This window comes from Microvirgula curvata, assembly GCF_054781615.1.
Window position 1 is genome coordinate 1 of sequence record NZ_BAAGUB010000015.1, and the last position, 56,269, is coordinate 56,269.

General features: G+C 63.9%; 50 protein-coding genes (1 of these 50 cut by a window edge). 29 read left to right on the top strand and 21 right to left on the bottom strand.

From position 1 onward, the window contains the following. The first annotated feature begins 201 nt into the window (after positions 1-201). The 6 genes from ACYVG8_RS08535 to ACYVG8_RS08560 all read left to right on the top strand — a co-directional run bounded on the left by ACYVG8_RS08535 (position 202) and on the right by ACYVG8_RS08560 (position 3,928). Entirely contained in the window at positions 202-507 is a 306-nt protein-coding gene (locus ACYVG8_RS08535) for a hypothetical protein (RefSeq protein ID WP_460745403.1), read from the top strand. Further along, positions 507-1,154, top strand: coding sequence for a hypothetical protein (locus tag ACYVG8_RS08540; protein WP_460745405.1), 648 nt, complete (start codon positions 507-509; stop codon positions 1,152-1,154). Before ACYVG8_RS08535 ends, ACYVG8_RS08540 begins: the two co-directional genes overlap by 1 nt. Positions 1,155-1,324: 170 nt before the next feature. After that, positions 1,325-1,849, top strand: a complete 525-nt coding sequence (locus tag ACYVG8_RS08545) for a hypothetical protein (RefSeq protein ID WP_460745406.1) — start codon at positions 1,325-1,327, stop codon at positions 1,847-1,849. A 463-nt stretch (positions 1,850-2,312) separates the two neighbouring features. Continuing rightward, a complete protein-coding gene (locus tag ACYVG8_RS08550) occupies positions 2,313-2,423 on the top strand; it encodes an endonuclease toxin domain-containing protein (RefSeq protein ID WP_460745618.1) in 111 nt (36 codons plus the stop codon). A gap of 306 nt (positions 2,424-2,729) precedes the next feature. Next, a complete protein-coding gene (locus ACYVG8_RS08555; protein WP_460745408.1) occupies positions 2,730-3,221 on the top strand; it encodes a hypothetical protein in 492 nt (163 codons plus the stop codon). 404 nt (positions 3,222-3,625) lie between these two features. Next, positions 3,626-3,928, top strand: coding sequence for a hypothetical protein (locus tag ACYVG8_RS08560; protein WP_460745409.1), 303 nt, complete (start codon positions 3,626-3,628; stop codon positions 3,926-3,928). A 253-nt stretch (positions 3,929-4,181) separates the two neighbouring features. Here ACYVG8_RS08560 and ACYVG8_RS08565 read toward each other — a convergent pair whose 3' ends face one another. From ACYVG8_RS08565 to glcD, 5 genes are all read right to left on the bottom strand, one after another. Then, positions 4,182-4,463, bottom strand: a complete 282-nt coding sequence (locus tag ACYVG8_RS08565) for a hypothetical protein (protein ID WP_460745411.1) — start codon at positions 4,461-4,463, stop codon at positions 4,182-4,184. Positions 4,464-4,668: 205 nt separating this feature from the next. Beyond that, the gene (locus ACYVG8_RS08570; protein WP_028499802.1) at positions 4,669-5,076 is read right to left on the bottom strand and encodes a heme-binding protein; all 408 of its coding nucleotides are present in this window, start codon (positions 5,074-5,076) and stop codon (positions 4,669-4,671) included. Positions 5,077-5,123: 47 nt separating this feature from the next. Then, positions 5,124-6,341 carry a glycolate oxidase subunit GlcF gene (gene glcF / locus ACYVG8_RS08575; protein WP_028499801.1) on the bottom strand — a complete coding sequence of 406 codons (1,218 nt, stop codon included), beginning with the start codon at positions 6,339-6,341 and terminating at the stop codon, positions 5,124-5,126. A gap of 14 nt (positions 6,342-6,355) precedes the next feature. Continuing rightward, positions 6,356-7,420, bottom strand: coding sequence for a glycolate oxidase subunit GlcE (glcE, locus tag ACYVG8_RS08580; protein ID WP_112692476.1), 1,065 nt, complete (start codon positions 7,418-7,420; stop codon positions 6,356-6,358). 20 nt (positions 7,421-7,440) lie between these two features. Continuing rightward, on the bottom strand, positions 7,441-8,940 hold the full coding sequence (gene glcD, locus ACYVG8_RS08585) for a glycolate oxidase subunit GlcD (RefSeq protein ID WP_028499799.1): 1,500 nt from the start codon (positions 8,938-8,940) through the stop codon (positions 7,441-7,443). A gap of 323 nt (positions 8,941-9,263) precedes the next feature. Here glcD and glcC point away from each other — a divergent pair, with 323 nt between their 5' ends. After that, positions 9,264-10,055 (top strand): transcriptional regulator GlcC, encoded by a 792-nt coding sequence (gene glcC / locus ACYVG8_RS08590; RefSeq protein ID WP_028499798.1) that lies wholly within the window; start codon positions 9,264-9,266, stop codon positions 10,053-10,055. Between the two features lie 3 nt (positions 10,056-10,058). On the opposite strand, the gene ACYVG8_RS08595 is transcribed toward glcC, so the two are convergent. Beyond that, positions 10,059-10,865 (bottom strand): cysteine hydrolase family protein, encoded by an 807-nt coding sequence (locus ACYVG8_RS08595; RefSeq protein WP_460745412.1) that lies wholly within the window; start codon positions 10,863-10,865, stop codon positions 10,059-10,061. A gap of 229 nt (positions 10,866-11,094) precedes the next feature. Here ACYVG8_RS08595 and ACYVG8_RS08600 point away from each other — a divergent pair, with 229 nt between their 5' ends. Then, positions 11,095-12,735 carry a methyl-accepting chemotaxis protein gene (locus tag ACYVG8_RS08600; protein WP_051528957.1) on the top strand — a complete coding sequence of 547 codons (1,641 nt, stop codon included), beginning with the start codon at positions 11,095-11,097 and terminating at the stop codon, positions 12,733-12,735. A 73-nt stretch (positions 12,736-12,808) separates the two neighbouring features. Next, a complete protein-coding gene (locus tag ACYVG8_RS08605) occupies positions 12,809-13,195 on the top strand; it encodes a rhodanese-like domain-containing protein (RefSeq protein ID WP_199489802.1) in 387 nt (128 codons plus the stop codon). On the opposite strand, the gene ACYVG8_RS08610 is transcribed toward ACYVG8_RS08605, so the two are convergent. Further along, positions 13,192-13,995 (bottom strand): AraC family transcriptional regulator, encoded by an 804-nt coding sequence (locus ACYVG8_RS08610; protein WP_107890212.1) that lies wholly within the window; start codon positions 13,993-13,995, stop codon positions 13,192-13,194. The genes ACYVG8_RS08605 and ACYVG8_RS08610 overlap by 4 nt on opposite strands. 81 nt (positions 13,996-14,076) lie before the next feature. Here ACYVG8_RS08610 and panB point away from each other — a divergent pair, with 81 nt between their 5' ends. Continuing rightward, positions 14,077-14,928: a 3-methyl-2-oxobutanoate hydroxymethyltransferase gene (gene panB / locus ACYVG8_RS08615; protein ID WP_107890397.1), complete on the top strand. Its 852-nt coding sequence runs from the start codon at positions 14,077-14,079 to the stop codon at positions 14,926-14,928. Here the strand turns inward: panB and ACYVG8_RS08620 are convergent. Then, on the bottom strand, positions 14,901-15,584 hold the full coding sequence (locus tag ACYVG8_RS08620; protein ID WP_028499793.1) for a TetR/AcrR family transcriptional regulator: 684 nt from the start codon (positions 15,582-15,584) through the stop codon (positions 14,901-14,903). The two genes, panB and ACYVG8_RS08620, sit on opposite strands and share 28 nt — an antisense overlap. Before the next feature lie 63 nt (positions 15,585-15,647). On the opposite strand from ACYVG8_RS08620, the gene ACYVG8_RS08625 reads away from it, so the two are divergent. From ACYVG8_RS08625 to ACYVG8_RS08665, 9 genes are read left to right on the top strand one after another with little or no spacing between them, the layout of a single operon-like run. After that, positions 15,648-16,697, top strand: a complete 1,050-nt coding sequence (locus ACYVG8_RS08625) for an HlyD family efflux transporter periplasmic adaptor subunit (protein ID WP_460745414.1) — start codon at positions 15,648-15,650, stop codon at positions 16,695-16,697. Next, on the top strand, positions 16,694-18,448 hold the full coding sequence (locus ACYVG8_RS08630) for an ATP-binding cassette domain-containing protein (protein WP_460745415.1): 1,755 nt from the start codon (positions 16,694-16,696) through the stop codon (positions 18,446-18,448). The genes ACYVG8_RS08625 and ACYVG8_RS08630 overlap by 4 nt, the downstream gene beginning before the upstream one ends. Beyond that, entirely contained in the window at positions 18,445-19,584 is a 1,140-nt protein-coding gene (locus ACYVG8_RS08635; RefSeq protein WP_028499790.1) for an ABC transporter permease, read from the top strand. The genes ACYVG8_RS08630 and ACYVG8_RS08635 overlap by 4 nt, the downstream gene beginning before the upstream one ends. 3 nt (positions 19,585-19,587) lie before the next feature. Continuing rightward, positions 19,588-20,706, top strand: a complete 1,119-nt coding sequence (locus ACYVG8_RS08640; protein WP_460745417.1) for an ABC transporter permease — start codon at positions 19,588-19,590, stop codon at positions 20,704-20,706. Between the two features lie 14 nt (positions 20,707-20,720). Next, the gene (locus ACYVG8_RS08645) at positions 20,721-22,181 is read left to right on the top strand and encodes an efflux transporter outer membrane subunit (protein WP_460745419.1); all 1,461 of its coding nucleotides are present in this window, start codon (positions 20,721-20,723) and stop codon (positions 22,179-22,181) included. 57 nt (positions 22,182-22,238) lie between these two features. Then, positions 22,239-22,883: a helix-turn-helix transcriptional regulator gene (locus ACYVG8_RS08650; protein WP_281661845.1), complete on the top strand. Its 645-nt coding sequence runs from the start codon at positions 22,239-22,241 to the stop codon at positions 22,881-22,883. Beyond that, positions 22,880-23,851, top strand: a complete 972-nt coding sequence (locus ACYVG8_RS08655; protein ID WP_281661846.1) for a threo-3-hydroxy-L-aspartate ammonia-lyase — start codon at positions 22,880-22,882, stop codon at positions 23,849-23,851. Before ACYVG8_RS08650 ends, ACYVG8_RS08655 begins: the two co-directional genes overlap by 4 nt. Beyond that, complete coding sequence (locus ACYVG8_RS08660) at positions 23,848-24,231, top strand: RidA family protein (RefSeq protein ID WP_028499785.1); 384 nt, start codon at positions 23,848-23,850, stop codon at positions 24,229-24,231. Before ACYVG8_RS08655 ends, ACYVG8_RS08660 begins: the two co-directional genes overlap by 4 nt. 60 nt (positions 24,232-24,291) lie before the next feature. Beyond that, positions 24,292-24,801, top strand: coding sequence for a ClbS/DfsB family four-helix bundle protein (locus ACYVG8_RS08665; protein WP_028499784.1), 510 nt, complete (start codon positions 24,292-24,294; stop codon positions 24,799-24,801). Positions 24,802-25,149: 348 nt separating this feature from the next. Here ACYVG8_RS08665 and ACYVG8_RS08670 read toward each other — a convergent pair whose 3' ends face one another. The 8 genes from ACYVG8_RS08670 to ACYVG8_RS08705 are packed head-to-tail and all read right to left on the bottom strand — an operon-like array spanning position 25,150 to position 35,511. Continuing rightward, entirely contained in the window at positions 25,150-26,052 is a 903-nt protein-coding gene (locus ACYVG8_RS08670) for an ABC transporter substrate-binding protein (RefSeq protein ID WP_084300181.1), read from the bottom strand. Next, a complete protein-coding gene (gene fhuF, locus ACYVG8_RS08675) occupies positions 26,018-26,791 on the bottom strand; it encodes a siderophore-iron reductase FhuF (protein ID WP_084300179.1) in 774 nt (257 codons plus the stop codon). The genes ACYVG8_RS08670 and fhuF overlap by 35 nt, the downstream gene beginning before the upstream one ends. After that, positions 26,788-28,776, bottom strand: coding sequence for an iron ABC transporter permease (locus tag ACYVG8_RS08680; protein WP_051528955.1), 1,989 nt, complete (start codon positions 28,774-28,776; stop codon positions 26,788-26,790). Before ACYVG8_RS08680 ends, fhuF begins: the two co-directional genes overlap by 4 nt. Then, positions 28,764-29,579, bottom strand: a complete 816-nt coding sequence (locus ACYVG8_RS08685; RefSeq protein ID WP_051528954.1) for an ABC transporter ATP-binding protein — start codon at positions 29,577-29,579, stop codon at positions 28,764-28,766. The genes ACYVG8_RS08680 and ACYVG8_RS08685 overlap by 13 nt, the downstream gene beginning before the upstream one ends. After that, the gene (locus ACYVG8_RS08690) at positions 29,576-30,892 is read right to left on the bottom strand and encodes a lysine N(6)-hydroxylase/L-ornithine N(5)-oxygenase family protein (protein ID WP_107890205.1); all 1,317 of its coding nucleotides are present in this window, start codon (positions 30,890-30,892) and stop codon (positions 29,576-29,578) included. Before ACYVG8_RS08690 ends, ACYVG8_RS08685 begins: the two co-directional genes overlap by 4 nt. 40 nt (positions 30,893-30,932) lie before the next feature. After that, on the bottom strand, positions 30,933-32,717 hold the full coding sequence (locus tag ACYVG8_RS08695) for an IucA/IucC family protein (protein WP_460745422.1): 1,785 nt from the start codon (positions 32,715-32,717) through the stop codon (positions 30,933-30,935). Next, positions 32,714-33,745: a GNAT family N-acetyltransferase gene (locus tag ACYVG8_RS08700; RefSeq protein ID WP_028499780.1), complete on the bottom strand. Its 1,032-nt coding sequence runs from the start codon at positions 33,743-33,745 to the stop codon at positions 32,714-32,716. The genes ACYVG8_RS08695 and ACYVG8_RS08700 overlap by 4 nt, the downstream gene beginning before the upstream one ends. Further along, positions 33,742-35,511, bottom strand: coding sequence for an IucA/IucC family protein (locus ACYVG8_RS08705; RefSeq protein WP_460745425.1), 1,770 nt, complete (start codon positions 35,509-35,511; stop codon positions 33,742-33,744). The genes ACYVG8_RS08700 and ACYVG8_RS08705 overlap by 4 nt, the downstream gene beginning before the upstream one ends. 127 nt (positions 35,512-35,638) lie before the next feature. Between ACYVG8_RS08705 and ACYVG8_RS08710 the strand changes: the two genes are divergently transcribed. Beyond that, positions 35,639-36,844 carry an MFS transporter gene (locus ACYVG8_RS08710; RefSeq protein ID WP_028499779.1) on the top strand — a complete coding sequence of 402 codons (1,206 nt, stop codon included), beginning with the start codon at positions 35,639-35,641 and terminating at the stop codon, positions 36,842-36,844. 97 nt (positions 36,845-36,941) lie between these two features. Further along, the gene (locus ACYVG8_RS08715; protein WP_028499778.1) at positions 36,942-39,176 is read left to right on the top strand and encodes a TonB-dependent receptor; all 2,235 of its coding nucleotides are present in this window, start codon (positions 36,942-36,944) and stop codon (positions 39,174-39,176) included. A gap of 48 nt (positions 39,177-39,224) precedes the next feature. On the opposite strand, the gene ACYVG8_RS08720 is transcribed toward ACYVG8_RS08715, so the two are convergent. From ACYVG8_RS08720 to ACYVG8_RS08735, 4 genes are all read right to left on the bottom strand, one after another. Then, positions 39,225-39,731 (bottom strand): DUF2867 domain-containing protein, encoded by a 507-nt coding sequence (locus ACYVG8_RS08720; RefSeq protein WP_460745427.1) that lies wholly within the window; start codon positions 39,729-39,731, stop codon positions 39,225-39,227. Between the two features lie 77 nt (positions 39,732-39,808). After that, positions 39,809-40,729, bottom strand: a complete 921-nt coding sequence (locus ACYVG8_RS08725; protein WP_112692466.1) for a helix-turn-helix domain-containing protein — start codon at positions 40,727-40,729, stop codon at positions 39,809-39,811. A gap of 36 nt (positions 40,730-40,765) precedes the next feature. Next, entirely contained in the window at positions 40,766-41,335 is a 570-nt protein-coding gene (locus tag ACYVG8_RS08730) for a Tll0287-like domain-containing protein (RefSeq protein ID WP_158537435.1), read from the bottom strand. An 85-nt stretch (positions 41,336-41,420) separates the two neighbouring features. Next, positions 41,421-42,302, bottom strand: coding sequence for an EamA family transporter (locus tag ACYVG8_RS08735; RefSeq protein ID WP_028499775.1), 882 nt, complete (start codon positions 42,300-42,302; stop codon positions 41,421-41,423). 118 nt (positions 42,303-42,420) lie between these two features. Here ACYVG8_RS08735 and ACYVG8_RS08740 point away from each other — a divergent pair, with 118 nt between their 5' ends. The 6 genes from ACYVG8_RS08740 to arsB all read left to right on the top strand — a co-directional run bounded on the left by ACYVG8_RS08740 (position 42,421) and on the right by arsB (position 47,426). Continuing rightward, the gene (locus ACYVG8_RS08740; RefSeq protein WP_460745430.1) at positions 42,421-43,200 is read left to right on the top strand and encodes an AraC family ligand binding domain-containing protein; all 780 of its coding nucleotides are present in this window, start codon (positions 42,421-42,423) and stop codon (positions 43,198-43,200) included. 61 nt (positions 43,201-43,261) lie between these two features. After that, on the top strand, positions 43,262-43,633 hold the full coding sequence (locus ACYVG8_RS08745; RefSeq protein ID WP_107890198.1) for an ArsR/SmtB family transcription factor: 372 nt from the start codon (positions 43,262-43,264) through the stop codon (positions 43,631-43,633). 3 nt (positions 43,634-43,636) lie between these two features. Then, positions 43,637-44,116 carry an arsenate reductase ArsC gene (locus tag ACYVG8_RS08750; RefSeq protein WP_460745432.1) on the top strand — a complete coding sequence of 160 codons (480 nt, stop codon included), beginning with the start codon at positions 43,637-43,639 and terminating at the stop codon, positions 44,114-44,116. Positions 44,117-44,154: 38 nt separating this feature from the next. After that, the gene (gene arsD / locus ACYVG8_RS08755) at positions 44,155-44,502 is read left to right on the top strand and encodes an arsenite efflux transporter metallochaperone ArsD (protein ID WP_112692464.1); all 348 of its coding nucleotides are present in this window, start codon (positions 44,155-44,157) and stop codon (positions 44,500-44,502) included. A 35-nt stretch (positions 44,503-44,537) separates the two neighbouring features. Then, positions 44,538-46,289, top strand: a complete 1,752-nt coding sequence (gene arsA / locus ACYVG8_RS08760; RefSeq protein WP_107890196.1) for an arsenical pump-driving ATPase — start codon at positions 44,538-44,540, stop codon at positions 46,287-46,289. 63 nt (positions 46,290-46,352) lie between these two features. Further along, the gene (gene arsB, locus ACYVG8_RS08765; RefSeq protein WP_028499769.1) at positions 46,353-47,426 is read left to right on the top strand and encodes an ACR3 family arsenite efflux transporter; all 1,074 of its coding nucleotides are present in this window, start codon (positions 46,353-46,355) and stop codon (positions 47,424-47,426) included. 23 nt (positions 47,427-47,449) lie between these two features. Here arsB and ACYVG8_RS08770 read toward each other — a convergent pair whose 3' ends face one another. After that, positions 47,450-48,346 (bottom strand): hypothetical protein, encoded by an 897-nt coding sequence (locus tag ACYVG8_RS08770; protein ID WP_460745435.1) that lies wholly within the window; start codon positions 48,344-48,346, stop codon positions 47,450-47,452. A gap of 462 nt (positions 48,347-48,808) precedes the next feature. Here ACYVG8_RS08770 and ACYVG8_RS08775 point away from each other — a divergent pair, with 462 nt between their 5' ends. Together ACYVG8_RS08775 and ACYVG8_RS08780 are read left to right on the top strand one after the other, a co-directional pair. After that, positions 48,809-49,981 (top strand): hypothetical protein, encoded by a 1,173-nt coding sequence (locus ACYVG8_RS08775; RefSeq protein WP_051528949.1) that lies wholly within the window; start codon positions 48,809-48,811, stop codon positions 49,979-49,981. 148 nt (positions 49,982-50,129) lie between these two features. Next, on the top strand, positions 50,130-56,269 hold the 5' portion of the coding sequence (locus ACYVG8_RS08780; RefSeq protein ID WP_460745437.1) for an FG-GAP-like repeat-containing protein. It continues 586 nt past the right edge of the window; 6,140 of the gene's 6,726 nt are visible here — the first part of the coding sequence; its start codon is at positions 50,130-50,132; its stop codon lies off the right edge, out of view.

Sequence of the window (56,269 nt, forward strand, 5' to 3'; positions counted from 1 at the left end):
GTGGGTGAAAGGCTTATTGATTCCTTGAACCTGTACGGGGAGCTGCTTGTCCCGGAACAAGTGTCACCGAATGCAGATAAATTTATAGATCCTTACATGGGAAAGGCTGCAAGTGAGGGGGCTATGGGCATAGCGCGGGACTATGCGATTCAATGGGGTGTCGCTGTGGCGTGATGCCGCGATAGGGGCGGGGTGGGTGGGGTGAATACGGTAGCGGTGAATGGGATGTATGGGGAGGGGAAGGATGTGGTCGAGGGGGCGCTGATAGGGGGAGGGCTCTCTAGCTTCGGATATGTAACTAATACAGTGGTGCGAGACTCGCTTGGAAGAATACTGCCTATGCGTATTGGTGCGTCACCTTTCAACAAAAAAGTTCCGGCTATTTTGCAAAATCTTGGTAGAAAAAATCCTTATCCAGATATGGCTGGTCATTGGATTGGGCATGGCATCAGTAATTTTGGCCCAATTTTAGAGTTGCCAATTAATGTTGATATAGAAAATCAATAGTGAAAAAGTTTTCTAAAATTAGCATGTGGAAATCGCATAAAAACCCATGCGGGAAATGGTTTTTTGATGCGTGTACTTATGGCGGATTACTCAGGGCATGGTTGTTTTGCATAACGATATCTACATTTTTGTGGTATGTGGATATGTTGTTTTCCTGGTTTTATGGTTTATTTGATCAAATATTTTTGGCTGATGAAAGTGATATAGGTTGGCATCGGTTTCTTGCTACTTCATCTGGATATTATGCCTCTTGTTTGATTTTTATGGCAGCTGTGAATCTCTATATGGAAAGAAGAGGGGGTGATGGTAGCCCTGATTCCATACGAAAAAAATGGGAACTGCACCAGCAATGGAAACAGCGCCAGCGAGCAGAAGCGAAGCGATGGAAGAAAAGAATAAAGATCGAGCTTCACGAGCCGGAAGAAGAACCCGCCCCGCCTGCAGTACCGGTCGGACCGGTGGACGTCCCGATCAGCAGTGAGCATGAAATCCGGTTGCCGGGCATGGATGAGGGGGTAATGCGTGAACCCGAAGCCTTGTCCATGCGCCTGGAGGTGCCCGCCGGGCAGGATGCGACAGCAAGCCAGAAACTGGTCGGTCATTACCATTCCGGGACAAACCGGATCGTGCTGGTACGGAAGAAGTAAAACAGGTATTGAAAAAATATTGCCATGTATTAACGGTGGTTGTCACTGAGTGCGGATGGCTGCGGAGAGGGTTTGCATGTCCATGTAGCAGGGCCGATTTCTCCCGAAGGCCGATACAGGTGCGAAATTGGATACTCACGATGCCGTAAATGCCCTGCAATGAAAGGTCGATGGTTGCCAGCGGCATTGAAGCGGCACAACGACTGGAGCAGCTGTTCTGCTCGATGGCAGTGGATGTCAGGGCCTTTGTACTGCGTGAGAATGAAAAAGACCTCGCAAGGATAGATGCCACAACCCCGGGCTGGATGAGTTTCGTCGCCTTTTTTGGGGACCCGGAAAACCAGTTGGCGCTGGCGTCGCTGGGCAATGCGGGGAAAGAGCTTGTAAAGCTGGCAAGAAATTTTGTAATAAATTTTTCGGATGATGGGATTGGGTTTTCTATAAGAAGCATGCAGACTGGTTTAAGAAATCCTTTAGAAGTTGATAGAGTAAAAATTGATATGTTAAAAGGAGAGTATCAGTTCATGGTCCCAAGGGGGCGCATAGCAGGTTATGTGGATGATAAGGGGCGTTACTATATATCAGAAGGAAACCATCGTATGGTTGCAGCGCAAGAAATTTATAAAAATACAGGTGACGTATCTTATATCAAAAAATTGATTGAAAATGGCGTGTGGACTAAGGTGGGAAAATAAATTTCTGGATCAAAACCTATGCCGGTAAGAAAATAGTTTAAATATTATTTCGTAAGGAAATGGCATAATTGTGCAAATTTGATATATATATAAAAATGTTAGAGCTTATTCTGCCTTATGTGAGGTGTGTTCAAACATGGAGCAAAAAGGAAAGAGCTAATGACAGGTCTTGTTATTATGATGTTGAACTAATACATAATTTGGCTGGCGCCTTAAAAGAGCCTGGTTTTGAAATGCAAGATATATGGTTTTTAAATAATCAGGCAAGGATTTATTTTGAAAATTGTAATGAGAATATATCTCCAAATTACAATCAAAATTTAATATATATTAAGGAGCTTTTTTCGATAGTCCCTCTTGCTCTTAGATGCGAGTTGACATGGGAGGGGCCATAAGTCGTTCTGGTTGGGCTAGGGGCGAGCCCGAGGGGGCACGGACTGACTAAGGGGGCAGGAAGACGAAGATTGCTATTAGTGCTAAAGCGCTGGATACAAAAGCAAAAGCCAAGGTTAATAATACGGATCAGATTTATTATTCGTTAGAGAAGAATGTTGATGTAATGTTGGAATTTTAAAGGCATGTCTATAGTGGTTCACTGTTGACACAGTCTATGATCGTGGGTCGGGAGCTACATGTTGCCATTCCTTATTCAACAACCCCGGTCCACTGGGAGCGACTTCATACTAAGCTTGATTCGTAATGTTTCAAAGCAAATCCGACAGCGGGCAGAAAATTTGCCTCAAGGAATGCTGCAACGAGTAGTTATTGATGTCCGTGGTCAGAAAGTAACTGTTGAGCAGGAGCGAGATATAGTAAACGGTATTGTTCGACGAGCAAATGAAATTATAAAAGCTGATGCTATTAGTTTTAAGAGGAAATAATGAAGCTTGTTGGTTTTCAAGGTGGTAGTTCGATATTTGAACTTGGTGTGACTACAGATATGTATTGTTTTTTTTCTTTGATTAAAGAAAGGATTTGGCTGGATGAAAGAGAGAAATTTCTGGTGGATAGGTTGTTTCGTAAATACTTGCGCTTTGATGATCTGGACAATGCAACTGCATTAATTTTAAAGATCAAGATCAGCCTATCGGAAGTTCCTTGTGACACTGCTGTACTAAAAAAATTTGGCTGGAGTAAAGAAGAAAGTCTGTTGAAAATTGAGTGCGAAAATTTTGCAGAGATGTTTGAGAGGTATTTTGAAAGTTATGAGCATTGTGTTAAATCGGCAAAATATTTATATGACGATTGGGGTTTGTATAGACCTGTGAAAGTAAGTTGTTCTGAAGAACCATTTTTCACGTTGGAGAATCTTCGACCGCTAGAAGATTATGACAATCTTGCTCTTGATTCCTTGCCATTCTGGATGCGGTAGTTTTTTGTGCTTTTAATTAATGCTTTGTTGAAAAACTGATTGCACTACATATTGGGAAAGTATCCTATATAAATATCATGCCCTATGAAGAAATGTATAACAATTTCAATTGGAACAAAATCTGAAATAATTGACTGGCGGGTGGGTGAAAGGCTTATTGATTCCTTGAACCTGTACGGGGAGCTGCTTGTCCCGGAACAAGTGTCACCGAATGCAGATAAATTTATAGATCCTTACATGGGAAAGGCTGCAAGTGAGGGGGCTATGGGCATAGCGCGGGACTATGCGATTCAATGGGGTGTCGCTGTGGCGTGATGCCGCGATAGGGGCGGGGTGGGTGGGGTGAATACGGTAGCGGTGAATGGGGTGTATGGGGAGGGGAAGGATGTGGTCGAGGGGCGCTAATGGGAGGAAGTGCTTCTGGGGGCGGCCAATATATAAGTAAATTTCTTACCTATAATTTAAGTGAAAAATTACCTGTCAGGATCGGCTTTGAATCGTTCAATCCTGAACTACCCGCATTGCTACAGTATATGGGTAAACCAAATCCTGCTCCAGAAGTAATTGGGTCTGGTGTTGGTAATGCTATTTCTTATGCACCATCTTGGTGGTGGTTTAATGCAGAAAAAATGATGATGGTGGCCCATAATGGCAAAATATATTGCAGAAGGGAATTTGGGGCCATATGCACGTGGTGCGCACTGTGACGCATTCACCTATATGGGTATGTCAAAATCAATAGTTATTATTTCAATTTTTTGGCTTATTTTATATAACATTGAGCACATCATAGAGGCGATTTATGGAGTGGCTGGGGTGGAAGTGGTTGTGCATCCAGACTCCTCTGCATTTAGAAAAATATGGAGCTCAGTATTTTGTTTTTCCGGGATTGTGCATAATTTTATCCATATTGTGAGATTAGCTCTCCAGCGGCGAGGATTTAAAATCAGTCCTGACACCCTATGGGACGAATAGGAACTGCACCAGCAATGGAAACAGCGCCAGCAAGCAGAAGCGAAGCGATGGAAGAAAAGAATAAAAATCGAGCTTCACGAGCCGGAAGAAGAACCCGCCCCGCCTGCAGTGCCGGCCGAACCGGTGGACGTCCCGATCAGCAGCGAGCATGAAATCCGGTTGCCGGGCATGGATGAGGGGGTAATGCGTGAAACCGGGGCCTTGCCCATGCGCCTGGAGGTGCCTGCCGGGCAGGATGCGACAGCAAGCCCGAAACTGGTCGGTCATTACCATTCCGGGACTAACCGGATCGTGCTGGTACGAAAACATCAAGGCCGAGCTTCAAGCAAGGGATGGCATCGGGGTGGGCAGTGCCGTGGCGCAGGAAAGAGTCCGGTTGCAGCAGGACGAAAAAAAGGCCCGCGAGGGGTGCGGGCCAAAAGAAATACGACAGACCGGAGTCGGTCGTATTGCCGGAAGAAGGGTAAAGAACTCAGCTGGCCAGGGCGGCGATGCCGGCCATGGCAATCTGGGCATCCTGATTGGACTTGACGCCGGAGACGCCGACAGCGCCGATGGTCTGCCCACCGACAATGACCGGGACGCCGCCTTCGAGTGTGCCCTGCAGCACCGGTGCGGACAGGAACGAGGTCCGGCCGCCGTTGATCATTTCTTCGTACACTCTGGATTCGCGCCGGCCGAGTGCAGCGGTGCGGGCTTTTTCGGTGGCGATATAGGCGCTGACCGGTGCGCAGTCATCGAGGCGCAGCAGGCCCAGCGGGTGACCGCCGTCGTCGACGATGGCGATGGTGACGGCCCAGTTGTTGGCTTCCGCTTCCCTGCGTGCGGCGGCGAGGATGAGGTCGATTTCGGTGCTGGTCAGTACGGCTTTGCTTTGCATGGGGTTTCTCCTGTTGCCACCGCGCGGGGCGACGGTGGGCGGGTGGGTCAGACGAGGGCTTCCTCGACCAGTTCGATCCAGTGGCGGACCGGTGTGCGGCCAGCGCTGTCGAGATGGGTCTGGCAGCCGATGTTTGCGGTCACGATGACTTCGGGGCCACCGCTTTCCAGTGCGTCGAGCTTGTCGTCGCGCAGGCGCCGCGACAGTTCCGGCTGGGTAAACGAGTAGGTGCCGGCCGAGCCGCAGCACAGGTGTCCGTTCGGAACGGCCGTCAGTTCAAAGCCGAGCCGGGTCAGCACGCTTTCGACCGCGCCGCCGAGTTTTTGCGCGTGCTGCAGCGTACAGGGGCAGTGGAATGCCAGCCGCTTGTCGGCACGGATATCCAGTTTTTCCAGCGCTTCGTCGCGCAGCACTTCGACCAGATCACGGGCCAGTTCGCTGACCCGCGCTGCCCTGGCGGCATAGGCCGGGTCGGCGGCCAGCAGATGGCCGTATTCCTTGACGAAGGCGCCACAGCCGCTGGCGGTCTGCACGATGGCTTCCGCACCCTGCTCGATGGCCGGCCACCAGGCGTCGATATTGCGCCGCGCCCGGTCAAGCCCGGCCTGCTGGGCATTCATGTGGTAGTCGACTGCGCCGCAGCAGCCGGCCTGCGGTGCCGGGATGACGCTGATGCCGAGCCGGTCGAGTACCCGTGCGGTGGCGGCATTGCTGTTCGGCGACAGATTGGGCTGCACGCAGCCTTCCAGCATCAATACCTGACGCGCATGGCGCGTTGCTGGCCGGGGCTTGGCCGGGCGAACGCGAGCCGGGACTTTCAGCTTCAGCGAGGGCGGCAGCAACGGGTGTAGTGCCTGCGCGGTTTTCAGCGCGGCACCGAACAGTGCCGGCCGGGTCAGCAGGGCGCGCAGGGCGCCACGCTGGAGCCGCTCGCCCAGTGGCCGGTACAGCCGGCGTTCGACTTCGGCACGGCCGATATCCAGCAGCGAGTGATAGGTCACGCCGGACGGACAGGTGGTTTCGCAATTGCGGCAGCTCAGGCAGCGGTCGAGATGGAGGCGGGTTTTTGCGGTGACTTCGCCGCCCTCCAGCATCTGCTTGATCAGGTAGATACGGCCGCGCGGGCCATCCAGCTCGTCGCCGAGGATCTGGTAGGTCGGACAGGTCGCATTGCAGAAACCGCAATGCACGCAGGTGCGCAGGATGTCTTCCGCCTCGGCGCCACGCGGCAGGGCGAGGGCGGCAGCGTTCAACTGGGTTTGCATCAGCTTCGTCCCGATTACAGCCCGGCGTACAGCCGGCCAGGGTTGAAGATCCCGTGCGGGTCCATTTGTGCCTTCAACTGGCGGTGGTAGCGCATCAGTACCGGCGCCAGCGGCTGGAACGGTTGCTCGCAGCCGGCGTGGTAACAGGTGGCGTGGCCGCCGTGCATGGCGGCGAATGCCTGCAGCGTGCCGGCGTCGGCATCACTGAGCAGCCAGCGCTGGGAGCCGCCCCAGTCGGCCAGTACGTCGCCGGGCAAGGGTAGTGGCGGCGTATTCGGCGGCAGCGACAGGCGCCACAGCGGGCGGGCGTCGACAAAGAACGGCAGCCGGCGCTCGCGCAGCTCGGCCCAGTAGCCGCCATCGAGCGTGTCGCCGCCAATGCGGAGGCGGGAGGCTTCGACCATGGCTTCGCCCCCTTCCAGCCGTACCGACAGCGCATGGCCGTCATGGCTGGCGCCGGTGACCGGCAGTGCCTGGCGCCCCCATTCGGCCAGCTTTTGCAGTGCGTCAGCGAATGTGACTTCCAGTCGCAGGCTGTGGCTGCACTGCGGCTTCGGCAGTACTTTCAGCGAGACTTCGGTCAGCAGGCCCAGGCAGCCGAAGCTGCCGGCCAGCAGGCGGGACAGATCGTAGCCGGCGACATTCTTCATCACCTCGCCGCCGAAGCGCAGGTGGGTGCCGCGGCCGGTAATCAGCCGCGTGCCGAGCACGAAATCGCGCACGGCGCCGGACCACGGGCGGCGCGGGCCGGACAGGCCACTGGCGACCATGCCGCCGACGGTGGCGGCGCCATTGCCGGATGGCGGTTCGCAGCCGAGCATCTGTCCGGCATCGTCGAGCGCCGCCTGCAGCACGCTCAGCGGCGTACCGGCGCGGGCGGTGATGACCAGTTCGGTCGGGTCATAGCTGACGATGCCGCTGTGGCTGCGGGTGTCGAGGACCACGCCGTCGACGGCGCGGCCAAGAAAATCCTTGCTGCCGCCGCCGCGCGGGCGAAGCGGCGTGTGGCTGGCGATCGCTGCCTGCACTTGCGCCAGCAGGTCGGCGCTGTTGTCCGCCGATTGAAAACCTTGTTGCATGATCTCTCCTGAATGCGCGCTCAGAACCGGTCCAGCTCGGGGAACGGCAGTTTCCCGTGATGGACGTGCATCGCACCGAATTCGGCGCAGCGATGCAGGGACGGAATGTTCTTGCCGGGGTTCAGCAGGCGGTCGGGGTCGAAGGCCGCCTTGACCGCGTGGAACATCTCCAGCTCGTCGCTGTTGAACTGGGCGCACATCTGGTTGATCTTTTCGCGGCCGACACCGTGCTCGCCGGTGATGCTGCCGCCAACTGCGACGCACAGTTCCAGGATTTCGCCGCCAAGGGCCTCGGCGCGTTCCATTTCGCCGGGCAGGTTGGCATCGAACAGGATCAGCGGGTGCATGTTGCCGTCGCCGGCATGGAACACATTGGCGACGCGCAGCCCGTGTTTTTCCGACAGCGCGGCAATGCCCTTCAGCACTTTCGGCAGCTCGCGGCGCGGAATGGTGCCGTCCATGCAGTAGTAGTCGGGCGAGATGCGGCCGACCGCCGGGAAGGCGTTCTTGCGTCCGGCCCAGAACCGTTGCCGTTCGGCCTCGTCACGCGCCTGGCGAACATCGGTCGCGCCGGCGGCGCGGACGATATGGCTGACCCGTTCGCAGTCGGCGTGCACGTCGGCCTCGGCGCCATCGAGTTCGCACAGCAGGATGGCTTCGGCATCGACCGGGTAACCGGCGTGAATAAAGTCTTCGGCGGCCCGGATCGACAGGTTGTCCATCATTTCCAGCCCGCCGGGGATGATGCCGGCGGCAATGATGTCGCCGACCGCGCGGCCTGCCTTGTCGACGTCGTCGAAGCTGGCCAGCAGGACCTTGGCCATCTGCGGTTTCGGCAGCAGTTTGACGGTGATCTCCACCGCCACGCCGAGCATGCCTTCCGAGCCGGTATACAGCGCCAGCAGGTCGAAGCCGGGGCTGTCCAGGGCATCGCTGCCGAGCGTCATGCGCTCGCCCTCGATGGTCAGCATGTCGACCTTCATGACATTGTGCACGGTCAGCCCGTATTTCAGGCAGTGCACGCCACCGGCGTTTTCGGCGACATTGCCGCCGATCGAACAGGCGATCTGCGACGACGGGTCCGGCGCGTAGTACAGGCCGTAAGGGGCCGCAGCCTCGGAAATGGCCAGGTTGCGCACGCCGGGTTCCAGCCTGGCGACACGGGCATCCGGATCGACCGACAGCACGCGCTTGAAGCGTGCCATGACCAGCAGCACGCCCTTTTCCAGCGGCATGGCGCCGCCGGACAGACCGGTGCCGGCTCCGCGGGCGACGACCGGCACCTGCCGCGCATGGCACAGGCGCAGCAGGGTTTGCACCTGGTCGATCGTTTCGGGCAGGATGACCAGCAGCGGCGTGGCGCGATAGGCGGACAGGCCGTCGCACTCGTAGGGCTTGAGGTCTTCCGCATCGGACAGCACCTCGACGTCGGGCAGCACCCGGCGCAGTTCTTCCAGCAACGCGGCCTTGTCGACATCCGGCAGGACGCCGTCGACACGTTCGTCGTAGAAAATGCTCATAGTTCCCCTCTGTTTCTCAAGCGACCCCGGCAAAGGCCCGCTGACGTCGCAATGGCGTGACGGTGGGGCTCCGACTGCGGGGTGATGCAGCGCGGGCTGACTGTTTTTTTGTCCCGCGGCCGCTTCCGCATGACGAAAGCAACGACTTTATCTTGGTGTCTTTCCCGGTGAACGTCCATGCTAAAATCAACTGGTCATACCAGTTTGTGCACTGCAAGACATGACGATTCCTTCTGTTTCCTTTTTGTGATCAGCACCATGCGCAATATCCCCGATCCCCGTTTCCCGTGCTCTGCAGCTGGTCATACCAGTTGGAGCTGCGCATGACCGCCGCCGGTCCGGGCCGCTCCCGGCAACTGGCCGACGTCGTTGCCGAACGCATAGAACGCATGATCCTGGACGGGGTGCTGAAGCCCGGCCAGCCACTGCTGTCCGAGCGGCGCATGTGCGAGAAACTCGGCGTGTCGCGTACTGCCCTGCGCGAAGGCCTGAAAGTGCTGCGCGGGCGCGGCATCATCGAGACCGCGCATGGCAAGGGCTCGCAGGTCAGCGCCATGGCGCCGGACGGCAGCGGCAATCCGCTGATGCACTTGTACAGCGCGCATCCGCGCACCCTGTACGATCTGCTGGAGGTCCGGGCGCTGCTGGAAGGCGAGTCGGCGCGGCTGGCCGCCCTGCGCGGCACCGAGGCCGACTTCATCCTGATCAGCCGCCGCTATCAGGCATTGATCGATGCACAGCGGCTCGGGGTGGATGCCGAAGCGCATGCGCGCGTCGACCATGCCTTTCACCTGGCGATCTGCGAGGCATCGCACAATCCGGTACTGGTACAGACGCTGCGTTCGCTGACCGACCTGCTGCTGAGTTCGGTATTCGCCTCGCTGAGCAATCTGTACCACCGCGCCGAGCGCAAGCGACAGCTGGACCGCCAGCATGCGCGGCTGCATCACGCCGTCACCAGCCGCCTGCCGGAGCAGGCGCGCCGCGCCGCCATCGAACACCTGACCAGCATCAGCGACAACCTGCGCGAGATCGAGCAGGAAGAACAGCGGCTGGTGAGGGCGACCATGCGCCTGGAAGGGCTGGATGCGCTCGACCCGCCCGCCGACGATTGAAGCTCAGGCTGCCTGGCGCTGAACCCTGTCGCTGCGTTCCACCCGCATGCCGCGCGCGACCATCTCGTCGACAAACTCCCGGCCCAGCGCTTCGAAACCGGCGACCGGGCTGCTGCAGTCATCAAGCAACAGCAGGCGGGATGCGTCGCCGAGCGCGTCGGCCAGATCGCGTACGGTGCTGGCCACGCAGTGCGACAGCGCCTGCCCGGCGATCAGCACGGTGTCGGCCCCGGCCAGGCGGGCGATCCAGGCCGGATCGGGACGGGTGCCCGGATCGGCCGGGTCGGGCACTTCGGCGCACAGCGCCGAGTAATGTTCGGTGCCCGGATTCATGCCCTTGAACACATAGTCGACCGTGCGCAGTGTCTGCCGGCCCCACGCCTGCAGCGCCGTGGCGCAGCCGGCATGCAGCTGGTGGCCCCAGCCACCGATCAGGCAGTGCTCGGGCCAGATCACCAGTGCATGGCGGGCGCGGGTGGCCAGCGCGCGGACGTAGTCGACGCTGTGCGCCTGCTGCTGCGGGTCGCGCGCGCGCCAGAGGCCGGATTCGACATCCCCGACCGTGATGAGCGTGAATGGCGCCGGTGCTTCGCCGTCCGCATTGCACCACCAGACCGGGTGGGCGATATCCACGGGCTGATGTGAATCCAGCGTGACATGGATCCGGTCGAGGCGCGCCCCGAGCCGGTCGACCAGCGCGGCCACGCGCGTCAGGTCGGCATCGGCACCGGTCACCGGCAGGGCCGCACCGGGCAGGTCGCAGAAATCATTTTGGGGATCGATCAGCAGCAGATGCAGGCCAGTGGACACGACAGCGGACTCCGGAAGGGCGGGGCGGGAATGCCGGTCCGCAGCATCCCACTTTTTCGGCCTTCGACCAAGATCTCCCGGTCCTGCTGTCTGGCCTGTCCTGAATGGCGCCCTGCCGGAATATGTAATTTATATATGGAATATACAATCTGAATTTATAGATATTCTGGCGTATGGGGCACGCCATGTCATTGCCGTACCATTCATGGCTGAATGATCCGGAATACAAATGATGAATATGAATGATGCCATGACCGTCAGGCAGAAACTGCTGACAGGCTTTGGACTGGTATTGCTGCTGCAACTGCTGATGGCAGTATTCGCCATGAACAAAATGTCGGCGGTACAGCAGAATCTTGAAAATATTCTTGATGCGCGATATTCAAAAATAGTGCTGGTGAATGGCGTAATCAAAACCTCGCTTGAGAATACCCGCCTGATTCGCGATATTCTGCTCGCCAGTGAAAGCACCGGGCGTGAAACCGTCATCGGGCAGATGGCGGCCAACCGCAAAAAGAATACCGACACCCTGAATACGCTGGGTGCGTCGCTGAATCTGGTCAAGGGCAAGGCGCTGTTCGCCGACATTGTCACCGCACATGATCAGCTGCTGTCGCACTACGATCGTTTCAATGCCCTGGTGCAGGCCGGGCAGATGGCGGACGCCGCCCGTTTCCTGCGCGAGCAGATCGTGCCCGACAACCGGTTGCTGATGGCACGGCTGGACACCATGGCGGCATTCCAGGAATCGCTGATGGCCGGGGCCAGGGCCGAAGCCGACGCCAGCTACGGGCAGGCGCGAATCGTCATGGCCGTGCTCAGTGCGCTGGGCCTGATGCTGGGCGCGGCGGTGGCGCTGCTGCTGTCGGTGCGCATCGGCCGTTCACTGGGGAGGGCGGTCGTGACCGCCAACCGGATTGCCGACGGCGACCTGGCCGCAACAGGCGGGCACGCAGTCCATGCCGGGCGCGATGAAGTCAGCCAGTTGCTGGCAGCGCTGGAAACCATGCGTGCCCGGCTGTCCGCCGCGCTGCATGACATCCGCCACAACGCCGGCGCGGTAGCGGACTCGGCTGCGCAGCTGTCCGGCATGTCCGGCCAGGTGGCAGCCAGCGCGCAGCGTCAGGCCGATTCGACCTCGTCCACGGCAGCGACGCTGGAGCAACTGACCGTCAGCATCAGTCATGTGGCGGACAGCGCCGGCGAGGCATCGCGGCAGGCGTCGCAGGCCGGCCGCCTGGCCGGACAGGGCGGCAGCGATGCGCTGGCCTCGGCCGAGCGCATGCGGACCGTCAGCAGCAGCGTGCAGGACACCGCCGGCGAGATGGACAGCCTGACCGGTGAAGTGCAGGCCATCGGCAATATCGTGACCGTGATTCGCGATGTGGCCGACCAGACCAATCTGCTGGCACTGAACGCCGCGATCGAAGCCGCCCGTGCCGGCGAGGCCGGGCGCGGTTTTGCCGTGGTGGCGGATGAGGTGCGCAAGCTGGCCGAGCGCACCACGCTGTCGGCACAGGAGATCACCCGCATGATTGCCTCGATCCAGCAGAATGCCGGCCGGGTGGTGGACAGCATGGCGCAGAGCCGGCAGCACGTGGCTGCCGTGACCGAGAGCGCCGACAAGAGCGGCGAGGCCATGGTTCAGGTCCGGGACAGCGCCAGCGAGGTGCTGGCGGCGATCAGCAGCATCAACCATGCGCTGGACGAGCAGCGCGGCGCCAGCCAGGGCCTGGCCCGCAGCATGGAACAGGTGGCACAGATGGCCGGTGAAAACAGCGCGACGGTCGAGGAACTGGCCCGGACCTCCGACGGACTGCGGGGATTGTCACAGGGCCTGCAGGGGGTGGTGGCGCGATTCCGGCTGTAAGGGGCGGATTTTTCTTGCGCAAAACATATTATATTTATTAATGTAATGTATTTGCCCCTCCAGGAGACCCCCCATGCTGAAAACCGCCCACGATCTGGTGCAGGAAGCCCGCAAGTCCGTCGACGAGCAGGCGCCGGAGGCTGTCCGTCAGCGGATGGCAGACGCGGATACGCTGGTCATCGACGTTCGCGAGCCGGATGAATATGGTCAGGGTCATCTGCCCGGCGCCATCAGCATCCCGCGCGGCATGCTCGAATTCCGGATTTCCAGCGAGCCGGCGCTGCAGCGCACCGAACGGCCGCTGGTGGTGTACTGCAAGACTGGCGGACGGGCCGCACTGGCCACCGTCAGTCTGCAGAGCATGGGGTTCGGGCAGGTCGTGTCGCTGGCCGGCGGCTATGAGGCGTGGCTGGCTGCCGGACTGCCGATCGACAAGCCGGCCGACATCGCCTTCGATTAACGGCGAGTGGCGTTGCGATCGAAAAAGGCACCCGGCGTGCTGCCGTGAAAACGGCGGAATGCCGCGATAAAGGCCGACAGCGAAGCATAGCCGAGCTCGGCGGCCACGGTGGTGACCGGCGTGCCGGCCTCCAGCCGCGGCAGGGCGGCCAGCATGCGCAATGACAGCCGCCATTCGCTGAAAGTCAGCCGGGTTTCATCGCGAAAGCGTCGCGCCAGCGTGCGGCGGGTCGCGCCGACCCGCTGACCCCAGGCCTCCAGCGTGCGGTCGTTGCCCGGGTCGGCCTGCAGCGCCAGCGCAATGCGCAGCAGCCGCGGATCGCCGGGCATCGGCAGGCACAGCGGCGCGGCCGGCAGGCGGGCAATCTGGTCGAGAATCACTGCCACCAGCCGGCCGTCGGCACTGTCGGGCCGGTAGTCGGCCGGCAGCGTCCGCGTTTCGTGCAGCAGCGCCCGCAGCAGCGGCGTGACTACCAGCGCCTTGCAGTCCGGGCCCGGGCCTTCAAGCGCGCCCGGATCCAGATACAGGCTGTGAAAGGCGATGCGGCCATGGGTGGTCACCCCGTGCGCCATGCCGGGCGGAATCCAGATCGCGTGTTGCGGCGGCACCATGTGCCGTCCGAGCGGGGTATGCACGCACAGCACGCCGGCACTGGCATGCATGAACTGCGCCCATGGATGGCTGTGCATCGCCACCTCGCTGTCGGCCGGAATCTCGAACGCGCGCACATACAGCGGCCGTGGCAGGCCACCCAGCTCCGGCACCCGGTAGTGATTCGGTGTCTGTCCCGTCAGCAGCATAGGCTGTCCCCGCTCCGCAAGTTCATGCATGGCGGCGATGATAGCGTGATGGCCGTCATTCACAAGCCAAGGGATTTCGCCATGAGTACACCCGCCCGTGTTACCCGCATCGGGGTGCCGCAGATCCGCCAGCGCAAGGGCGCCGGCAGCCTGGTGTCGCTGACTGCCTATTCGGCGCCGATGGCGCGGCAGGTCGATCCGCATGCCGACCTGATCCTGGTCGGCGACTCGCTGGGCATGGTGCTGTACGGCATGCCCAGCACCCTGGCGGTCACGCTGGAGATGATGATTGCCCACGGGCAGGCGGTCATGCGCGGCGCGCAGCGTGCCTGCGTGGTGATCGACCTGCCGTTCGCGTCCTACCAGGCCTCGCCGGCCGATGCGTTTCGCGCCGCGTCCCGGCTGCTGATCGAGACCGGCGCCCAGGCGGTCAAGCTCGAGGGCGGGGTGGAAATGGCCGGGACGGTTGCCTTCCTGACCGCACGCGGCATTCCGGTGATGGGCCATGTCGGCCTGATGCCGCAGCAGGTCAACACCATGGGCGGCTTCAGGGCGCAGGGCATGACACCGGAGGCGGCAGCGCAGGTCGAGCGCGATGCGCTGGCGATCGAGGCGGCCGGTGCGTTCGCGCTGGTGATCGAGGGGACGGCCGAGCCGCTGGCGCGCCGGCTGACCGGCCTGCTGGCGATTCCGGCCATCGGCATCGGTGCGTCACCGGCCTGCGATGGTCAGGTGCTGGTTACCGAGGACATGCTTGGCCTGTTCGACGACTACACGCCGAAGTTTGTTCGCCGCTATGCGGAACTGAATCCGCTGATCGACGCCGCCGTGGCCCGCTTCGCCGATGAGGTGCGTCGTGGTCTCTTTCCGGCCAGCGAGCACTGCTTTCATGGCCGCAAGCCGGCTCACGACGCCGACGCCCGTCCGGCATAAGCGGCCGCCACGGCGGAAAGGCCGGACAGCGCATAGGTCTTCAGGTGCTGGCGCAGCGCGTCCGGGTCGCGCCAGATATCGGTCAGCATCCGGCCGAGCACCTGGCGGTCGGCGAGCAGCAGCATGGCCAGCGGCGCAAAGAAGTTCAACTGGCAGCAGGCCAGTGCCGGTTCCTGCTCCGGGATGCCGGTAAAGTCGCTCAGCATCCGTCGCAGCAGGGTGGCTTTCGGCAGCGCTTCCTGCTGCAGGGCGGCCAGCAGGGTCGCCGACGGGCCGAGCATCTCGCGGACATAGATGCGCAGATGCCAGCCGCCGTCGACCGCGCCGAGAATGAAAGCGTCGATCACGCCGCCGAGCTTGTCGGCCGGCGAGGCATCGCTGGCGGCGATCGCCGACAGCGTGTCGCGGCTGATCAGACGCCGGTGCACTTCCACCAGAACGGCCTGGTACAGGCCTTCCTTGCCGCCGAAATGGTAGTTCACCGCCGCCATATTGGTTTCGGCGCGTGCGCAGATGGCCTTGCTGGTGGCGTGCTCGTAGCCCAGCTCGGCGAAAATGTCGCCGGCGACGTCGAGAATGCGCTGGCGCGTGGCGTCGCCGTCGGCACGCGCCTTGCGGCCTGGCGCGCCGGGGACGTTCGGATCGCTTGTTTTCATCCCATAATCTTACCGTAGCGCGACGGCTTGTCATAAATTAGAATTCAAATTAGAATTTAAATTATGAATACGCCATGGACCGCCATGGCGGCGTATCGGGAGCGGGTCGGGATGAACGGGAAACTGAAGATCGCTGTGGCCGGGCTGGTGCTGGCCGGCCTTGCCGGCAGCATCTGGTGGCTGGTGCGGCCGTCGCCGGACAACGGCGTACTGACGCTGTACGGCAATGTGGATGTCCGCCAGGTGTCGCTGGCTTTCAATGCCAGCGAACGGGTGGCGACACTGACCGTGCGCGAAGGCGACCGGGTTCGCCGCGGGCAGTTGCTGGGCACACTCGATACCCGTGGGGCGACACTGGAACTGGCGCAGGCCGAGGCGCGGCAGGCAGCGTCAAAACAGGTGCTGCGCCGGCTGAAGACCGGCAGCCGCCCGGAGGAACTCGCCCAGGCGCGTGCCGCGCTGGCCTCGGCGCAGGCCGAGGATGACGATGCCGGCCAGCAGCTGGCACGGCTGAACAGCGTGCATGCCGCGACCGCCGGCAAGGCCGTCAGCCAGCAGGATCTGGATGCAGCCATTGCCCGCCGGCAGCGGGCCCGGGCGGCGCGGATCACGGCCGACAAGGCGCTGGCGCTGGCCGTCAGCGGACCGCGCGACGAGGACATTGCCGAAGCCGATGCCCAGCTGCGGGCGGCGCAGGCGCAGACGGCGCTGCTGCGCTACCGGCTGGAGCAGGCGCAACTGACCGCGCCGGTCGATGGCGTAGTGCGCAGCCGGCTGCTGGAACCGGGTGACATGGCGTCGCCGCAGCGGCCGGCCTATGCGCTGGCGCTGACCGACCCGAAGTGGGTGCGCGCCTATGTCGGCGAAGTCGATCTCGGTCGCCTGCGTCCCGGCATGCGCGCCACGGTCAGTACCGACAGCCATCCGGACCAGCGCCTGCCGGGCAAGGTCGGCTATATCTCGTCGGTGGCGGAATTCACGCCGAAGACCGTGCAGACCGACGAGCTGCGCACCAGCCTGGTCTACGAAGTCCGCATTCTGGTCGACGACAGCCGCGACCGGCTGCGGCTCGGCATGCCGGCCACGGTTCGTCTGACGCCGGATGCACCATGAGTACGCTGGCGCTGGATGCCCGCGGGCTGGGCAAGCGCTTCGCCGTCAAGCCGTCCGGCCGGATGCTGGATGCGCTTGCCGACGTGACGCTGTCGATCGAGCCGGGCACGCTGACCGCACTGGTCGGCCCGGATGGCGCCGGCAAGACCACCCTGCTGCGGCTGGCGGCCGGTCTGCTGCGCGCGGACAGCGGCAGCCTCCGCGTACTCGGCATCGACGCCGCGCAGGACCCGCAGGCGATCCAGAACCGGATCAGCTATATGCCACAGCGCTTCGGTCTGTATGACGACCTCAGCGTGCAGGAAAACCTCGATCTGTATGCCGATCTGCACGGCGTGCCCCTGGCGGCGCGGCGCGAGCGCTATGCGCGGCTGATGACCATGACCGACCTCGGCCGCTTTACCGCCCGCCCGGCCGGCAAGCTGTCCGGCGGGATGAAACAGAAACTCGGGCTGGCCTGCACCCTGGTCCGCTCGCCGGAACTGCTGCTGCTCGACGAGCCGACGGTCGGGGTCGATCCGCTGTCGCGGCGCGAGCTGTGGGACATCGTCCGCCAGCTGGTGGATGACGAGCAGCTCAGCGTACTGGTCAGCACCGCCTATCTGGACGAGGCCGAACACTGCGCGCGGGTATTCGTGCTGCATGACGGCCGGCTGCTGGCGCAGGGCGATCCGGCCAGCCTGCGCGACCGCGCCAGCGGGCGGGTTTTTGCGGTTACGCCACCGACTGGTCAGCCGGCCCGGCTGCTGCAGGCGCAACTGCTCGATCACGCCGGGGCCGTGGCCGATGCCGTGCCGCAGGGCGGGCGGGTCCGTTTTGTCCGTGATGGCGACGGAGCGGACCCGGCGCTGTCGGCGCTGCTGGACGGGCTGGCGGTCGACGCGCTGCCCCCCAGGCTGGAGGACGGTTTCATGCTGCTGCTGCGCGAGCGCCGCGTCATGCCGGCCCCGACGCCACCGCTCGCCGTGTCTGTCCCCGCGCCAGTCAGTGACGACGCGACGGTCATCGAAGTGCGGGATCTGGTGCGTCGCTTCGGCGATTTCACCGCCGTGGCCAGCACCAGCTTCTCGGTTCGCCGCGGCGAAATTTTCGGTCTGCTTGGCCCGAATGGCGCCGGCAAGACCACGACCTTCCGCATGCTGTGCGGACTGCTGCCGGCCAGCAGTGGCAGCCTGCGGGTGGCCGGGGTCGACCTGCGCCGCGCACGGGCGGCTGCCCGGCGGCGCATTGGCTATGTGGCGCAGAAGTTCGCGCTGTACGCCAATCTGTCGGTGCGGGAAAACCTGGAATTCTTTGGTCATGCCTACGGGCTGCATGGCACGACCCTGCACGAACGCATCGCCACGGTGGCGGCGCAGTTCGACCTGGCCGAGGTGATGGACAGTGCCAGTGGCCAGTTGCCGGGCGGGTTCCGCCAGCGGCTGGCGATGGCGACCGGGCTGCTGCACGAACCGGACATCCTGTTTCTGGATGAACCGACCAGTGGCGCCGACCCGGGCGCGCGGCGCGCCTTCTGGCGGCGGATCACCGCACTGGCCGCTGCCGGCACCACCATTATCGTCACCACCCACTTCATGGAAGAGGCCGAGTACTGCGATCGCATCGTGATCCAGGACGCAGGCAAGCTGCTGGCGATCGGCACGCCGGGCGAGGTGCGCGGCCAGGCCGGCATCGCCGGCGACCCCGGCGCCGGCATGGAGGCGGCCTTTATCGGCATCGTCGAAACAGCACGGGAACGGGGGGCGCGATGATCGGCGACGGACGCTTTGCCGCCCGGCTGCGGGCACTGATCCGCAAGGAATTCCGCCAGTTGCTGCGCGACAGGAGCAATCTGGCCATCGGCATCCTGCTGCCGATGCTGCTGATTCTGATCTTCGGCTACGGACTGTCGCTGGACGTGCGCAACGCGCCGCTGGCCGTGGTGCTGGAAGATCCGTCGCCGGCCGCCACCGAGGCGGTGGCCGGGCTGCGGCTGTCGCCATTCCTGTCGGCGGTGATGCTGACCTCGATGCAGGATGCCGAACGGCTGATGCGGGCGCGCAAGGTCGATGCCATTGTCCGCGTGCCGGTGGATTTTTCCCGCCGGCTGGCCGATGGCAATGCGCGCATCCAGATTCTGCTGCATGGCGCCGACGCCAATCGTGCCAGCAGCATCCAGCGCTATATCACCAGTGCGCTCGGCCAGTGGGCGCTGACGCGGGCCGACCGCGCCGGCCCGGCCGGCAGTGGCAACCGGGTGGGCGGGGTGACCATGGAGACGCGACTGTGGTTCAACGCCGCCAATACCAGCACCTGGTATCTGGTACCGGGCCTGATCGTGCTGATCATGACCCTGGTCGGCGCCTTCCTGACCGCGCTGGTCATGGCGCGTGAATGGGAGCGCGGCACGCTGGAGGCGCTGTTCGTGTCGCCGGTGCGGCCGATCGAAATCCTGCTGGCCAAGGTGGTGCCGTATTTCACCATCGGCCTGGTCGGGCTGGTGCTGTGCCTGCTGGCCGCACGCTTCCTGTTTGCGGTGCCGATGTACGGTTCGCTGCTGGTGCTGCTGTTCGCATCAATGCTTTACCTGCTGGTCGCCGTTGCCGTCGGCCTGCTGATTTCGGCAGTGACGCGCAACCAGTTTCTGGCCAGCCAGGTGGCGCTGGTCGCCAGCTTCCTGCCGTCGATGATGCTGTCCGGCTTTCTGTTCGACCTGCGCAATGTACCGCCGGTCATCCGCATCATCGGCCAGGCGCTGCCGGCCACCTATTTCATGGAACTGATCCGTGCACTGTTCCTGGCCGGGGATGTCTGGCCGCTGATCTTCAGGAACTGCGCCATCCTCGCCGTCTACGCCGTGGTCCTGCTGGCCCTGGCGCGTGCGGTCACCCACAAGCGACTGGACTGAATCATGCTGGAACGCCTGCGTTGCATCCTGGCGCTGTGTCGCAAGGAACTGCTGACCATTCTCAAGGACCCCGCCAACCGGGTGATCCTGTTCGTCCCGGCACTGTTGCAGAGCGTGCTGTTCGGCTATGCCGCCACCTACGATCTGACCCATGTGCCGTATGCGCTGCTCGATCAGAGCCGCAGCGCGGCATCGGCCGAACTGGTTGCCCATCTCGATGGCACCGGCGTGTTTCACCGCATCGAAACCCTGCGTACCCGGGCCGACATCAGCCGCGTGATCGACAGTGGGCAGGCGTTGCTGGTGATCAGCATCGGCCCGCGCTTTGCCACGCAGCTGGAAGCCGGCGAAGCGGCGCCGCTGCAACTGGTGCTTGATGCGCGCAACTCGAACACCGCCGGTTCGGCGTCCGGCTTCGTCAGTGCCGTGGTCGAACGCTTCAACGCCGACTGGCGGGAACGGCACGGTGCTGCGCCGCTGCCGCTGCAGATCGAGACCCGAGCCTGGTACAACCCGAATCTGGAAACGCGCTGGAACCTGATTCCCGGGCTGATCGCCGCGCTGAGCATGCTGCAGACGCTGATGCTGACCGCACTGTCGGTGGCGCGCGAGCGTGAGCAGGGCACCTTCGACCAGTTGCTGGTCACGCCGCTGACGCCGCTGGACATCATGATCGGCAAGTCACTGCCGCCGATCCTGGTCGGGCTGACCCAGTCGACGATCGTACTGTTCGTGGCGCTGTTCTGGTTCCGCATCCCGATGGCCGGCTCGCTGCTGACGCTGTATGCCGGGTTGCTGTGCTTTACCGTTGCCAGTGTCGGGATCGGCCTGTCGATTTCGGCTGTGTCGCTGAACATGCAGCAGGCGATGCTGTACACCTTTGTGCTGGTCATGCCGCTGATGCTGCTGTCCGGCCTGACCACGCCAATCAGCAATATGCCGGACGCGCTGCAACTGGCCACGCTGGCCAATCCGCTGCGCTTTGCCATCAACCTGGTGCAGCGCGTCTATCTGGAGGGCGTCGGTCTGCGCGAGGTGGCGCTCGACCTGCTGCCCCTGCTGGTGATTGCGGCGCTGACGCTGCCGCTGGCGGCATGGCTGTTCCGCCACCGGCTGTCATGACGAGAAAGACCCTGATGATGCGTACCCCGAACCCGATCGAACTGGCGCTGATCCTTGCCCTGGCCGGCTGCGCCGCTGGCCCCGATTATCACCGGCCGCAGACCCCGGCACCGGACGACTGGCGTGCATGGCGCAGTGGCGCCGATGCGCTGGCGGTGCCGGTGGTCGAAAGCGGGCTGGAGACGGACTGGTGGAAGCCGTTCGGCGACCCGCTGCTTGACCGGCTGGTCGAGCGCGCCCGTGCCGCCAGCCCGGACGTGCGCACCGCGGCGTTGCGCTTCGCCCAGAGCCGCGTTCAGCGCAGCACCGTGGCGGCACAGCGCGGGGTCCAGGTCGATGCCGTCGGCAGTCTCGATCGTCAGCGGCAGAGTGAACATGCCGTCAGCACCCGGCTGATCGACGTGCTGTCGCCGGCGCGCCACGACGAACTGGTCGGCGTGCTCAGCGAACCGGTAACGGTGTACCAGGCCGGTTTCGATGCGTCGTGGGAGGCCGATCTGTGGGGACGGGTCGCCCGCCAGCTGGAGGCGGCCGATGCCCGCATCGCCGGATCGCGTGCCGAACTGCAGCAGGTCACGCTCAGCGTGACGGCCGAAGTGGTGCGCAACTATGTCGAACTGCGTGCGGCCCAGCAGCAGCTGCGGCTGGGCCGGGCGCGGGTGGCCGCCGCCGGCGAGGCGCTGCAACTGGCTCAGGCACGGGTGGCCGGCGGGCTGGACGACAGCGGGGTGGCCGAGCGCCGCCGGGCACAACTGGCAGACGCCGAAGCCGCATTGCCGCCATGGCTGGCGCGCGAGGCGCAGGCGATCAATCAGCTGACCCTGCTGCTCGGAGAGCGCCCCGGCGCCCTGCAGACCGAACTGGCCGACAACGGCCGCGGCCCCGGCGACTGGCCGCGCCCGGACCTCGCGCTCGGCGTGCCCTCGGCGCTGCTGCAGCGCCGCCCGGACATCGGTGCGGCCGAGGCACGGTTGCAGGCGGCCGTGGCCGAGGTCGGCGTGGCGGTGGCCGACCTGTATCCACGGTTGACCATTGGTGCGCGCTTTGGTCTGGACTCCTATCAGGCCGGGCAGTTTGGCGACTGGGGCAGCCGCGAGTGGTCGATCGGGCCCAGCCTGACCCTGCCGCTGTTCGACCAGGGCCGCCGGCGCAGCACGATTACCCTGCGCAAGCTCGAACAGCAGGAAGCCGCTGTTGCCTACCAGCAGAGCGTGCTCGGTGCCTGGCACGATGTCGACCGTGCCCTGGCGCGCTATGCGGCGGAACAGCAGCGCCGCGTACAACTGGCCCGGACCGAGGCCGCCCGCCGCGACGAACTGACGCTGGCGCAGGCGCGGCAGACTGGCGGCATGACCGACTTCCTGACCGTGCTCGACGCACGCAGCGCGCAACTGCAGGCGCAGGGCGCCCGGGCGGACAGCGAGGCGCAACTGCTGCTGGATCTGGTGGCGGTTTACAAGAGTGTCGGGGTGTAGCAGGGCAATTTTCTTGTAGTGGTTGACGTTTTGTCATTAATGGACATAATGTCACTCATGCCCAATCTCCAAGAAAACCAGCTCCTGTTGCGCGAGGCGCGGAAAATCGTCGACGCGCTCGGGCAGACCTTTGCGCCGCTGGTCGAGGTCGTGCTGCACGACCTGACCCGGCCCGAACACGCGGTGGTGGCGATTGCCAACAACCTGTCCGGCCGCGAAGTCGGCGACGCGGCGACCGAACTCGGTCTGGCGCGGATCACCAATCCCGACTTCCCGGAAGTCATCCAGAACTACGCCAACCGCTTTCCCGATGGCCGTCCGGCCAAGAGCACATCGATCGGACTGAAGAACAGCGACGGCGAGTTCGTCGCCGCAATCTGCCTGAACATGGATGTGTCGATGCTGGGCGCCATGACCGCCGGGCTCGGCCAGCTGATCCGCACCGACACGCCGGCACCGGCGGTAAACGAATCGCTGGCGCCGCGCCGGGTCGAAGAAGTCCGCACCGTGCTCGAACGTTATGCCGCCGCCCGCAATACCACGCCGATGGGCCTGAATCTCGACCAGCGCCGCGATGCGATGCGCGAACTCGCTGCCAGCGGACTGCTGGACCTGCGCCGCGCGCTGTCCGAAGTGGCGCAGGCTCTCGGCGTCGCCCGCTCAACCGTCTATACCTATCTCCCCCAGGAAGACCGACCATGACCGCACTGCCCATTTCCTTTGCCGATGTTGTCGCTGCCCATGAACGCATCCGTGGCGTCGCCCACCAGACCCCGGTGCTGACTTCGGCGACGGCCGATGCGCTGACCGGCGCCAAGCTGTTCTTCAAATGCGAGAACTTCCAGCGCATGGGGGCGTTCAAGTTCCGTGGCGCCTACAACGCCATCTCGCAGTTCACCCCGGAACAGAAGGCCAGCGGCGTGATCACGTTCTCGTCCGGCAACCATGCGCAGGCGATTGCCCTGTCGGCGCGGCTGCTTGGCGTCAGGGCGGTGATCGTGATGCCGGAGGATGCGCCGGCAATCAAGGTCGAAGCCACGCGCGGCTATGGCGGCGAGGTGATCTTCTACAACCGCTATACCGAGGACCGCGAGGCCATCGGCAAGCAGCTGGCAGCCGAACGCGGCCTGACGCTGATTCCGCCGTACGACCATCCGCACGTGATGGCCGGGCAGGGCACGGCCGCCAGGGAACTGATCGAGCAGGCCGGCGAACTGGATCTGCTGCTGGTCTGCCTCGGCGGCGGCGGGTTGCTGTCCGGCTGCGCGGTGGCGGCAAAGGCGATGAACCCGGCCTGCAAGGTGATCGGGGTCGAGCCCGAGGCCGGCAATGACGGCCAGCGCAGCTTCCGCAGCGGCGAAATCGTCCATATCGACACGCCAAAGACCATCGCCGACGGTGCCCAGACCCAGCATCTTGGCAACTACACCTTCCCGGTCATTCGCGAGCTGGTCGATGACATTGTCACCGTCAGCGATGCGGAACTGGTCGATACCATGGCCTTCCTGGCCGGCCGGATGAAAGTGGTCGCCGAGCCGACCGGCTGCCTGGCCGCCGCCGCCGCGCTGCATGGCAAGGTCGATGTCGCCGGCAAGCGGGTCGGCATTATCGTGTCCGGCGGCAATGTTGACCTGCAGCGCTTTGCCGCGCTGATCCAGGGCCAGGCATGAGTGCGCCGCGCTTCGTCGATCCGGCGTCCATGGCGGCGCCCGGCGGGCATTACTCGCATGCGGTCTGCGCCGGCGGGCTGGTCTATGTGTCCGGCCAGTTGCCGATCACCGCCGATGGCCACAAGCTGACCGGCGCGCCCTTCGAGGCGCAGGCGCGCCAGGTGCTGGCCAATGTCGGGCAGGCGCTGCTCGCCTGCGGCAGCAGCCCGTCACGGCTGCTGCAGGTGCGCGTCTACCTGACCGACATCGACAACTGGCCACTGTTCAACCGCCTGTACGCGGCCTGGCTTGGTGAGCTGCGCCCGGCCCGCGCCGTTGTGCCGGTGCCGGTACTGCACCACGGACTGGCGGTCGAGATGGAGGCGGTCGCCCGGGCCTGAGCTTGCCGGCCCGCCGGCGGCAGGCGGATGATGGCCGCCCCGATTTGTGCGAAAGATGTCATGCCGATCCCCGCAAACCAGCGCGAACTGCTGGACGCGATACGAACCCGCTATGCGCAGCTCGATGCCGAGCTGCGCACGGTGCCGCCGGCGCAGGCCTTTGAGGCGACACTGGAAGGCCATGTGCAGGGCACGCTGATCAGCGTGGCCGACCTGGTGGCCTATCTGCTGGGCTGGAACCTGCTGGTGCTGAAGTGGTGTGCCGGCCGGGACGCCGGGCGGGCGGTGGATTTCCCCGATACCGGATTCAAGTGGAATGAACTCGGCCGGCTGGCACAGCGGTTCTATCGTGACCACGCCGCGCTGGATTTTCCGGCGCGGCGGGACGCGCTGGCCCACGCCCATGCCGATATCGTCGAGCGGGTCATGCGCGAAACCGACGCCTCGCTGTATGGCGAAGCGTGGTACGGCAAGTATCCGCTCGGACGGATGATCCAGCTCAATACCTCGTCGCCGTATGCCAATGCCCGGGCACGGCTGCGCAAGTGGAAGAAGGCCCGAGGTGTCTAGCCGGACCCGGAAGCGACGCACCGGGCTGGATGGATCGTCGCATTTGCCAACCTGCTTGCCATTTGGGGGCGAGCCGACAGCGACCGCTGTCACCCGGCAATCCCGCTCAGCCGACGCACGGTGGCCCCGTCCGCATCGAACGCATTCGTCCGCATCGCCGTCTTCGTCTCCGGTCCGGTTGTAGCGGATGGTGCGAACGGTGAGACAACGGTTGTCATGGACGATGACGGTCGGCGTGCCGGTGCAGCGCTGGGCAGTCGCGGGGTCGGCCTGCGTGATCATGGGGTCTCCTCCTGTTCCAGCCTGCTTTTTGACGCTATAAACCAGCCGGTTTCTTGCGGAATGTCACTATGGCCGGTCCGCATGCCCCCGACGCAGCAAGGCGGTGCTCAGTGCCCGCACCAGCCGGACCGTCGATACCGGTCCGCCAAATGGCCACAGACCGTCAGGCAGAACCAGCAGCCGTTCGTGCCGAACGGCGGGTGCCTGCTTCCATACCGGCGTCTGCGGGGGGGCGCCGCCGAGCAGGGCAAGGGTGACGTCCAGAACCAGCAGTTCCTCAACTGTTTTGACCGTGATTCCCTGCCGCGCGCGCTCGTGCAGCCACGGGCCGCCAAGGCCCAGTGCCTTCTGCACGCCACCCGGCACACTGTTGCCGGCGAAGGCCCACATCTGCGGCACACCGGCGATGTGCTGCAGGATGGCCAGTGGCTTGCCGGCCCAGCCCGCCGCAGCCAGTCGGTTCCGCTCTCTGGCGAGACAGTCGTCCAGTACTGTCAGCGCAAGCCCTGCGCGCGTTTCCAGACCCAGTGTCAGGGCAAGTTGACGATGGTCCTCGAATACGGCGGCGAGTCCTTCACGTTCACTGCTGGACAACATCAGGGTCGGAGCAATGCGCTCCAGCAGGGCTTTCAGCGATGCATGCCGGAAGTCGACTGCCACGATCAGGTCCGGGCGTAGCATGGCGATGGCTTCCAGCGATGGCTGTTGCCGATTGCCAACATTGATGGCAGTGGCGAGCCGTGCCTTTTCCACACCGACCCAGCGGCTGTAGCCGCCGGTATCGGCAACCCCTACCGGCGTGACGCCCAGCGCCAGGACCATTTCCGTAGCGTGATACTCGAGAGTGATCACCCGGGGCTGTCGATGCTGCAGGGGAGTGCGAGCCTGTGAAGGCAGCGCGGCCAGGGCCGTGGCGAACAGCAACCGGCGGCGGCTAATCCTGTCGCTGCCAGTGTTCAAGGAGGGCATGCAGTTCAGTCCGATCGAGATGCTCAAGGTGCGGGCAGCTGGCGCAATACACCATGCCGGGAATTTCGTGCCGCAGGCAGCACAGGCGGCGCAAGCGGGTCGGAGTTGTCCGGACCTCGGGCAGCAGTGGGGCGATATGGCGGACGGGATATCGCATCGGGTTGCGAAGCGTGTTTCCTGATCCGTCCGGCAGGAGCCAGTGCCCGGCTTCCAGCAGAAAGAGCCGGTCTGCTTCACTGGATGACGGCAGTCTGGAGAAAATTGCATCGAGCAGATTGCCGAGGTTGTTCCACAGCACGCGGGGTGCGAGCCGGCCGTGGCTGGCCAGTGCCGCGATCAGCGGGGCAAGGTGGTCAAACAGGAGTTCGCTCCAGCGGTCCGTGTCATCCTGCAGCGGTGCGCCGACATATGCATAACGGAAGGCGCAGGCCTCTCCATCCGGACCCATCCGCAGCGACAGTGCGCTGATCTCCTGCGGCAAGCGCCAGCCATGCTGCAGCAATGCCAGTTGCGGGATCAGCAGGCAGGCGAGGTACCGCTTCAGCCACTGGGAGACCAGCGCACGGCGCGGGGCGGTGGCATGCCTGGAGGCATAGCGCGCCATTGCTGCTGCAATGTTTTCCGGGTCTCGCAGCATACCAACCGCCATTTCACTGGCACCATCCGGTTCCAGTACTACGCAACGAGCGTAAGGGGCCAGCGGGCCGGTCAGCCAGCGACGAGGATCGGGCGGGCTCATGTTGCCTTCCGTGCATACATCAACTGGCAAAGAAAGACCGGTGCGCCGATCAAGGTGGTGATCAGACCGAACGGCAGATCCTGCGGTGCCAGCAGGGTGCGTCCGAGCAGGTCGGCCAGTCCGCACAGAATGGCCCCCAGCGACATGGCCAGCACCAGCCGCGGCCGATGCCGGCCAGCCCCCAGCCGGCGCGCCATGTGCGGCGCGACCAGTCCGACAAAACCCGCCGGGCCGGCGCAGGCGACGACCAGTCCGGCCAGCACGCAGGCGATGCCGAGCAGTCGCAGGCGGACCGATGAGACCGCCAGGCCAAGGCTGGTTGCGGTTTCGTCTCCGAGCTCCAGCAGGTCGAGTGCTCTCGCCTGGCGGTAGGCCAGCGGCAGCAGCGTCACGCAACCAGCGAGCAGCAGGCCGGCTTCGGCCCAGCCTCGACCATAGCTGCTGCCCACCAGCCAGGTCACGGCCTGGGCCGGTTGCAACTTCGACTGGGCAACAATCAGGGTGCCGAATGCGCTGCACAGGGTGGCCAGTGCCATGCCGCCGAGCGCCAGCTGCATCGGCGCCCATTGTTGTTTGCGGGTGACCCACAACAGGATGCTGAGCAGGCTGCCGACCCCGATCAGGGAAAAGGGCAGGCGGACATGCCATGCCGGATCCGGAAACCAGACCAGCGACAGCAATATCGCCAGTGCCGCACCCTGGCTCAGCCCGAGCAGTTCGGGACCGGCCAGCGGGTTGCGTACCACGCCCTGCAGCAGCACGCCGCTGGCTGCCAGCAGTGTCCCGGCCAGCATGGCTACGCCAACGCGCGGTCCGCGCAGATCGAACAACAGCCCGGCAAGGCTGGATGGGTTTCGCCAGCCGTCGAGCAACTGGTCCGGCGTCAGTTGCAGACCCAGCAGGGCAACCGGCGGCAGGATGGCCAGCGTAAGGAAGGATGCATGCGGAAACGGAGGGCGACTGTCCGGGAATCGTGTCGGCACGGGCAGTCCGGCGGACGCCTGCTTGCCGATCAGCCACAGCAGTAATGGCGTCCCGGCCACTGCCGTGGCGACGCCCAGCGGCAGCAGGCTGCGGCTGGTATCGCCGAGCCAGTCAGCGAGCGGATCTGCAAATGCAAGCAGTAGTGCCCCGGTCAGTCCGGCACCCGGCAGCAGCCGGGCCGGCTGGCTGATCCCGGCCAGGCGCAGCAGATTGGGCGCGAGCAGCCCGACCAGCCCCAGTGGTCCCGCCAGGGTCATGGCCACGGCTGAAAGTAGCGAGGCAATCAGCAACAGCCGGCGGCGGAGGCGATCGACGTTCAGCCCCACGCTGGCGGCACTGTCATCCCCGAGCGCCAGTAGTTGCAACTGGTTGCGGTTGCGCCAGGCCATGGCGGTGGCCAGCATGAACCAGGGCAGACCACCGGTCACACCCGTCCAGCCGGACTGAAACAGCGAGCCCGCACTCCACAGTGCAACCCCCGCCACGTGCTGATCGAACAGTACCAGTATCAGGCTGACCATGGCCGACAGCAGCAGTGACACCACGCTGCCGGCCAGTACGAGCGTCAGCGGATGGGCACGCCAGCCGCCAGCGATGACGAAGCAGAACAGCACGGCGAGCAGCGCACCGGCAAAAACCGTCGGTACGGTTGCCAGCGCCAGACTTGCGGGCAGCAGCACGGTGGCGATCAACCCCAGCTGGGCGCCTGCTGTGACGCCCAGCACGCCGGGGGATGCCAGGAAATTGCGAGAGAGTGCCTGAAGCAGACAACCCGCCATGCCCAGCGCTGCGCCCGCCATCAGCGTTGCCGCGACACGGGGGAGACGCAACTGACTGAAGGCGATCCACAGGGTGTCTCCGTCGACATGGCCGTTCAGCCAGGTCTGCAGCGTGATGCGGCCAGATGGCAGCGGTCCGGTCAGACTCAAGCCGATTGCGACCAGAAGGCCGCCCAGCAGCCATGTGAACGGATGGCTGCAACGAGTGCTCAGGGGACGCATGGTGGCTGTTCCGCCGGTGTGCTCATGCGCGGCAGGCAGACGGGCTGGCCGTCGATCAGGCCGGCGCACATGTCCACACCAAATACGGATGACAGCACTGCCGGTACGGCGAGGGTGGCCGGTGGACCCTCGGCATGCACGCGGCCATCGCGCATGAGCACCATGTGCTCGGAGAAGGCCGCAGCCTGATTCAGATCATGCAGCACCCAGAGTACGGTCAGACCGTGCTCGCGACTGAGCGCACGCATCCGCTGCAGGATTTCCATCTGGTGATGAACATCGAGAAAGGTCGTGGGCTCGTCGAGCAACAGCGTATGGCTTCCCTGTGCGAGCGCCATGGCGATCCGGGCGAGCTGGCGCTGCCCTCCCGACAGCCGTGACAGCGGCTGGTCACGCAGTGCAGTCAGGCCGCTGGCACTGATGGCCCACGAGATCCAGCGCTGGTTGCCGTCGCTGATCCTTTCCGTCAGCCCGGTATGGACGAACCGGCCGCAGGCAACCAGTTCGGCAACGGTCATGCTGGTGGGCAGCAGAGGAGATTGCCCCAGTATTGCCAGATGCCGTGCTCGTTCCTGTGCCGTCATCGCAGAAAGGAGCCGGTCGCCGAGCCAGACGCTGCCGGCCTGCGGCCTGATCAGGCCGGCCAGCGCCCTGAGCAACGTGCTCTTGCCACAACCGTTTGGGCCGCACAGCGCGCTGACCCGAGCATCGGGGAAAGCCAAGTCAATCTCCGACAGCACCTGCTTGCCAGCCAATGCCACGCTGAGTCGGGAGGCCCGGAGGGAACCGGGGATGGTGTTCATGTGTGGTCCTGCCCACGCTGGCTCCACGAGCCGGGAGCGGCCTCGCTGGCCCACTCGATGGGAAAGGGGGGGGCTGCCGTTGCATACCGCTCTTCACCGAGAATGGCATTGGCGATGATTGCACCGCGCCAGGCTGCCAGGCTCAGTTGTGGATCCGCGATGCCGTGGCTGTGAAGCCCGCCGTTCTGCACGAAAATATGGTGGTCAGCCGGCCCGTCCCAGGGCACCGAGAAATCATGACGCAGCGGCAAATGCCCTTGCTGATCGATATTCAGCCGGCCCCGCAATGGTTCGATGCAGGCGGGCAGCCGGGTCAGATAACCTGTGGCCAGAACCACTACATCAGCGTCGACGTGATGGATCCGGTCATCAAAGCCATTATGGGCAGCCAGTATCCAGCCGCCAGCGGGGAGGCATTCCATTGCCCTTACGTCCCGGTGTGGAAGGATGCGCAGCCTTTGTTCCCGGCCCTCCTGCAAGCTGCTCAGATAGAGTGTCTGGTAAATCTGCCTGAGCGTTTCGTGTGAAATGCCATTACCAGTCAATGTTTGCTGCCTGATCAGCGCGGGCTTGCATGCCATTGGCAACGAATGGAACGCGTTGACATAGCTGGGGGTGAAGAATTCGTTACTGAACGGTGCCTCGTCGAGTGCCTCCAGCGTGTGCCGCCGTGACAGCCAGCAGATCGATTGTGTCCGGCCACGTCGACCAGACATCAGGTCAAGCACGACCTCGGCACCACTTTGTCCTCCGCCGACAACCGCAATGCGCAGGCCTGTCGCGTCGGGAACCCGCGCCAGATAGTGATGGGAATGCAGGCAGCGCGGGTGTTCATGCCGACGGGCCCAGTCGGGAATGTTGGGCGTAAGTCCGGTGGCGACAACCAAATGTCGGGCATGTTCGCACTTCCCGTCGAATTGCAAGCGGAAACCGTTTTCGCTCCACCTGATTTCTTGCACTTCGTGCTTGAAATGCAGGTTAGGCAGTTTTTCTGCCACCCACTGCAGGTAATCGGCAAACTCATATCGTCGGACATGGGTAAAGCCGGCATGAATGAAGCGATGAAAGCGGTGTTTGGCTACCAGATAGGCAATAAAAGAATATGCGCTAGTAGGGTCTGCAGACAAAACCAGATCTTTGAGAAAAGAGGTCTGCATCGCGGCATCGTCGACCATCATGCCCGGATGCCAGTCAAATTGTTCGCGCCGGTCAAAGAAGGCGCTGCGGATTCTTCCGTGTGGGGCCAGCAAGGCGGCAACACTGAGGTTGAAAGGGCCCGCACCGATACCCGCGACATCAAAGTGAATGGACATGACGATTCCTGAATTCGAGAATGAAATAGAGGGCGAGTGGCTATTTCCCGGATGGCGCTCCGAATATCAGGGGGTTATCCAGCAAGGGGCCCGGTGAATGAACGGGGCGCTGGGCCATATCGCCATAGCCATGGGAAAAGCGGGCCCGATTCAGCGACAGGAGAGGCATTTTGTGACTGAATAATCCCAACCTGGTAAAACGTGGTGCAAGTGTCGGATGGCTGTCCTGATAGATCTGCAAACGTTTGGCAAGTAGTCGATAGAAGGCGTCTTCACTGAATACGCCTTCAATTTCCAGTTGTGGCGCCATGAAACGGAACACACTGGCGAACAGTCCGGTCCACAGGTGATGTATCAGGAAGTGGGGAGGCAAGGCTGGCAACGCATCCCATGCCTGCACTGGCAAGCCGGGATGGCTGGTCCAGTCCTCATCAGTGCGAAACAGATCTCCTTGATAATCCTTGAGCAGGATGCCGACCGGAAGTTCATCCCGGAAACGCAGCATGAGGTTCTGACCGTGAGCGATGAAGCCCAGACCGTAGCGTGCCTGCAAGTGATACAGCGGAACGACTGCCCGGTCGAACAGGAACGTCAGCCAGCGTGTTGCACCGGTACCCGACATATGGATCAGTTCAGCGGCAAGTGAGTGGCCGCTGTCATCCTTCTGCTGAAGGACCGAGGCCATCACGATGCGTTCGCCAGTACCCAGGTGCGAATGCGCGCTTTCGCGCCAGACTGCGCCGAGCATCTCGTCGAACTGATAGGGAGTGCCCGGAAGTGTGTGGTAGACAGGGTGGGGGATGAAGGCAGTAGCTGCTTCTTTCAGTGCTGTTGCGTTGCAATCTGCCAACAGGGGATCGCTGGTCAGCAGCTGTTGCAGCCAGATTGACTGCATGGGGGAGTGGGACAGATGTCGAGCTGACAGGCCTCGATATGCCGAGGTCGTGAGCAGGCTAAGCGACAGCTTCAGGTCTGGTCGGGCCGGGCGATCGATATTGCTGAGCGTGCGCAATGACGGCTGGGGAACATAGCAGTCTCCTGCCTCGCCTAGTGGAAACATGGCACCTGCGGCAATTGGCCCTGCAAACTGCCGGGTAATCATGGCCTCCCATTGCCAGGGATGGACGGGCATCGTCCAGTATTCAGAAGAGGGGAGCAGCCCAGACAACCGGTTATGCTCGGCCTCATTGCAACTGGCCTCCAGCAGACGACTGGCAGTCCAGCCTGGTGCATATACGGGTTCAGCCAGTGAGTGATGAACGGCGAGCCAGTGCAGGCGAAAAGCAGGGGCATGTTCGGGCGCATAGCGCTGATTGTCGATAAAGCTCCAGCCAATACGGCCTTTTGACGGGATTGCTTTCGGGTGCCCATCAAGCAGGCTGTGCAAGTGGTGAGATGGCAAAGCCAGCCAGTCGCGAGCGCACAGTCCGCGCCGGGCCGCCAGCATCTGGGTATCTGCGGCCAGTGTGTTGAGTGTTTCGCTCAGGTAATTGGCCAGTGTCGCCGGGTTTTTCACCCGTCCTTCCAGCACGCGGTGCAGTACAGTCATTGCATCTGTTGCCGGGCTGCCATCTGCAATATGGATGACACTGCCGGGATGGATCACGGGGTGCTGCCAGCGATTCAAGCGACCTTGCCAGCAGTAACCCCCTGTCGGAACAGACACTGAAAAACGACTGCCGTTTTCCGATTGGCTAGCGGTGATTAGCCCCTCATAACACAGTTCGGCCAAGGCCTTTTCAATCAGATTGACATTGGCCTGCCGCCAGAGATCCGGATCGTGCAGGCCGAGCAGGCCCAGCTCATTGCCCCGGCTGGCCCTCATTCCTCACCCCACGGACCATGCTGTTCGAAGAATACTTCCCGCTCAAGCATCAGCAGCGCCGCGCGCTTATGAGGAAAGTCAAACTCCTTTAGCTTGGCAAATCCCTGATTCTGCAGATGAGAGATAAACCGGACATTATCGATATGTGGCTCTCCCACCAGCCTTTGCGTGCGAGAGTCGTCCAGAAACACGTAATGACTGACCGCTCGCATCCAGGCGATGGTTTTTCCTTTGCTGGCATGACGGCTATTGCCAACTAATAGATGGCAACCACGGTCAAAATCCTGCGCTGCATAGAAGGGGGCCAGTCGGTCCTCTTTTGCCCAGTAGACCTCAAAATAGGCAAAAGGCTCTCCATCGAACTCGCCCATCAGTGGAAGAACACCCGCGTCGTCGATCTGTGCCTGCAGATAAGCTGCATGTGCTTCACGCTTTCCTGCCAGTGTCCAGAAGCGATGTACCCGATCCATATTCATCCAGGCATGGAATAGCGGTAGATCCCGGCGGATATTGGCAACCCGGAGCGTGAACGTGCATCCCTGTCGGGGCAGATAGCGTTGGTAGACCACACCTTGTGGCTGTGGTGCGCGACGTGGATGGCGCCTGCCATGGCTCATGACGTATTCAGTGGCAACTCCGGACACCCCTGGGGTGGGGAGCCACAACTGTGGCTGTTGCCAGAATACCGCCCGGCTGCAGCCAAGCCGCCAGCCATTTGCCGTGGCAATGCGCCTCCCCATTATTCCCATCCTCACCAGCGTCACGGCGAACTCGTCCGTGCAGCCGGTATCGAGCATGACATCGCGCAACGATGGCTGATGGCAAAACAGTTCGGCCAATAGCGGCATCAAGGCCAGCGGGGGCGTTTCGGGATGCAGCGGGCCAGTCAGCAGAATACTGTTGGCTGCGGGTCGGCTTAACTGCAGGGTGGCCATTGTCACACTGCCGACCTGCAGCGTAACAAGGCTGTCCTGAATCGTGCTTGCTGCCAGTCTCTGGTCTGGCAGACACAGCGAGAAGGCGCTCAATGATGACTCTCCGGGTTCGCTGCGGCAGCAATTGGATTGCGCAGCGGCACGTACGAACGGAACGAGTCCTCCGGATTTGCCGTTTCGTCCAGACCACGGAGGCTGAGCATGAAGTTGCCTTTGCTCATCAGCATGGGAGAGTCGAGCAGGTAGTCGATGAAGTGCGGAAATCTGGGAGAGGTGCGTCGCAGCGCCAGCAGAGAGTGTCGCAGACGTTCAGCAAGCCGCATTTCGTCTACCAGGCCATCGGCCCCCAGCGTGGCAATCAAACTCAGTACATTGTTGACGATCAGGTAATAGCCCAGCAGATGATTGGCCATGGTTTCATTGAAAGCCAGTGTGCTGGCGCTCCTGATCCCGGGAATCTGTCCGGTGAGTTCAGCGATGGTTTCCGGATGAAATGCGGCGCCCTGCCCATCACGGAGCCAGATGCCGGCAGGCCAGCCTGACTTCAGTGTCAGCACGGTGTTCTGCTGGTGAGCGCTGAATAGAAAACCGTAGTCAGCCTGGGCAATCAACAGCGGTTTGAGTGCAACGGAAAGGAAGCAGTCAAACCATTCCATGGCAAGTAGGGTGAGGGGGCGCTGCTCTTGCGCGGCAAGGTCAACGATCAGGCGGCTGACCATTGATGCCGTACCGTTTGCCCCTTCCTGGTACAAGGTGGCCATGACGTAGGACGTGCAGTCGGGCGGAAATGGGTTGTCACGGAAAATGACAAAACTTTCTGCCAGGGGATGACCGTCCAGCGTTGTCAGCGCCAGTGCACCATGCTCATGCAGGATGCCGAGCGTCGGGCAGCGATGGCGCAATGCCTTCCCCTGCTTGCTCGAGAAGATATCGCGGACCAGCTGGCCGCGCATGACCTCATCCATCCGCAGCACGCGTCTGGAATTGGCAATGCGTACTGACAGTGAAAATTTCAGCATGGCCGGTGCATGTGGCGAATACAGGGTTCGCAAGGAAGATGTCGGAAACCAGTCTGTACCGGCTTCTCCCAGATCAATCAGGGCGTCGCGGCTGCGCCAGTGATGATAGGCAGGGGCCCGGCGCAGCACGCCAGCCTGCCAGGGATGGACCGGCAGCCATTGCCAGCCCTCGCTGTGCGGGTAGCGGGTCATCATGGTGGATAGTCCCGGATCGCTGGTGATCAGTGCATCGGGAAGGAAGGATGAGCCGGGCCTTGCTTGCCACAGCGCCCCGGCCTGCACGGCAAACCAGACCAGAGGAGTGTGCCCACCGAAATCCGGGCTGTAGCGAATGTGGTCTTCACGGGTGAATTCGTCCCGGCTCTTGGGGGTTGGGTGAACTGCATGGCCATAAACCAGCCCTTGCTCTGCGGCGAGGAAACCTGCATCAGGCCAGCTTGGGGCCTGGTGGTCCGCGTCTGCATCAAGCAGTGTGGCTGCGCTGTCCAGCACACGGAGAAGGAAGCGCCGGCGTGTGCTGTCATCAATGTCCGGTGCCAGCGCTGGTTCACCTGCGAGCAGGGAGACCGTCTGGGCAAAATCAATAGCGAAAGCGGGACCGCCAGCCGGAACAAAGTGAACAGTGCCGTCAAAACGATGCCGGCCCGACAGGGAGAAATATTGCAATGGCACCTGCAGCACTCCCTCTGGACGGGTCAGCGGCAGGCAGAGCGTTCCGTCCTGACCGGACAGGTTGCTGTTCTCGGCCGGCAGGCGTTTTGCAGGAGACCATTCACGCCACAGTGCGTTCATGAATGCAGACAGTGAGGCGCGCTCGCTGAGGACTGGGCGGGTGTTCATGGTGGGGTTCCAGGAATAGGTACGGTGCGTACCATCAAGCTAAATGACAATGATTCCTGTTTGCAAATCCGGGTGATGTTGCAAAGAATGTCCGGCGGTGGCTGTGCCGATCTGACTGGGGGAGAGCATGGAACAGGGGAAGTGCGCACCTGGGCAGAAGGCTGGCGGGGGGCGTGAATGGACGCAACTGATATTGGCTGCTGCTGGCATGGTGATGGGGATTGGGCAGACAGCATTGCTGACCACTTTGCCGTTACTGATGCAGCGAACCGGTCTGGCACTTGAGTTCATCACCATGATTCTGGCTTCTGGCTCGCTGGCATTTCTGGCAGGGGCGCCGTGCTGGGGCCTCCTCTCTCGCCGTTTGGGACCGCGCTGCATCGTTGCAGTGGCCCTGGCAGGGTTCGGGCTCAGTCACATGCTGCTGTTCTGGCAACTCGGGCAGGGTAGTGACTGGGAAGGGCAGGGCAAAACACTGCTGGCTGGTCGGTTCCTTTACGGACTGACGGTGTCAGGGCTGGTGCCGACCTGCCAGGCTTGGCTGCTCGCAGGCGCATGCCAGCGGCAGCAGCGAGCTGTGCTGTCCCGGTTTTCTGCTGCACTGGCGCTGGGCCGGTCGTTGGGACCGGCACTGGTGGCAGGGAGCCTGTGGTTAAGCCCGTCGGGCCCCTTTTTGCTGGTAGCGCTGTCAGCCTGGCCGGTTCTGCTGATGCTGCCGCTGGCGGTACCCTGCCATGCAGAATCGGGATGCGCCGGCTGGCCTGACTGGCACCTGCAGGCGCTGCTTGGCTGGCCGGTACTGACTCTGGTTATCGTGACCGCATTTGGCCTGATGCAGTACGCGCTGGGCCCCTGGCTGATGCTCTGCATGAAACTCGATGCGGCGACGGCATCCTCACAGCTGGGCTGGATGCTGAGCGCTGGCACGCTGGTGGTGGCTGCACTGCAGATCGGGGTGGTTCCTTACTGCAAACCGGGGCGCAGCCTGCTGCGGGCCGGAAGTGTGGGGCTGGTTCTGGCAGGCATGCTGCTGGCGCAGGCAACGACAACACTGACTGCAATGGGAGGGGTTGTGGCTCTGGGCGTGGCTGCTGCGCTGCTTGGACCTGACTGCACGGCACGTGCCCTGCAGGCTGCAGGCAAATCGGGTCAGGCTTGGATGGCTGGCATGGTGGCTACGGTGCACACCACCGGACTTGCCCTGGGGGCTGTGCTGGCAGGCTGGACGCTTGGTCTGTCCCCTTCGGCACCGTTCTGGCTGGCTGCCTTCCTTGGGCTTGGTGTGGTTCTGGCGTCATTAATGGCACGGGTACCGGGGGAGGCGCTTCGCTGATGCCAGGACGCCGTCTGCTTGCCGCATGCCGTGCCCATGCCGTTTGCCGCCGGGCAGGGGAAAGCTGTGAAATTCCAATCCGTACAGGGATACAGCCATGCCCATTTATTCCCACTATGTTCGTTTATGCCCTGTCTCTGCCGCATTGCTGCTGGCACTGGGCAGTCCTTGCGTCCAGGCTGGCGGTTCGGCCCTGGACACGGTTGTGGTGACCGGCGCCCGGGTGCCGACCCGGATCAGCGAGCTGCCCCGCAGCACCTGGGTGGTGGATGCTGACGAGATTGCCCTGCAGGCGCGTGCCGGCGTGCCGCTCAAGGTGCTGCTGGGCCAGTTGGTTCCGAGCCTCGATGTTGGCCCGCAAGGGCGCAGCAACTATGGCCAGAACCTGCGGGGACGCTCGATGCAGGTGATGATCGACGGGGTGTCGCTGAACAGTTCTCGCGCGGTCAGCAGGCAGTTCGATTCGATCGATCCGTACCAGATCGACCGCATCGAAGTGCTGTCGGGCGCGACCGCCCTCTACGGTGGCGGGGCGTCCGGTGGTGTCGTCAATATCGTGACCCGGCGGGGCTCCGAGGGGCTGCACTTCAATACCGAACTCGGGTTGCGCTCCGGTTTTGAAACCGGCAGCGATCATGACTGGCGCGCCGGGCAGTCGGTCTCCGCCGGCAATGACCGGGTGACCGGTCGACTTGGGGTGGCCTATCGTCACAATGGCGCGGCTTATGACGCGGCAGGCCGTCAGGTCACGCCCGATATCACCCAGACTGATCTGCAGTACAACCGCCAGCTCGACATCCTCGGCAACCTGGACTTCAGGCTGCCCGCCGGGCAGCGGCTGAAGCTGACGACGCAGTACTACGATTCAGGTTTTCACGGCGACAAGGCGCTCTATCTCGGACCGAATCTCGCGGGCGCATTGCGCGGGCGGACGGAATGGCTGGCGGTCCGGGATGGCTTCCAGTCGGACGTGGTGCCGCGCTCGACGCGCGCGATGGCGATGTTCGACTATGTGCTGCCACAGGTGCCAGGGGGACAGGATTTGTATCTGCAGGGGTCGTGGCGCAGTGAAAAACTGGATTTCTATCCGTTTCCTGGTGTTATCACCGGCATGACGGTGAGGCCGCCACGCGTGCCGTACTACAGTACATCGCGTCAGCGCACCGGCACCCGGGCGCTGAAGGTGGCACTGGTCAAGTCGCTTGGCGCGGCCAGGTTCACTTACGGGATCGATCTTGACCGCGAGAAGTTCCGGGCGCGGCAGGTGCTGTTCGATGCACGGCGGGGAATGGCGTCGGGGGGGCTCGTGTTCCGGCGCATGGCTGAAGTCGGGCGCTACCCCGGGTTCCGGGTGGAAGGCCGCTCGCTGTTTATCCAGTCCGACTGGCAACCGGCTGAAAGCTGGGGTCTGAGCGCAGGGCTGCGGCATCAACGCATGGCGATCAGCGTGGATGACTTTGTCGATACCCGCCAGCAGGTACTGATGGCCAATCGCATCGGCACGTCGTCTGATGCGATTCCCGGGGGGAGGAACCACTATGCGGTCACCTTGCCGAATGCCGGCGTGGTGTACCGCTTCAATGCCGCCAATCAGTACTACGTGAATTATGCGGAGGGTTTCGAGCTGCCCGACCCGGCCAAATACTATGGGCAGGGCGACTATGCGCTATCCGGCGGACATCGCGGGCACTGGGCACTGAAGAGGGGCGTCAGTGTGACGGGTTCGCCGCTTGCGGGCATCAAGACCCGGCAGCTGGAAGCGGGCTGGCGAGGGCGCGTCGGCAAGCTGTCGGGCCAGATCGCCGCCTTCCATGCCTGGTCCGACCGGAGCATCGAATTCCAGAAATCGACGCTGGCCATCCGTGTGCTGGATCAGGGCACCCGGAATCATGGCCTGGAAGGGCGTCTCGATTATCTGCTGAATGCCCACTGGACCGTGGGCGGGACGGCCCTCGGTATTCAGTCCCGGGAACAGCAGGGTGGCCGCTGGCAAAAACAGTCCGTGACCACTGCCAGCCCGTCCAAGACCACGCTGCACGTGCACTGGCAGGACGGGCCACTGCAACTGCGCCTGCAGGGCGTGCGGAGTTTCCCGTTGCGCGATGCCGGGAGGCAGACGCTGGAGGGGTTCACGCTGGCCGATCTGCTTGGCAGCTACAAGCTGCCACGAGGCACGCTGAACTTCGGCGTGCAGAACCTGTTCGATCGCCAGTATCCGACGCTGTGGAGTCAGCGTGCCCGGCTCTTTTATGACCGGATGGTGGCCCCGGAGGTCGTCGACTTTCAGGGGCGTGGACGGACGTTCAGCCTGGCGTATGGCATTGACTACTGAGTGAGAAGAGGCCGCAGGCCCGCTCCGGTGGCGGGCCGTCCGTGCTCGTCACCCGGCAATCCCGCACAGCCGACGCACGGTGGCCCGGGCCATGATCGGGACAATCAGGCGGTGGAAGGGCCTGACCAGTGCGAAGTAGCAGACGCCGACGGCATTGTGGGTTTTCACCCAGCTGGACATGGCCAGCTGCGGGCCGGCCGGCCCGTGCAGCAGTTGCAGCGAGGTGCGGAAATCCAGATGACTGTCGTTTTCCCCCAGCACCACTTCCTGCTCGTCGAGTGCCAGGATGCGGAAAATGCCGATGCGCTGGCCGACCCGGAACGGCGTCGGGACAGGGCCGGGCGCCGCGCGGGCGGTTTTCAGTCCGAGCGGGGTGACCAGCCGGTTGCGCAGCGCCATCAGGGCGAGCAGCCAGGCGGGAGAACTGCCGAAAAAGGCAAGCAGCGCCTGCTCGATATTGACCGTGGCCGGCAGGGCTTCAATGCAGCAGTCCTGATAGGCGCCGGCCGGCAGGTCGTGGTGCAGCAGGGAGGTGAGCGGAATGTGGTCCAGCATGGCAGGTTCCGGGCAGTGAAGACCCGCCCATTCTGCTGCCGGCCGGCAGGCCGGTCTTGTAGCGAAACGACAGCGGCTCAATAGCCCGATGGACCAAACAGCTGGCCCATCCGGGTGGAGGCGATCCGGTACGGCCAGAACGCCGGATCGTCGCGGGCAAGGCCGGCCGCCAGCTGGCCGGGGGTATGGCCGGTAAAGCGCTGCAGGTCGTGGTGCAGGTGGGACTGGTCGAAATAGCCGGCTTCGGCCGCCAGTCCGGCCCAGGAGTCGATGCGGCGTTGTCCGCAGATGCAGGCGGCAATCAGCCGGCTGCAGCGCAGTTGCTGGCGGAAGCTGCGCAGCGACTGGCCATAGCTGGCAAGAAAACGGCGTTCGAACTGGCGCTGGCTGATGCCGAAGCGGTCGGCCAGTTCGCCGGGGGCCGTGGCGAGCAGATCAATCGGCAGGTGCAGGTCCGCATCGAGTCCGGCCCGGCGCCGGCGCAGGCTGAACAGCAGGCGAAAGAACGCGGCGACCTGCTGTGACGGGTCGCAGGTCGCGGCCAGCGCGGTTTCGCAGCGTGCCAGCTCGCCGAGATCCTCACCCCGCAGCAGGGTGTCCAGCGGGCTCCGGCAGTCGACGATGGTCGCCGCCGGCATGTCGATCAGTCGCCGCAACTGCCCCGGCTTCACCGACAGGGTCAGGATGCGGGTGCCGGGCGCGGCCCATGCCTGGCGGGGGCCCTGGGTGCCGCCGCACAGATTGAGCCGGGCCATCTGCTGCTGCCTGTTCGCATGCAGAAAGCGGATGCCACCGTCCAGCACCAGCAGGAAGATCGGCTGCAGGCCGGCCGGCAGCAGGTACGGTCCGCCGGGAAGGTTCTTGATCAGCCCGTGGCAGACGCAGTCCGCCAGCGCGGGGGGCGGCTGGAACAGCCACTCGGACTGCGGGTGAAGGGCGTCTCCGGGGGAGATCATGGTGTCCATGGTGCAGGTCGGGGCGTTGGTTTCCACTGTCATAGTGTAAACAAGCCTGCCGCCTTGCGTGGCGTTCGCTCAGTCGAGCGGACGGGTCACTGACACCGCACCGCGGATCATGCCTTCCAGATAACCGGTGGCCTTGTCATGCGGGTAGTCGCGTGCCAGCGCCTGGCTGACATCGGCCGGGATCTGCTCGCGGCTGCCGTGACAGCTCAGGCACAGTGTCTGGACCGGAATCGCCTTCAGGTAGCGCTGTACCTTGCCGGTCGGCATGCCGACGATGGCGGTTTGCTGCAGCGTGGCCGGCGCCACGCCAGCCCTGGCCCGGGTGTCAAAGTCGAGCAGTTGCCGTTGTTCCCATTCGTCCGCCATGCCCAGCATCGGGTTGCGCGGCTTGAGGCTGACCCGGGTGACTTTCCAGCCGGTTTCGCGCGAGATCTCGCCGGCCAGCTTCGGTGCCAGATCGCGGCACACACTGATGGCCGACACCGGACCGCGCGTGCTCATTTCCTGTTTCAGCGCCGTGCCAAGACGGGTCAGCAGCAGGTTGGCGGCATCTTGCGGGGTGGCGACGGCCGGGGCATCGGTTGCCCAGGCCGGCAGGCAGATCAGCGCACAGCAGGCCAGCAGGGAGAAACGGTTCATGGCAGTTCTTTCATTATACAAATTAATATAATGACAAGCGTATCGAATATGACGAATGCTGGCAAGCGCCATGACTGGCAGGCAGTCAGCCGACGGCGCGGCGTCCCACCAGCATTCGCCCTTTCATCTGGCTGATCGCCAGTGCGGACAGGACCAGCGCCATGGAGATCCAGCCCGTGGTGCCGGGGTGCTGGCCGGCGATCAGCATGGAACCGGCAATGCCGAAGACCGGGATCAGCAGTGACAGTGGTGCGACGCGTGATACCGGATATTCGCGCAGCAGCAGATTCCAGCCCCAGTAGCAGAAATGCGTGGCCGCGTAGACCTGGAACAGCAGCGAAAACACCGCGGCCCGGTCCAGCTGCGCGGCCAGCCGGACATAGGGTGCCGCACCGTGCGTCAGCCAGCCCAGCAGAAACAGCGGAAGCGGGGCGAACAGGCTGGCCCAGACCACAAAGGCGAACACCTCGCGAACCCGGGACAGCTTGATGATCACATTGCCGATGCTCCAGGCCAGGGCGCTGACCAGCACCAGTGCCAGGCCGAGCCGGGTGTCACCGGCCGGGCTGGAAACGAGAATGCCGAGCAGTCCGGCCACTGCCAGCAGCAGGCCGGCGACCTGCGGCAGACTCAGGCTTTCGCGAAACAGCAAGACCCCCCAGCCCAGCGTGAAGAACGCGCTGAACTGGATCAGCAGCGCGGCGCTGCCCGGCGGAACGCCAAGTTCGATACCCAGATTGATCAGTGCCCACATGGCCACGCCGAAGATCAGCCCGTAGCCAGCCAGCCAGTGCAGGCCAACCTGCGGCCGCCGGATGAAAAATACCCACGGCAGGGCCGAGAGGGTGAAGCGGATGGCGGTCAGCAGCAGCGGGTCGATGGCAGCCAGGCCAAGTTTGGTAATCGGGAAATTGAATCCCCAGACTGCGGTGACCAGAACGGCCAGGAACAGGTGTCTTGTCTGCATGGCAGGGTTTTCCGTAAGCATGGTGCCGGGCGGGAGTCGCATCGGCATGGCTGGCACTATGCCGTTCCCGGATCTGGCCCGCTTGCAATGAAGGGTCAATGATGAGTAGATTCGGGCCATGGAAAATCCTGCCGCCGATCCGTACCCGCTGTCGCCGCGCCATGTCGTGGTGACGGCGCGCGACTATCCGGATGGCGAGCTGTTCCCGGCGCATGCCCATCGGCGCGGTCAGTTTGCCTATGCCGATCGCGGGGTCATTTCCGTGCATACCGGGGCGGGCAACTGGGTGGTGCCACCGCAGCGGGCGATCTGGGTCCCTTCCGGCCTGACGCACTCGATGCGGATGCAGGGGCCGGTCACCCTGCTCAATACCTATGTCCGTGCCAGTGCGGCCCGCCGGCTGGGGTTGCCGGCCCACTGCCAGGTATTCGATGTGTCGCCGCTGTTGCGGCAACTGCTGCACAAGGCCGTCAGTGTGCCCGCACGCTATGCGGACGACAGCCGCGATGGCCACCTGATGGGCTTGCTGCTGTACGAGATCGCGGACATGCCGGCCCTGTCACTGAATGCGCCGCTGCCGGCCGAACCCCGGCTGGCGCGGGTGTGCCGTGACCTGCTGGCGCAGCCCTCGCTGGATGTCGGCATCGACGACATGGCGGCACGGGCAGGGATGAGCCGGCGCACCTTCACCCGGCTGTTTCGCCACTACACCGGCATCAGCTATCTGGAGTGGCGCCAGCAGGCCTGCCTGCTGGCGGCCGTCGTCCGCCTCGGTCACGGCGAGCCGGTAACCCGGGTCGCCATGGAGCTGGGCTACAGCAGCCCGAGCGCTTTCAGTACGGTATTCCGTCGCGTGCTGGGCGCGTCGCCCAGTCGCTATTTTTCCGGCGGATTGTGACGTGTCCGGCCGAGGCCGGATTCTGTTGCCATCATTTCGACTGTTGTCGTAATATCAACGGATGGAAAAACAAACTGCTGTCACCCTCTTCGAATCCCTGTCCTCCGGGGTGCGTCTGGACGTGTACCGCCTGCTGGTCCGCATGGGGACGGAAGGCATGGTCGCCGGGCAGATCGCCTGCGAACTTGATATCCCGCCCAGCAGCCTGTCGTTCCACCTGAAGGGCATGGTGTGGGCCGGTCTGCTGAGTGTCGAGCAGGAAGGCCGCTTCCAGCGCTACCGGGCCAATATTCCGCTCATGCTGGACCTGATCGCTTACCTGACCGCCGAGTGCTGTGCCGGTCAGCCCGGTGCCTGCGCCGGCATGCGCGCTGCCGTGCCGCAAATCGAACCGCTGCTGCCACCGCTTCCTCCTGCCTGCAAAGCGAAGTGAATCATGAATATCCTGTTTCTGTGCACCGGCAATTCATGCCGGTCGATTCTGGCCGAGGCCACGTTCAATGCCCTGGCGCCGGCCGGCCTTCGGGCGATGAGTGCCGGCAGCCGGCCCGCCGGCCATGTTCATCCGCGTTCACTGGCGCTGCTGCAGCGCAAGGGACTCATGCAGGAAGGGCTGTACAGCAAGTCGCAGGATGCCCTGCCGCTGGCGCCCGATGTCGTCATCACCGTCTGTGCCGGCGCCGCTGGCGAAGCCTGTCCCGTCTATCCGGGCCCGGTCGTGCGGGCGCACTGGGGGGTCGAGGACCCGGCCGGGGCGACCGGCAGTGATGACGAGATCGATGCGGCGTTCGAGTCGGCCTATCGCCTGCTGCGGGTCCGGATTGAAGCGCTGCTGGCTCTGCCGCTGGACGAAATGGTGCATGACCGTGCGGCGTTCGGCGCCGCGCTGGCACGCATCGGCGAACAGGGTCGCTGAGTTTTTCCTGATATTTCCATATTTGTTGGAGCATCAACATGAAAATTGCCATCTATGACCCGGCCATGTGCTGCAGCACCGGCGTATGCGGGATCGAAACCGATCAAACCCTGGTGCAGGTTTCAGCCGACCTGGACTGGCTCGGCAAGCAGCCTGGCGTTGAGGTTCAGCGCTTCAATCTGGCCCTGCAGCCAATGGCGTTTGCTGACAACGCCACGGTGAAGGGATTCCTTGAGCGGTCGGGCCAGGAAGCGCTGCCGCTGGTCCTGCTGGATGGCGAAGTGGTGCTGGCCGGCCGTTATCCGCGTCGGGCCGAACTGGCGCGCTGGGCCGGGGTCAGCCTGCTGCCGGTCAGTGACAGCGGCTGTTGCGGGTCCTGCTGCTGAACAGGATGCCAACCTTGATCCGGGAGCCATATTTCATGCATTTTCTCGACAACCCGCCACTGTTCCTGTTCTTTACCGGCAAAGGGGGCGTCGGCAAGACCTCGCTGGCGTGCGCCGCAGCGATCCGGCTGGCCGATGCCGGGCGCCGCGTGCTGCTGGTCAGCACCGATCCGGCCTCCAATGTCGGGCAGGTGTTCGGTCAGGCGATCGGCAGTCATGTCACGGCCATTCGCAGCGTGGGCGGCCTGTCGGCACTCGATGTCGACCCGCAAGCGGCGGCGGCTGCCTATCGCGCCCGCATCGTCGACCCGGTACGGGGTGTCCTGCCCGAGGCGGTTGTCGCCGGCATTGAAGAGCAGCTTTCCGGTGCCTGCACCACGGAAATCGCCGCATTCGACGAGTTCACCTCGCTGCTGACGGACACGCGCCTGCAATCCGGCTATGACCATATCGTGTTTGATACCGCGCCGACCGGGCACACCCTCCGCCTGCTGCAACTGCCTGGCGCCTGGAGCGGCTTCCTGGAACACAACCCGGACGGGGCATCCTGTCTCGGGCCGCTGGCCGGGCTGGAAAAACAGCGGGCCCGGTACCGGGACGCCGTAGCGGCGCTGGCCGACCGGCAGCGGACCCGGCTGGTGCTGGTGACGCGCGCCCAGGCCGCGGCGCTGAAGGAAGTGGCACGCACCCACGACGAACTGGATGCACTGGGCCTGAGCCGCCAGTTCCTGGTCATCAATGGCATCCTCGACCCTGACGAAGCGGTAGCGGACCCGCTGGCCATGGCCATTGTCCGTCGCGAGCAGGCCGCGCTGCAGGCGATGCCTGCGGCGCTGCAGTCCCTGCCGGTGGACCGGCTGGCGCTGAAGGCGTTCAATCTGGTCGGGCTGGATGCATTGCGCCAGCTGCTGGCGCCTTCGTTGCTGCCGGCCGGGAGCGAGCCGCCAGCGCTGGACGCGCTGCGGGCGCCGCCGCTGTCATCACTGATCGATGCGCTGGCCGGCGCCGGTCATGGCCTGATCATGCTGATGGGCAAGGGTGGGGTCGGCAAGACCACGATGGCTGCCGCCATTGCCGTGGCACTGGCAAGGCGGGGACGGGATGTGCACCTGTCCACTTCGGACCCTGCCGCCCATCTGACCGACACGCTGGCGGGCGAGCTGGCGCACCTGACGGTCAGCCGGATCGATCCGCAGGCGGAGACCGCACGCTATCGCCGGCATGTGCTGGAGACCCGGGGCCGGCTGCTGGATGACGCGGGCCGGGCCCTGCTGGAAGAGGACCTGCGTTCGCCATGCACGGAAGAGATCGCCGTGTTCCAGGCGTTCTCCCGCATTATCCGCGAGGCCGGCAAGCGCTTTGTGGTCATGGATACGGCCCCCACCGGACATACGCTGTTGCTGCTCGATGCCACTGGAGCCTATCACCGTGACATGGTGCGGCAGATGGGGGACAGCAAGCTGCACTTCACGACACCGATGATGCAGCTGCAGGATCCCGCGCAAACCCGGGTCATCATCACCACGCTGGCGGAAACCACGCCGGTGCTCGAAGCCGCCAGCCTGCAGGCGGACCTGCGCCGCGCGGGCATCGAGCCGTGGGCCTGGATCATCAACAACAGCCTGGCTTGCGCCTCGCCCCGTTCGCCGCTGCTGCGGCAGCGTGCGCACAATGAACGGGTCTGTATCGACGCGGTGGCCTCCCGGCATGCATCACGCTATGCCGTCGTGCCGCTGCAGGCCGACGAGCCGGTCGGCCTGCAGCGGCTGGCCGCGCTGGGTGACTGACCGGGACGCGGCGGCAGGCTTCGCGCCGCCGCCGTGCCTGCTTCACGAAAGGAAATCGCAGTCATGTCCGTTCAATGCGAAACGATCGCCCGGCACGAGGCGGGAACGCCGATGAGCGTGTTCGAGCGCTATCTGACGCTGTGGGTCGGGTTGTGCATCGTGGCCGGAGTGGCGGTCGGGCAGTGGCTGCCCGATGTGTTCCAGGCCATCGGCCGGATGGAGGTCGCCAGGGTCAACCTGCCGGTTGGCCTGCTGATCTGGGTGATGATCATCCCGATGCTGGTCAAGGTCGACTTCTCCGCACTGCACGAGGTGCGGCAGCATGTCCGCGGCATTGGTGTCACCCTGTTCGTGAACTGGCTGGTCAAGCCGTTCACGATGGCATTTCTGGGCTGGCTGTTCATCCGCCAGCTGTTCGCGCCGATGCTGCCCGCCGACCAGATCGACAGCTATGTCGCCGGTCTGATCCTGCTTGCCGCCGCACCATGCACGGCCATGGTCTTTGTCTGGAGCCGGCTGACCGGTGGCGACCCGCTGTTCACGCTGTCGCAGGTCGCGCTCAACGACGGCATCATGATCGTGGCGTTTGCGCCGCTGGTGGCTTTCCTGCTCGGTATCTCGGCGATCACGGTGCCGTGGGCCACGCTGCTCACGTCCGTCGTACTGTATATCGTGGTGCCGGTCATCCTGGCCCAGCTGTGGCGCCGGTCGCTGCTGGCCCGCGGACAGGCGGCTTTCGACCGGGCAATGGCAATGATCGGCCCGTGGTCGATGGCCGCACTGCTGCTGACGCTGGTGTTGCTGTTCGCGTTTCAGGGCGAGGCCATTCTCCGCCAGCCGCTGGTCATCGCCTTGCTGGCAGTACCGATCCTGATCCAGGTGTTCTTCAATTCGGCGCTGGCCTACTGGCTGAACCGGATGGTGGGTGAGCGGCACACGATCGCCTGCCCGTCGGCACTGATCGGTGCGTCGAACTTCTTCGAGCTGGCCGTGGCGGCCGCCATCAGCCTGTTCGGTTTTCACTCCGGTGCTGCGCTGGCGACTGTGGTCGGCGTGCTGATCGAAGTACCGGTGATGCTGGTGGTGGTTCGCATCGTCAATGCATCCCGGCCCTGGTACGAGCGCGGGCGCCGCTAGGGCAGGGGCTCTCGCGCCGGGGCTCAGGCCGCATTCGCCTGGTCCGGCTTCTGCAGGGCCAGAAAAGGCCTGCCCTGCAGTTCTTCGCCGCGGGCATCCAGTCCGAGGCGGCGGAGGGCTGCAAGCAGCGTTTCCTGCTGCGCGTGGTGATCGGCCGGGAGGGGAAACAGCATGTGGCCGCCCGCCTTCAGCGCGTCGTGGCAGGCCGCCAGCAGCGGGAGCAGCGCCTCTTCGCCAGTGCCCTCGCCATGATCGGCAGACGGCTGGGCGAGGCCGAGAAAAGCCCGCACCGTCTGCCATGCCCGGCCTGGCGCTTCCGCCCTGAAACCGGGGGGATCGAACAGGCACAGGTCCACCTGGTTGCGGATGGCAAGGGCACCGACCGCCACGGCCTGATAGCCGAGATTCTTGCTGATGACCAGCTGGTAAGGTTCGAGCTGGAAGAAAAATTCCTCCGCATCGGCCCTGATCGCCGCGTACCGGTCTGTCAGGTCGCCGGTGTCGGCCGGGAAGGCGCAATGGTCAATATGACTGATGCAGTGCAGCAGGGCGAGAACCGACTCCGGGTGGTGATCGAACTGGCCGGACTGCTGGATCTGCACGATCGCCTGACGGGCCTCGTGGTCCGGGATTGCGGCCGGATACACGGCCAGCGCTTTGAAATAGCGGTAATTGGCCCTGATGGCTTCAATGAAAATGCGCGCCAGCGGATCGGAATCCACGGCGATGATTTCATGGCCGTGGATGGCGGCGCAAAGGGGCAGACCGGTCGAGCCGCAGAACGGGTCCAGTATCCGGCCATTGCCGGCGCCATATTGCCTGAATACCGCTTTCAGCCAGTCGTTGTCGTGTCCGGCAGCGGGGCACCATGCGATCTGCCGATAGCATTGCATCAGTCCGGCTTTTGCGTCTTGGGTCATGTGGCGCACCTGGAAAGGAACTGCGTTACGCACACCGGACGACTGTTGATGCCACTGTGAGCCCGGTCCTTGAAGCCTGGCGCAGCCATCCCACGGTCATGGAATCATAGTGAGTGATATCCGGCCATGCCAACTGCGCCGGATTGCCGCTTCGTCCGCCCCGCCCCGGCTGTGCCGGTGGCCTGGGCAGCCAGGATACGCTTTTCATTATACTTGTTTGTATAATCAAAACACATTTCTGACATGACAAGTTATTTCGCCATTCAGGGCGTTATCGGGTGCAAAAATCGTCAATCTACTGAAAAAATGCGTAAAAACTAGAAGTTGATTAGTCCGTTTTTTAATGACTAATAGTTAATCTTTTAAGATTAACCATGAAATACGGCTGTGTTGCCTGATGTATAACCACTAGGTCATTTCAATGCGCCCGTCATCGTGACAGGCCACATCAGGAGCGAAGCAATGCCGAACAGTCCGGATCGATACACGCAGCGGTCTCTGCAACTGGGCCTGGACCCGCATGCCCATACGGGCCATGCCCCCATCCTGGTTCCGGTTCGCGGCATCGAGCGCATGCGCGAGCTGGCCGCCATTCCCCGGCAGCCCGAGCTGGCGGAAAGCCCGCTGACGGCGGAAAAGATGCTCGCCGTCGAACCGGGCATGGCCCGCCAGGCGGTGGTGAACCATATCTTCGGCCGCAAGGCGCTGAGTGCCGACGCGCTTGCTGCCGCCGAGCAGCGCTTCCCCTTCATGCCCCTCCATGTGTACCAGTCCACGGACCGGGAGGTGACGGCAACCAACCCGCTGAGAATCACTAAGAATTCCTCCCTGACCAACTTCCGCACCGTCACCATCAAGGAGGGCGGTTTCATCGATATCTCGGTGGACTGCCATTTTGTCTGCGACACCCTGATCAAGATTCCCGGTGGTGACTCGCCGGCGACGCATGACCTGACCGTGCACGGTGTCGACGGCGACAACGGGGCGACACCGCCGACCCAGCCGCAGGCCAGCAACGGTCAGGACAGCAGCGGGGCTGCCTGCGACTGCTGCGGAGGATCGGTGGCGCACAATGCGGCGGTTGGCGGCGACGGGAAACCCGGCCTGAACGGTGCCAGCGGTTTCGACGGTACGGCGGGCAGAAACGGCCCGACGGTCTATGTCAGCATCGGCAAGCTGGTCGGTACGCTGACGGTCAGCGCACGCGGCGGCAATGGCGGCAGCGGGGGGCATGGTGCGGCCGGGCAGCAGGGGGGCAACGGGGGCAAGGGCGGTGATGGCACGACGTGCGGCGCATTCCAGCCGGATGGTGCCAATGGCGGTCCCGGCGGCAAGGGCGGTGACGGTGGTGCCTCGGGCAGCGGCAAGAATGCCGGGAACGGCGGCTTCCTCAGCATCAAGTATGTGCCGGATTCCAGCAGCAGCATGCTGATTGTCACCAATGGCGTCGGTGTGGGCGGGAACAAGGGCACACCGGGAGCCGGCGGTGCGGGCGGCAACGGCGGCGCAGGCGGCAGCCACGGCGGGGCGCAAGGCGCGCCGGGCGGCATCGGTTCGGTGGGATCCGATATCGGCATCAATGGCACCGATGGTCTGAAAGGACAGGTGCTTGTCAACGATGAGCCGGTGAACTGACACCGTGATTCGCCTGCCGGAAGCCGCTGATACCTGCTCCCGGCAGACTGCTGTTGAAGACGGGGATCGACACTCGCGGGCGGGGTTCATGCACCCGCTGTCCCGTTGTCACCCCCGTTCCCCGCAAGATTTGCCGAAAGCCCGCTCCATGCGCCTGATTCCGTCGTCACTGCTGTCGAGATTTGCCCGTGCCGGGCGCCGGACTGTCGGGACGCTGCTCCTGCTGCTGGTCGGGCTGCCGGCACAGGCTGGCCCCGACGCCGGCCAGACCGGGGCGCTGCGAGCCAATACCGAGGTCAGTGCGCTCGGTGCCAGTACCTATGAGCTGCCGATCCAGGTGCCGCCGGGTATCGTCGGCGTGGAACCGCTGCTGTCGCTGCAGTACAACAGCCAGCAGGGGGAGGGCATAGCCGGGCTGGGCATGAGCCTGACCGGGCTGTCCATCATTACCCGCTGTCCGGCCACGACGCCGCTGGACGGCTATGTCGGGAGCGTGAATTTCAACGACCGGGACCGGTTCTGTCTGGACGGCGCCCGGCTGATTGCCGTCAAGGGCCGCTATGGTCAGGACGGCTCCGAATACCGGACGGAAAGCGAGTCGTGGACGCGCGTGGTCGCCAGGGGCGTTTGCGGCAGCGGTCCCTGCTCGTTCCAGGCCTGGAACAAGGCCGGCTGGGCGCTGGCGTTCGGGACCACCGCCGACTCCCGCCCCGGTGTGCCCGGTGCCAGCGAGATCGTCAGCTGGCAGATCGCCCGCTCTGCCGATCTGAACGGCAATGCCGTCACCGTCCACTACAGTACGGCCAGCGATGGCCTGCAGAACCTGCCGGCGCAGATCCGCTACACCGAAAACCCGGCGCAGGGCATGACCGGCGGCAGCCGGGCAGTCAGCTTCGACTACGAGCCCCGCCCCGATCGCATGCCGCGCTATATCGGCGGGCAACGCTTCCTGATGGACAAGCGCCTGACGCGCATTCGTACCTCGGCCGACGGCGCCGCCGTGCTGGATTACCGGCTCGGCTATGCGGTCAGTGCGACGACCCGTCGCAGCCTGCTCGACAGCGTGACCGTGTGTCCGGGCGGCGGGAGCGGCGACTGCCTCGCGCCGACGCGCTTCACCTGGCAAGCCGCCACGCCGGACGTGCGTTCGCCGAACGGCAGCGCCGGCGGGCTGCTGGCCAGCGACTGGTGCAGCGGGGAATCGGCCGTGGTGGACGACGCCGACTTCAATGGCGACGGCCGGCCCGATCTGCTGTGTACCCGCGAAGGCGAGGCCTGGGTGCTGGTGTCGACCGGTACCCAGGCCCGCCCGGCCAACAACCGCGCCAGGGGACAACTGAACCTGACGAAGGACTGGTGTGCCGGCAAAGACCGGACACTGGGCTGGACCGACTTCAATGGCGATCGCAAGACCGATGTGGTGTGCGCCAGCGGCGACTCGACATTCAAGGTCATGGCATCGACCGGCAGCGACGTGATCAGCGTCAATGGCCGTTCCGGCGGCCTGCTGAGCACGCCGCCGCAATGGTGCGAGGCGAGCCGCCAGTGCCGCCCGCGCTTTGTCAATTTCGACGGCGACGGGCGGGGCGATCTGGCCTGCGACTGCGAGGATGGCGACCATCGGGTACTGGTTTCGACCGGCAGCGATGTTCGCTCGCCGAACAACTCGCCGCTCGGCCAGGTAGCCAGCCAGTTCTGTTCGGCCAAGGGCGCGACGACGTCGTGGGGCGACTTCAATGGCGATGGTCAGAGCGATCTGTTCTGCCACGACCATGGCCGGCAGTCGGTGCTGGTGTCCACCGGCACGCAACTGGTGTCGCCGAATCAGGATGCGCGCGGCGTGCTGCGCAACAACTGGTGCGCCGGGCCCGACGACCAGATCGGCAGCGCGGATTTCAACGGTGATGGCCTGGCCGATCTGAGCTGCCGTCAGGCCAATGGCTCGATACAGGTGCTGCTGTCGACCGGAAAGGGACTGGCCGGCCCGAACGACGATGCCAATGGCCTGGTCCGGGCCGGCTGGTGCACCGGCAGTGACAGCCGGCTCAGCTGGGGCGATTTCAACGGTGACGGTCTGGCCGATGCGTTCTGCCACGAAAAGAACGGCCGCCAGTCGCTGATGGTGTCCACCGGCACGCAACTGGTGCCCGGCAACAACAGCGCCGATGGCCTGATTCGCGCCAACTGGTGCCAGGGCGGCACGGTCCGCGCCGGCAACAGCGATTTCAACGGTGATGCGCTGGCCGATCTGATCTGTGCCGACAGCAAGGGTGGGCAGTCGGTGCTGGTCCACAGCGCCGGCGCACCGGACCTGCTGTCCACGGTCACCAACGGACTGGGGGGCGGGGCCCGTTTCAGCTATCGGCCGATGACCGATGATGCGGTCTACCGCGATGGCGACAAGGTGGCCTATCCGACGCTGGATATCCGCACGCCGCTGTACCTGGTGGACCGTTACACCCCGTTCGACGGCCGCGGGAACGACTATCCGAACGCCTTGCAATACAAGGGCGCACGGACCCAGGTCGAGCTGCGTCGCTGGCTGGGCTTCCAGGAAGTACGCCGTACCCGGCTGTTTGACGGCCGCTATTCGCTGACCCGCTATCTCCAGCAATACCCGCTGACGGGGTTCATGGAAGAGGTCGGGGAATATGCGGCGGACGGTGCCCTGCTGTCGCGCGGCAATTTCGTGCCGCAGGTGCTCAACCCGTATCCCGGGGTCTATGCAACGCTTCGCGCCAGCGAGCGTTCGTCCACCTTTACCGCGGGCAAGGCCGACTACGTATCCGAAAAGCGCTACCGCTATGACGAATACGGCAATCCGCTTCTGACCCAGGATCTCGGGGATGCCGCCTCGCCGGCCGACGATCTGTTCGACTGCTGGCACTATCGCAACGACCCGGTGCAATGGCGGCTGGGCTATATCGACAGCCATCGTTCCACCCGGAGCGAAGCCGCGTGCAACGCCTTCCTGCAGGACCCGCAGCGCCGCTGGGATGAGTCGGTCGATCTGCGCTGGGAGCGGACCGGCTACGACGCGGCGATGAATCCGCTGACGCTTGGTGCCTGGGATGACCAGAACAAGACCTGGCTGACCCAGACCAAGGGTTTCGACGGCTTCGGCAATATGGTGTCCATGACCGACTGGGCCGGCCAGACCACCAGGCTTGAGGTCGATCCGGGCAAGACCTATGTGGTCAGCGTCACCTCTCCGGCGCTGGACAACGGCGTGCGGCTCAAGACCCGCAGTGCCTACCAGAACGGGTTTGGCAACCGCACCCTTGAGGTGGATGCCAACGGCAATGAGCAGCGCAGCGAATTTGACGGCCTGGGGCGCAGGGTGCGCGAGTTCGGCCCGCGCCCCGGCGCGGACAGCGGCGCCGCCACGACGCTGCTGAAAACCTATCACTACGGGCAGGATGCCGCCGGGTACTTTGTCGAAACGCGCGAGCGCAGCGACTGGGCGCAGGAGGACACCGCCCGCTGGCCATACTCCCGACTGTATGTGGACGGGTTGTCCCGACCGCTGCGCACGGTGCGCAGCGGCCCGGCAGGCGGCGCGGACGTTCTGACCGAGCAGGTTTACGACGCGGCCGGCCGCCTCGGCCGCAGCAGCTTCCCGCGCTTCGTGCAGGAGCCGGCAGCGTGGGTGAGCTACCTGTACGACAACCGCGACCGGCCGACCCGGATGACCCAGCCGGACGGCACGGTGCAGACCGTCGACTACCTGCAGGGAGAACTGAAGGTCCGTACCACGCTGGCGGCCGGTACGGCCGACGAGCGCAGCACGCTGCGCGAGAGTTCGGTGCGCGATGCGCTTCTGCGCACCACGGCCAGCAATGGTGCCGTGGTCAGCTACCAGTACGATCCGCTGGTGCAGACCCGTGAAACACTGGGCCCGCGCGGGGACCTGATCCGTTTCCGCTACGACTCGCTGGGCCGCATTGTCTGGTCGCAGAGCGCGGATACCGGCGAAAAGTACTTCCGCTACGATGCAAAGGGCCTGCTGGCGCGTGTCGAGGCGCCGGACCAGACCGTCATTCGCTATGAATACGATGCGCTGGGCCGCGTGCGCCGGCAGTCGACCAGCCGGGACGGCGAGCCCGGGCAGCGTTACGACTATGGCTATGACGATGCAGCCGCCAACGGCCTGGGGGTACTGACCCGGGTCACCGGTGCCGACGCGACCCAGTCGATGGGATATGACCGCTATGGCCGGGTGCGCACGGAAACGCTGGCCATCGATGGCCGGGTCTATACCCAGACCTCGGAGTACGCGCCCGACGGTGCCCGTACCCGGCTGATCTATCCGGACAACGCAATCCTGGACACCGCCTACGATGCGGTGGGCAACCCGACGACGCTGACCTTCCGCGACCGCGCCGACGCCACACCGCGCACTGTCGCCGACTACCGGTCCTATACCGCGCAGAACCAGGTCAGCGATGTGGTCTACGGCAACGGGGTCCGCACCCGTTTCGACTACTACTCGTACCAGGAGGACATGGGCCGCCCGCGCGGCCTGACAGCGTCTGCCGGCAGCGGCGCCCGTTACGACGCCAGTTATGACTGGAGCCGCATGGGCCAGCTGGTCGGCACCACCGTCCAGCGCGGTGCCCGCAAGCCGGAACAGTACCGCTTCCGCTACGACGGCATGGGCTGGCTCGCCCAGGCCAACGGCCCCTACGGGCTGCAGGATTTCGACTACGACCCGGCCGGCAACATCCTGCACAAGGACGGGGTGACCTACGACTATGTCGAGGGCAGCAACCGGCTGCAGGGGGCCAACAACGGCCTGCAGGTCGCCCATGATGGCGCCGGCAACGTCACCCGGCTGCACTGGCCCGGCGAGGACTGGCGCTATCACTACAGCGGCGATGGCAATCTGCGTGCGGCCGACCTGAACGGTCAGGTGCAGACCGCGTACCTGTACGACTTTGCCGGCAACCGGCTCAAGCGCAGCGACGCGTCCGGCGCGGTATCGCTGTACGTGTCCGGCGACTTCGATGTCGCCATCCATAATGGCCAGACCCGCTACACCCGCTATATCGCCGGCCCGCAGGGACGCATCGCCGCCTTTACCCGCAGCGACGACGGTGACAGCCGGCCGGTCCGGCCGGCAGCCGGCCAGCCCCTGTCCGGCGACGGCCTGCCGCAGCCCGGTGAGCGGTATTTCCACACCGACACCCTCGGCAGTTCGGCCGTCGTGACCGACGAGCAGGCGCAGGAGAGCGCCACGCTGGCCTACCAGCCGTTCGGCGCCATCGACACGGCGCGCAGTGAAGGGAAGGATGATTTCCGGCCCAAGTTCAGCGGCATGGAACTGGACCAGCCGGTCGGGCTGAACTATTTCGGCGCCCGTTACCAGCACCCGACCCTGGGCCGCTTCCTGCAGCCGGACCCGCTGAGCCAGTTCTCCAATCCGTACAGCTATGTGGGCAACGATCCGCTGTCGCTGGTCGATCCGGATGGCGAGGAAATCGTCTCCGCCCTGGTCTTTGCCTCGGTGGTCGCCATCAGCGCCACCGCCGGCGCCTACTCGGGTGCGGCGGCGGTCAATCACGAGATGAATCCGGCGTACTGGGACTGGCGCAAGGGCAAGACCTATGCCGGCCTGTTCGCCGGTGGCGCCATCGGTGCTGCCGGCGGGGCCATCGGCGGCGTGGCGGCCGAGGCCGGCGTGGCGGTCGGCATCGTCGGTGAAATCGCGGTGGGGGCGGTGGAAGGCGCGGCCTTCTCCGCCATGGGCGGCGGCAGCCCGCTGGAGATCGCCGAGTCCACGCTGACCGGTGGCCTGTTCAGTGGCATCAGCGCCGGTGCCGGTGCGGCGATCGGCAGCCTGGCGCGCAGCGGCAGCCGCATGATTGCGCGCGGTGAAGCCGGCGTGCTGGACAGCGTGGCCGGCGAGGCCGGCAGCAGTCTGGGCCGGGTCACGCGCCAGGGTGACGATGTCGCTGGCCGGGTGGGCTCGCTGGAAAGCCGCAGCCTGCGCAGCGCGACCAGCAGCAGCGAGAACCCCCGCCTGCTCAGTGCCTCGGATGGGCAGGACATGCTGGGTGCGCTGGAGTCGGGCTGCTTCAGCTTCCCGGCCGGCACCCGGATCTCGACGCCGGACGGTCTGCGCAATATCGAGACCCTGCGCGTGGGCGAACGGGTGCTGGCGCTGGAAGCCGGCGACAAGGTCGTCAGCCGGCCGGTACTGGCCACGCACCAGCGCGATGCCAGCGACATGCTGGATCTGCTGATTCGCGGCGGCGCGACGCTGGCCACCACCCGCGAACACCCGTA

Excerpts from the sequence above, each read along its gene's own strand:
- ACYVG8_RS08665 (WP_028499784.1), top strand. The coding sequence starts at position 24,292 with ATGCCGATCCCCGCAAACCAGCGCGAACTGCTGGACGCGATACGAACC.
- arsA (WP_107890196.1), top strand. The coding sequence starts at position 44,538 with ATGCATTTTCTCGACAACCCGCCACTGTTCCTGTTCTTTACCGGCAAA.
- ACYVG8_RS08690 (WP_107890205.1), bottom strand. The coding sequence starts at position 30,892 with ATGTCCATTCACTTTGATGTCGCGGGTATCGGTGCGGGCCCTTTCAAC.
- ACYVG8_RS08655 (WP_281661846.1), top strand. The coding sequence starts at position 22,880 with ATGACCGCACTGCCCATTTCCTTTGCCGATGTTGTCGCTGCCCATGAA.
- panB (WP_107890397.1), top strand. The coding sequence starts at position 14,077 with ATGAGTACACCCGCCCGTGTTACCCGCATCGGGGTGCCGCAGATCCGC.
- ACYVG8_RS08635 (WP_028499790.1), top strand. The coding sequence starts at position 18,445 with ATGATCGGCGACGGACGCTTTGCCGCCCGGCTGCGGGCACTGATCCGC.
- fhuF (WP_084300179.1), bottom strand. The coding sequence starts at position 26,791 with ATGAGCCCGCCCGATCCTCGTCGCTGGCTGACCGGCCCGCTGGCCCCT.
- ACYVG8_RS08725 (WP_112692466.1), bottom strand. The coding sequence starts at position 40,729 with ATGACAGTGGAAACCAACGCCCCGACCTGCACCATGGACACCATGATC.
- ACYVG8_RS08670 (WP_084300181.1), bottom strand. The coding sequence starts at position 26,052 with ATGCCCTCCTTGAACACTGGCAGCGACAGGATTAGCCGCCGCCGGTTG.
- ACYVG8_RS08545 (WP_460745406.1), top strand. The coding sequence starts at position 1,325 with ATGGTTGCCAGCGGCATTGAAGCGGCACAACGACTGGAGCAGCTGTTC.
- ACYVG8_RS08625 (WP_460745414.1), top strand. The coding sequence starts at position 15,648 with ATGAATACGCCATGGACCGCCATGGCGGCGTATCGGGAGCGGGTCGGG.
- ACYVG8_RS08745 (WP_107890198.1), top strand. The coding sequence starts at position 43,262 with ATGGAAAAACAAACTGCTGTCACCCTCTTCGAATCCCTGTCCTCCGGG.
- ACYVG8_RS08610 (WP_107890212.1), bottom strand. The coding sequence starts at position 13,995 with ATGCTGCTGACGGGACAGACACCGAATCACTACCGGGTGCCGGAGCTG.
- ACYVG8_RS08720 (WP_460745427.1), bottom strand. The coding sequence starts at position 39,731 with ATGCTGGACCACATTCCGCTCACCTCCCTGCTGCACCACGACCTGCCG.
- ACYVG8_RS08735 (WP_028499775.1), bottom strand. The coding sequence starts at position 42,302 with ATGCAGACAAGACACCTGTTCCTGGCCGTTCTGGTCACCGCAGTCTGG.
- ACYVG8_RS08770 (WP_460745435.1), bottom strand. The coding sequence starts at position 48,346 with ATGACCCAAGACGCAAAAGCCGGACTGATGCAATGCTATCGGCAGATC.
- arsB (WP_028499769.1), top strand. The coding sequence starts at position 46,353 with ATGTCCGTTCAATGCGAAACGATCGCCCGGCACGAGGCGGGAACGCCG.
- ACYVG8_RS08710 (WP_028499779.1), top strand. The coding sequence starts at position 35,639 with ATGGAACAGGGGAAGTGCGCACCTGGGCAGAAGGCTGGCGGGGGGCGT.
- ACYVG8_RS08740 (WP_460745430.1), top strand. The coding sequence starts at position 42,421 with ATGGAAAATCCTGCCGCCGATCCGTACCCGCTGTCGCCGCGCCATGTC.
- ACYVG8_RS08730 (WP_158537435.1), bottom strand. The coding sequence starts at position 41,335 with ATGAACCGTTTCTCCCTGCTGGCCTGCTGTGCGCTGATCTGCCTGCCG.
- ACYVG8_RS08705 (WP_460745425.1), bottom strand. The coding sequence starts at position 35,511 with ATGAACACCCGCCCAGTCCTCAGCGAGCGCGCCTCACTGTCTGCATTC.
- ACYVG8_RS08695 (WP_460745422.1), bottom strand. The coding sequence starts at position 32,717 with ATGAGGGCCAGCCGGGGCAATGAGCTGGGCCTGCTCGGCCTGCACGAT.
- ACYVG8_RS08680 (WP_051528955.1), bottom strand. The coding sequence starts at position 28,776 with ATGCGTCCCCTGAGCACTCGTTGCAGCCATCCGTTCACATGGCTGCTG.
- ACYVG8_RS08605 (WP_199489802.1), top strand. The coding sequence starts at position 12,809 with ATGCTGAAAACCGCCCACGATCTGGTGCAGGAAGCCCGCAAGTCCGTC.
- ACYVG8_RS08560 (WP_460745409.1), top strand. The coding sequence starts at position 3,626 with ATGGGAGGAAGTGCTTCTGGGGGCGGCCAATATATAAGTAAATTTCTT.
- ACYVG8_RS08775 (WP_051528949.1), top strand. The coding sequence starts at position 48,809 with ATGCCGAACAGTCCGGATCGATACACGCAGCGGTCTCTGCAACTGGGC.
- glcC (WP_028499798.1), top strand. The coding sequence starts at position 9,264 with ATGACCGCCGCCGGTCCGGGCCGCTCCCGGCAACTGGCCGACGTCGTT.
- ACYVG8_RS08685 (WP_051528954.1), bottom strand. The coding sequence starts at position 29,579 with ATGAACACCATCCCCGGTTCCCTCCGGGCCTCCCGACTCAGCGTGGCA.
- ACYVG8_RS08660 (WP_028499785.1), top strand. The coding sequence starts at position 23,848 with ATGAGTGCGCCGCGCTTCGTCGATCCGGCGTCCATGGCGGCGCCCGGC.
- ACYVG8_RS08750 (WP_460745432.1), top strand. The coding sequence starts at position 43,637 with ATGAATATCCTGTTTCTGTGCACCGGCAATTCATGCCGGTCGATTCTG.
- ACYVG8_RS08600 (WP_051528957.1), top strand. The coding sequence starts at position 11,095 with ATGATGAATATGAATGATGCCATGACCGTCAGGCAGAAACTGCTGACA.
- glcD (WP_028499799.1), bottom strand. The coding sequence starts at position 8,940 with ATGAGCATTTTCTACGACGAACGTGTCGACGGCGTCCTGCCGGATGTC.
- ACYVG8_RS08565 (WP_460745411.1), bottom strand. The coding sequence starts at position 4,463 with ATGACCGACCAGTTTCGGGCTTGCTGTCGCATCCTGCCCGGCAGGCAC.
- ACYVG8_RS08715 (WP_028499778.1), top strand. The coding sequence starts at position 36,942 with ATGCCCATTTATTCCCACTATGTTCGTTTATGCCCTGTCTCTGCCGCA.
- glcE (WP_112692476.1), bottom strand. The coding sequence starts at position 7,420 with ATGCAACAAGGTTTTCAATCGGCGGACAACAGCGCCGACCTGCTGGCG.
- ACYVG8_RS08645 (WP_460745419.1), top strand. The coding sequence starts at position 20,721 with ATGATGCGTACCCCGAACCCGATCGAACTGGCGCTGATCCTTGCCCTG.
- ACYVG8_RS08650 (WP_281661845.1), top strand. The coding sequence starts at position 22,239 with ATGCCCAATCTCCAAGAAAACCAGCTCCTGTTGCGCGAGGCGCGGAAA.
- ACYVG8_RS08620 (WP_028499793.1), bottom strand. The coding sequence starts at position 15,584 with ATGAAAACAAGCGATCCGAACGTCCCCGGCGCGCCAGGCCGCAAGGCG.
- ACYVG8_RS08570 (WP_028499802.1), bottom strand. The coding sequence starts at position 5,076 with ATGCAAAGCAAAGCCGTACTGACCAGCACCGAAATCGACCTCATCCTC.
- ACYVG8_RS08640 (WP_460745417.1), top strand. The coding sequence starts at position 19,588 with ATGCTGGAACGCCTGCGTTGCATCCTGGCGCTGTGTCGCAAGGAACTG.
- ACYVG8_RS08555 (WP_460745408.1), top strand. The coding sequence starts at position 2,730 with ATGAAGCTTGTTGGTTTTCAAGGTGGTAGTTCGATATTTGAACTTGGT.
- ACYVG8_RS08630 (WP_460745415.1), top strand. The coding sequence starts at position 16,694 with ATGAGTACGCTGGCGCTGGATGCCCGCGGGCTGGGCAAGCGCTTCGCC.
- glcF (WP_028499801.1), bottom strand. The coding sequence starts at position 6,341 with ATGCAAACCCAGTTGAACGCTGCCGCCCTCGCCCTGCCGCGTGGCGCC.
- arsD (WP_112692464.1), top strand. The coding sequence starts at position 44,155 with ATGAAAATTGCCATCTATGACCCGGCCATGTGCTGCAGCACCGGCGTA.